The organism is Variovorax sp. CCNWLW225, from assembly GCF_037204045.1.
In the GTDB taxonomy this organism is placed as follows: Bacteria; Pseudomonadota; Gammaproteobacteria; order Burkholderiales; family Burkholderiaceae_C; genus Variovorax.
In genome coordinates this window covers 838005-893389 of record NZ_JBBCBV010000001.1, presented here as the reverse complement: position 1 = coordinate 893389, position 55385 = coordinate 838005, and the positions used below count along the sequence as shown (strand labels likewise).

Here is a 55385-nt window from a genome sequence, read left to right as displayed (position 1 = left end):
CCCCCAGCGCGGCAGCCTGCGCGAGCGCCATGCGCGACGCAGCGCCGGCAGGCAGCAGGCCCGCGATGACCTCGGCCATCTCGCGCTTGTGTTCGCGCGCGCGCTCGGCGGCGCCTTGCACGCTGCCGCCCACCTCGGCCACCGAGTTGATGAACGCGCAGCCCCTGAAGACCGGGTCGGCGAACCATTCGGCCATGACCTCGGGCAGCAGCAGCAAGGCCCCCGCATTGCCTGCACGTTCATGCGCGCCGCGCCGGCCGAGCGCATCGACGAACCATGCCATCCACCGCGCATGGCGGTGATCGAGAAACTCGCGCACCAGGTCGTCCTTGGATGGAAAGTGCCGGTAGAAGGTGACCTTGGTCACGCCCGATGCCGCAATGACGCGGTCGATGCCCGTGGCACGAATGCCGTCGGCATAGAAGAGGTCGTGCGCGGTGTGCAGGATGCGCTCGCGCGCGGGCAGTCCGGAGATGTCCATGGCCGTATTGTAGGCATGTAGACAGGTCTGTCTACGTGTGGCACATTGCGGGCCTTCGCAATCCCTTCTCCCCTTTTTCATTCACCGAAAGACCGCCATGGAATCCCGCCCCCCGCTGCCGCCCTTCACCCTTGAAACCGCAACCAGGAAAGTGCAGGCCGCCGAAGACGCCTGGAACACACGCGACCCGGTCCGTGTGAGCCTGGCCTACACGCCCGACACCGAATGGCGCAACCGCGCCGACTTCGTCAACGGCCGCGAACAGGTGGTGCAATTTCTCACCCGCAAGTGGGAGCGCGAGCACGACTATCGCCTGAAGAAAACGCTCTGGGCCTTCATGGACAACCGCATTGCCGTGCGCTTCGAGTACGAGTGGCACGACGCGGCGGGGCAGTGGTTTCGCAGCCACGGCAACGAGAACTGGGAGTTCGCCGAGAACGGCCTGATGCAGCGGCGCTACGCGAGCATCAACGACCAGCCGATTTCCGAATCGGAGCGCAAGTTCCGCTGGGAACGCTGAGCGCCCAACTGCCGACGCACCCTCACCCCAACCCTCTCCCCCAGGGGAGAGGGAGCAAGTAACCAGGAACGTTTGTTGCTTGCTTTTGGTGCATGGAAACGCCCGTACTCAACCCAACCGCCAGCCACCCGCTGTGGCAGCACCAATTGGGGTTGCTGCTCGAGTCGACAGGCGAGGGCATCTTCGGCATCGACCTGGATGGCCATTGCATGTTCATCAACCGGGCCGGCGCACAGATGCTGGGCCACGAGGCGCGCGACGTGATCGGCAGCAACATGCACGAGCTCACGCACCACTCGCATCCGGATGGCTCGTACTACGCCGACACGGACTGCCCCATCTTCAACGCCTTTCGCCGCGGCCTGCCGTGCCGCATCGACACCGAAGTGTTCTGGCGCCGCGACGGCAGCGCCTTTGCAGTGGAGTATTCGAGCCACCCCATCATGGACGGCGCGCAGGTGCGCGGCGCCGTCATTACCTTTGTCGACATCACCGAGCGCCGCCGGCAGGCCGAGGCGCTGCAGCAGGCCAAGGACGAGCTCGGCGTGCGCGTGCAGGAGCGAACGCGCGAGCTGAGCGATGCGCTGGTGCAGTTGCGGGAGCTCTCGGCCTGGCTCGACAAGGTGCGTGAGGACGAACGCACCCGCATCGCGCGCGAAGTGCACGACGAGCTGGGCAGCCTTCTGGTGGCGCTGAAGATGGACGTCAACTGGATCGGCAAGCGCCTGGGCGAACAGCAGGAGCGCGCACCCGACGCAGCGCAGGCGATGCGCGAGCAGATGCGCGGCAAGTGCGGCAACATGAGCCAGCTGATCGAGCGCGCGGTCGACAACGTGGGCCGCATCATCACCGACCTGCGCCCGAGCATCCTCGACCACCAGGGCTTGTGGGCCGCGCTCGAATGGCAGGCGCATGAGTTCGTGCAGTCGGCCGAGCTCGCGCTGCAGTGGCACTTCGACGTGCCGGCGGGCGTGGAGCTCCCCGAGCCGGCGGCCATGGCGGTGTTCCGCATCTTCCAGGAAATGCTCAGCAACGTCGGGCGCCATGCGAAGGCACGCAGCCTCGACATCCGCATCGATGTCCAACAGCAGCAGTTGCGCATCAGCGTGCGCGATGACGGCATCGGCGCGCCGGCGCAGGCCTTCGAGGAGGCCACCGCCTATGGTGTGCTCGGCATGCGGGAGCGTGCGCGGCATTTCGGCGGGCGCATCGAGATCGAAAGCCATGTGGGCGAGGGCAGCACTTTCCGCCTGCATCTGCCGTTGCCGGTGTAGGCTTCACGAGATGAACGACATCCGCGTACTCATCGGCGACGACCACCGCATCGTGCGCGAGGGCCTCAAGCAGATGCTCGGCGACCTTTCCAATGGACTGCCCTCGATGACGGTGCGCGCCGAGGCGCAGACAGGGCCCGAAGTGCTGGCCGCCGTGCAGGAACTCGGCGGCCCGGAGGGCCTGGACGTGGTGCTGCTCGACATTGCGATGCCCGGCCGGGACGGGCTCGATGTGCTGCAGGCCCTGCGCAAGGACTGGCCCACGCTCCCGGTGCTGATGCTCAGCACCTACCCCGAAAAGCAGTACGCGGTGCGCTGCATCAAGCTGGGCGCTTCGGGCTACTTGAACAAGAGCGCAGACGCCGACGACATGGTGGGTGCGGTGCGCAAGGTGGCGGCAGGCGGCCTTTATGTATCGGCCGCCACGGCCGAAGCGCTGGCTGCGGCTGTGGGCCGCAACGCGGGCAACGGCACGGAACAGCTCTCGAACCGCGAGCACCAGGTGTACCGCCTGCTCAGCGCCGGGCGCAGCGTGAGCGAAATTGGTGCGCAGCTTGGCCTGGCGCCCAACACCGTGAGCACTTACCGTGCGCGCATTCTCGAAAAGACCGGCACCAAGAACGACGTGGAGCTTGCGCTGTATGCCGAGCGCCACGGCAAAGCGGCTCCGGCTGCCTGAAAACGAAGCCGGTGGGCACCGGCGTGTAGTGCTGCCCCTACAAAGCCTCGACAACACCTGCACGATCTGCGGTCCATAGGCCTTTCGGCCTCGCGTCCGGCCCGCACCTTGCATCGTGGCGTGCATCTTTTCACCGAGGTGCACCACCATGTCCAGCCCATCCGATTCGACCGCCTGCGATCTCTATGACGCCGACCGGCCACTGAACATGCGCTGCGCCTGCGGCCGCAACCATGGCCGCGGGGCGGAGATCGACGTCAGCCCCGACGACAAGCTCGAGGCCAGCCTCATGAAGGCGCTGTTCCCCGTCGACAGCGTGCGCCGTAACTTCTTGCGGGCCGTGGGCTCCAACACCGCGCGCGCCGCCATCGCGTCGGTGCTGCCATTGGGTGCGCTGCAGGCCATGGCGCAAGACAAGGCGTCGCTCGAGAAGACCAATCTCAAGATCGGCTTCATTCCCATTACCTGCGCCACGCCGCTCATCATGGCGCACCCGCTGGGCTTCTATCAGAAGCAGGGGCTCAACGTGGAAGTGGTCAAGACGGCCGGCTGGGCGCTCATTCGAGACAAGATGCTCAACAAGGAATACGACGCTACGCATTTCCTGTCGCCCATGCCGCTGGCCATTTCGATGGGCGCGGGCTCCAACCAGGTGGCGATGAATGTTGCCACCATCCAGAACACCAACGGCCAGGCCATCACGCTGGCCAACAAGCACAAGGACAAGCGCGACCCGAAGATGTGGAAGGGCATGAAGTTTGCCGTGCCCTTCGAGTACAGCATGCACAACTTCCTGCTGCGCTACTACGTGGCCGAGGCCGGCCTGAACCCCGACACCGACATCCAGATTCGCGTGGTGCCGCCGCCCGAGATGGTGGCCAACCTGCGCGCCGGCAACATCGACGGCTACCTGGGCCCCGACCCTTTCAACCAGCGCGCCGTGTTCGAGGAAATCGGCTTCCTGCATCTGCTGACCAAGGACCTTTGGAACGGCCACCCGTGCTGCGCCTTCGGCACCTCGACCGAGTTCATCGAGAAGAACCCCAACACCTTTGCCGCGCTGGTGCGCTCGGTGCTCACCGCATCGGCCATGGCGCGCGACCCGAAGAACCGCGAACTCATCGCCAAGGTGATAGCGCCCGCGCAGTACCTGAACCAGCCGGAGACGGTGATCAACCAGGTGCTCACCGGCAAGTTTGCCGACGGCCTGGGCAACATCCGCACCGTGCCCGACCGCGCCGACTTCGACCCGATTCCGTGGCAGTCGATGGCGGTGTGGATGCTCACGCAAATGAAGCGCTGGGGCTATGTGAAGGGCGACGTCAACTACAGGCAGATTGCGGAAAAAGTGTTCCTGCTGACCGACGCGAAGAAGCGCATGAAGGAACTCGGCCAGAGCGCGCCCGATGGCGCCTACCCCAAGTTCACCATCATGGGCAAGGTGTTCGACCCCGCCAAGCCCGACGACTACGTCAAGAGCTTTGCCATCAGCAAGATGGCCTGAGCCATGAACGGCAAGAAGAACCTGTCGCTCAAGGCGGCGCTGGTGTCGCTCCTGATGTTCCTGTTGCTCGTGGGCGCGTGGCAGCTGGCCACCATGCCGGCCGCCGGCAACGGCGCCCCCGCCGGCATGACTGCCGAGCAGATCGAATACCAGAAGATGCTCGGCAAGGACCCGGGAGGGCAGGTCAAGAGCTCAGGCTTCCCGACGCCGGCGGAAATGGCCGTGACCGCGTGGAAGCATCTCTCGAATCCCTTCTACGATAACGGGCCGAACGACAAGGGCATTGCCGTCCAGCTGGCGTATTCGCTCGGGCGTGTGGGCCTGGGCTTTCTGCTGGCCTGCGTGGTCGCGGTGCCGCTGGGCTTTGTCATCGGCATGTCGCCGCTGCTGCACAAGGCCTTCGATCCGTTCATCCAGGTGCTCAAGCCCATCTCGCCGCTCGCGTGGATGCCGCTTGCGCTCTACACCATCAAGGACTCGTCGGTCAGCGGCATCTTCGTGATCTTCATCTGCTCGGTGTGGCCGATGCTGCTGAACACCGCGTTCGGCGTGGCATCGGTCAAGCGCGAATGGCTCAACGTGGCCAGTACGCTCGAAGTGAAGCCGCTGCGCCGTGCGTTCCGCGTGATATTGCCTGCCGCGGCGCCCACCATTCTCACGGGCATGCGCATCAGCATGAGCATTGCGTGGCTTGTCATCGTGGCGGCCGAAATGCTGGTGGGCGGCACGGGCATTGGCTATTTCGTGTGGAACGAGTGGAACAACCTCTCGCTCACCAACGTGATCTTCGCGATCCTGGTGATCGGCGTCGTCGGCATGCTGCTGGACCAGGCCTTTGCCGGGCTGCAGCGAAAGGTGACCTATGTGGAGTGATCGATCGGCACAAGGCGCCCTCATGACAGCTGTTCCCAACCCATCGTCCGCTACCAGCGGCTTCCTGCGCATCGAGGAGCTTGCCAAAGCCTTCGCGCCCGCGCGGCCGGTGTTCGCCAACGTGTCGTTCACGCTCGATCGCGGCGAGTTCGTCTGCATCATCGGCCACTCGGGCTGCGGCAAGACCACCATCCTCAACGTGCTGGCCGGGCTCGACCAGGCCAGCGCCGGCCACGTGTTCATGGACGGCCGCGAAGTGGCCGGCCCGAGTTTGGAGCGCGGCGTGGTGTTCCAGAGCCACGCGCTCATGCCGTGGCTTACCGTGCGCAAGAACATCGCATTCGCCGTGAGCTCGCGCTGGCCCGACTGGTCGGCCGCGCAGGTCGACATACAGGTGCGGCGCTTCGTGGCCATGGTGGGCCTGGAAGCCGCCATCGACAAGAAGCCATCGCAGCTTTCGGGCGGCATGAAGCAGCGCGTGGGCATTGCGCGGGCCTTTGCCATCCAGCCGAAGATGCTGCTGCTCGACGAACCCTTCGGCGCGCTCGATGCGCTCACGCGCGGCACCATTCAAGACGAGCTGATGGCCATCGTGCGCCAGACGCAGCAAACCGTTTTCATGATCACGCACGACGTGGACGAAGCCATTTTGCTGGCCGACCGCATCCTGCTGATGACCAACGGCGCCGACCAGCCCGGCGGTGGCTGGCGGCCCGGCAACATCGCCGAGACCGTGGTCAACCCGCTGCCGCGCGAACGCACGCGTGCCTCGCTGCACCACCTGGACGGCTACTACGCGCTGCGCAACCACATCGTCGATTTTCTCGTCACGCGCGCCAAGGCGTCGTGAGTTTCACTTCACTCATTCCATCCAACTCGATCAGGAGCAAACCCGCATGAACCGCAACGACGTTACCGAGAAGATCATCACCGTGAAGGTGTCCAAGGGCATTCAGTGGGCCGACGTGGCCAAGAAGGTGGGCCTCTCCAAGGAGTGGACCACTGCCGCATGCCTGGGACAGATGACGCTCGACGACAAGCAGGCGAAGATCATCGGCAAGATCTTCGGCCTGACCGTGGAGGAGCAGAAGTGGCTCAAGGTCGTGCCCTACAAGGGCTCGCTGCCCACGCCCGTGCCGACCGATCCGCTCATCTACCGCTGGTACGAGGTGGTGAGCGTGTATGGAACCACCATCAAGGAACTGATCCATGAAGAGTTCGGCGACGGCATCATGAGCGCCATCGACTTCAGCATGGACATCCAGCGCCAGGCCGACCCGAAGGGGGACCGCGTCAACGTGGTGCTGTCGGGCAAGTTCCTGCCCTACAAGACCTACTGACCCGCGGCCGTTCGGAAGTTCGGAAGACGCGGCCCCTCAGAAGGCCGCGTGCTCGGCCGGCTTCGGCCGCCACGCCGGGCGTCGGGGCGCCGAGATGCTGCCGCCTTCGATGGCGCCTGCAATCGAGCGGGCCACGGCTTCCACTGGCACCGCGATGCGCCGCCGCGTGACCATGCGCTCGAAGGTGCTGCAGGCGGCGATGCGGTCGGCCAGCGTGTTGTCAGCTTCGCTCACATCGGGGCGCACCACCGTCACGCGCACCCGTCCGGCATGCTCCTGCCGCAGCCCTTCGGAGATGGCGTCCACCGCGTACTGCGTGCCGCAATACACCGCCGAACTCGGCGACACGCCGTCCGCGGGCACCGGCGCCACGTTGACGATGTGGCCCCAGCCTTGTTCCTGCATCGTCGGGAGCACCGCCGCAATGCCCAGCAGCACGCCGCGCAGGTTCACGTCGATCATCAGTTCCCATTCGTCGATCTTGCGCGTCCACAGCGGCGAGCGCGGCATGACGCCCGCGGCGTTCACCAGCACGTCGATGCGGTCGTGCGTCTCGAGGGCGAACTCGGCAAACGCTTCCACGTCGGGCCGGTAGGTCACGTCGAGCCGCTGGAAGCTCGCCGTTCCGCCGGCCGCCGTGATTTCTTCCACCAGTGCTTCGAGCTGGTGGGTGCGCCGCGCGCCGAGCACCACCTTGGCGCCGCGCCGCGCCAAGAGCCGTGCAGCCGCTGCGCCAATGCCACCGCTTGCGCCCGTGATGAGGACGACTTTTTCCTGGATTGCGCTCATAAGAAACTCCTCGTGCTGGTCTGTTTGAACCATGGCGCAACGCTGCGCCGGCATGGTGACAAGTCTCGCGCGGATGGCGCCTCGGGCGTTAGACGAATCGAACGGCGTTCTTGCCTGATTCTGCAAAACGCGCGTCTTGGGGCTCAGCGCCGCGGTGTACTTTCGCGGTAGAGCACCATGCCGGCGTGGTACAGCACGCCGTCGCGAAAGTCGCCATCGGCCGTAAAGCCTGTGTCGTCGACGTAGTCGATGTGATCGCCGCGCAGCGTGTAGCGGCCCTGGTAGGCGCTGCGGCGGTTGCCGCGCGCCTCGTCGTAGCGGCCGCCCGGCAGCAGTTCATGGCGGATGTAGCCGTCCTTGGTGACCCACATGCCGACATAGCGGTTCTGATCGGTCGGCGCGCGGGCCGGTTCGGTTTGCGAATGCGATGGCGCCGAAGCCATCGCCAGGGAGAGCGAGAGTGCGGCCAGGGTGCTGCCGCCGCGGTGCGTGGTGGTGCCGGTGGACATGGTGTGCGCCTTTCTTTCGATGGTGTGGATCGATCGGCCGGTTTGGCTTTTCGTGCCAGTCCATTGTGAAAAGAGCACCCCTGCGAGCGTTATCCGCTTCGTGTCGATTTTTTGCCCAATTCTGCGGAAGTCTGCGGAAGAATAGAGCGCCCCGAGGCTCACCCTTGAAAACCTCCAGACGCCGAACCATGCACATCGCTTTGGGAGTCGCCGCATTCGCAGCGTTGCTCGTGCTGGCGGGCATCGTCTACGAGCGCCTGGGCCAGTACCGGGCCGCACGGGACTTTCCTCCGCCCGGAACAATGGTCGACATCGGCGGCCGGAAGATCCAGCTGGATTGCCGGGGCTCGGGCTCTCCCACGGTCGTGTTCGAGGCGGGGCTGAGCGTCGAAGGTTCGCTGAGCTGGACCGACGTGCAGCCGAAGATCGCCGCCCACACGCGCGCCTGCGCGTACAGCCGCGCGGGCCTGATGTGGAGCGATTTCTCGAGCGCCCCCCACAGCGCCAGGCAGGTGGCGCAAGACCTTCATGCGGCGTTGACCAAAGCCGGCGAGCGCGGTCCCTTCGTGCTGGTCGGCCAGTCCATCGGAGCGCTTTACGCGATGGGTTTCACGAGGCACTTCGGCCCGGAGGTCGCGGGACTTGTCTTCGTCGATCCCTCGCATCCGGAGCAGGTCGAGCGCGTGGCGGGCTTCATGACCGAATCGCGTTCCATGTTGTCCCGGGTCGGCGTGGCGCTGGCCTGGACCGGTCTGCTGCGCGCGGCGGCCCCGGTGCTTCTGCCTCGGCCGCCGCACCGGACTGCACGCGATGCAGAGGCCATATGGGCTTACGCGCCCAAGTCATTGACTACGCAGCTCGCGGAGAGCGATTCGACCGACAGTACGCTTGCCGAGACCCGGGACTTTCAGGATCTGGGTAACCGCCCGCTGGTGGTGCTCACGGCAATGGCTCCCTACACCGCGGCCGAACTCCGGGGAATGAAGATCACGCCGGAGCAAGGAAGGCAGGTCCAGGCCATCTGGAAGCAGCTGCATGAAGAGCAGGCGACCTGGTCATCCCGAAGCACCCACCGGGTGCTGCCGAACTCAGGGCACAACATCCAGCTCGAAGATCCGGATGCCGTGGTCGATGCGGTGCTGTCGGTGGTGCGTGCGGTGCGCGCGGGCGGAACTGCCGAGGCCCCGTAACGACCGCGCTGCAGCGGACCGATTCACGACGATGTTGTTACTCCCCGTCGCGCTCCAGGGTGAATAGAGTTGCCTTGCGGCGCCGCCCGAAGTGCGCCTCAAGGACTGGCGATGACCCGCAAGAGAAGCGAAGACCTCATGAGCTGCGCACAGCAAGCTCCCGGCCGAGTTGCAATGGCGCTCGAAATCCATGAAAGCATTGCGGCATGCAATGAACACCTTGCGCGGGGCAACGACGTCCATGCGCTCACGGCGGCGCTGATGTTGCCTTGCTACCTGGCCGAGTTCAGGAACCTGGTGTTGGGGCTGACCGAGGTGGAGGAGAACGAACTCAGGTCCGTTCTCGCAAGCTATTCCTTGGCTTCCTCGATGGAGTCGTCCCACTCGGCGCCCAGCGCAACCCGAATGTGCGATGCCACGGCCGAGAGGCGTGCATCGGACACGGCCACAGGCGGCGCGTCGTCCAGGTGATTGGCAATGACTTGAAGCTCGGCAGCCGCCTGCGGCGAGTATTTCAGTACCGAAGCCAGGCATGTGGTCAACGCGAATATGCGGCTTTCCGCGGCTTCCAGGCGCCGGGTGACTGCGTCGAGGTCCATTTTTTCTTCTCTGCCTCGCGCAGAGGCCGTAATGGGAAACCTCTACGTTACGTCCTGCCGGTGGCCAAATATGTCGGCGAACATCCGGAGCGTGTGTCGGGCATCCCCCTGCCGGCGTCCCAGGATTGGTGCGCTCATCAATAGTGCGAGCCGATCTTCTCTGCGGCCCGTTCAGCCCGTTCAGCCCGTTCAGCCCGATCAGCCCGTATATCCCGCCAACCTCGGCAGCAGCAGCACCATGTCCGGCCACACCGTCACCAGTGCCAGCGCGCCCAGCATCACCATGAGAAAGGGAAAGGTCTCACGGATCAGCACCATCAGGGACACATTCGCGATCTTGGCCATCATGAACAGCAGCAGGCCGTAGGGCGGTGTCACCAGCCCGATCATGATGTTCAGCACCGCCATCACGCCGAAGTGCACGGGGTCGATGCCTAGCGCGGTGGCGGTCGGCAGCAGCACGGGCAGCATGATCAGGATGATGGTCGAGCCCTCGAGGAAAGCGCCCAGCACCAGCAGCAGAACATTCACCAGCAGCAGGAATCCGAGCGGTGACAGCTCGAGTCCCTTCATTGCAGTGCTGAGCGTCGCTGGAATGTTCTCTGACGTGATGACGTAGTTGAACACCATCGCGCCGGCGATGAGCATGCCGATGGAAATGCTCATTCGCGCACTGGAGAGCAGCGACTGGTACAGGTCGGCCCAGCGCATGCTGCGATAAAGCCCCACCGAAATGAGCAGCGCGTACGCGGCCGCAATGCCCGCCGCCTCGGTGGGCGTGGTCACGCCGCTGTACAGGCAGCCCAGCAGGATGACCGGCAACATGAGGGCCGGCAGCGCCTCGCGCGTGATGCGGGGCATTTCGCGCAGCGGCACCCTCGGCTCGACCGGAAAGCGGCGCCGGCGCGCCAGCACGTAGATGAGGCCCATCTGCACCACGCCCAGCAGCAGGCCCGGCAGCACGCCGGCAATGAACAGGTAGCCGATCGAAGTTCCCGACACCAGCGCATACAGCACCAGGGGAATGGAAGGCGGCAGGATCGGCCCGATCACGGACGACACGGCGCTCAACGCCGCGGCAAAGCCCGGCGTGTACTTGCCGTCCTTGGTCATCATCTCCTGCATCAGCTTGCCCGAGCCGGCCGCGTCGGCCAGCGCCGAGCCCGACATGGTGGCGAACACGATGCTCTGCAGCACGTTCACCTGCGCCAGGCCCCCCGGAAAGCGCCCCACGATGGCGTTGCAGAAGCGCAGCAGCCGGTCCAGGATGCTGCCCGAGCTCATGATGGTGGCCGCAAGGATGAACAGAGGAATGGCCAGCATCAGAAAGCTGGAGTAGGTGCCGTTGAGCAACTGCTCCGCCGCGGCGCCCATGTCCATGCCCTTGAGGTACAGGTAGAGCACGGAGCCGCCGATCATCGCGTGGCCGATGGGCACGCCAAGAAGACTGAGCGCCACGATGACGTAGAGCGCCAGCGAAAAAGGACTGGTGAAATTCACAATGCGGATGAGGAAGAAGAGGGTGGTTCGTCCGTCAGCGGCGCGGGCCCGCGAACGAGTTGGCGCAGGCTCCGGGCAATCACGGCCACGACGAAGACCAGGTAGATGGCATACATCACATCCATGCGAATGCCCAGGTACGAGCTCTTCTCGACCTTCATGAAGCTCACGTAGGCGTACGAGGCCGGCAGCGACATGCCGAACAGCACGATCACGCCCAGCGCCGCAATGGCGCCGACCGCTCGGCGCATGCGCGGGCCGGCATTCGCGGCGATGAAGTCCATGCGGATCTCGTCGGAATCCTTCAGCACGAAGGCCGCGCCCCAGAGCACCAGCCACAGCCACGCCGCCAGCGAAACCTCCGAGGTCCAGCCCACCGGCCAGTTGAACAGGTAGCGCAATGCGATCTGCACGATGAACGCGACGAAGATCACTCCCAGGAACAGCGCGGCAACCGCTTCGGCGAAGCGGTGCAGCAACGACAGCACACGGTCGAACATGGCTTTGGAGTTACTTCATGGCGTTGATCTTGTCGAGCATGCCGGGCGGCCAGTTCTTCGCATCGTCCGAGGCCAGGTAGGCCTTCTGCGCGTGGTCGCGGAAGGCGTTGATGTTGGGCACATACACCTCCAGGCCCAGCTTGCGGAAGCTCTCGGCCAGCTCGGCCTCGCGCTTCTGGTGCTCGGCCGTGCTCCAGGCAATCGCCTTGTCCGCGGCAGCCTGAAAGCTGCGCTGCTTTGCGGGCGGCATGGCCTGCCAGGTCTTCATGTTCACCGTAAGCAGGTCGAAGGCCACCAGGTGCGAGGTCAACACGATCTGCGACATCACCTCATTGAACTTCATGTTCTGAACATTGGGCAGCGGGTTGTCCTGCCCGTCGATGGCGCCCGTCTGCAGGCCGGTGTAGGTTTCCGCATAGGCCATGGGAGTGGGGTTGGCGCCGAGCGAGCGCCCCAGCATCTGCCAGGTGTCGCCGGGCGGCATGCGCAGCTTCACGCCGGCCAGGTCGGCGGGCGTGCTGATGCGCTTCTTCGTCTTCAGGCCCACATGGCGCGTGCCGAAGAACGTCGGCCCGAGGATCTTCACCTTCACCTGGTCTTCCACCATCTTCTTCATCTGCGCACCCAGGTCGCTCGCGAAGAACTTGCTCAGGTGATCGGGGTCGCGGAACAGGTAGGCCGAGGTCAGCAGCGACCAGACCGGTACCTGCTTGGAAATATCCTGCGGCGCGATGTTGCCCATCTCCAGGTTGTCGCGCTGCAGGGCGACGAGTTCCGTGCCCTGGCGGAACAGCGTGGAGTTCAGGAACAGCTCGACCTTGTAGTCGGCCTCAATGTCCTTGGCGAACATCTTCATCATGTCGGCGCGGATGTCCTTGTCCGAAAACACCGCGGCAAACCGCAGCGTGGGCGGTGTGGTCTGGGCCCGGGCGGGCAGCACGGCGCCTGCGGCCAGCGCGGCTCCAGTGCCCAGCAGCGTACGGCGATCGATGGAAAAGGTCATGGTGTCTGTCTCCTGTTGTGTTGTGATGATGAACGCTGAAACTCAGGCTGCCGGCGCAGATGCGGCCGCGAGCCGCTGCGCCAGCGCCCGGATCGCCAGCTCGTAGCCGAACGGGCCAAAGCCGCAGATCACGCCCGTGGCGGCCAGCGAAACCAGCGAATGCTGATAGAGCGCGTCGCGGCGGTGAATGTTGGTGATGTGCACTTCGGCGATGGGCTGATCCAGCGTCTTGAGCGCGTCGAGCAGCGGAATCGATCGGAACGACAGCCCCGCGGGGTTGATGACGACGGCCGCGGCGCGCTCGCGCGCTTCTTGCACCCAGTCCACCATCACGCCTTCGTGGTTGGTCTGGCGAAACTCGCAGTCCAGGCCCAGCTCACCGGTGACGCCGCGGCACAACTGCTCCACCTGGGCCAGCGTGGTGCTGCCATACAGGTGCGGCTCGCGCACCCCCAGCAGGTTGAGATTGGGGCCGTTAAGGATGTAGACGATGGAACTCATGCGGCCGATTCTTCGGCGCGGCCACGAAAGACTTTCCAAACTGGAAACTGCTTTCATAATGCAGGATATGAGCATCTCACTCGACCGCGGCCTCTCCATGGTGGAGCACCTTGCGCGCCATCCGCAGGGGCTGCCGCTCACGCTGCTCGCCTCCGAGCTCGACATTCCGCTTGGCGCCTGCCACCGCTTGCTGGCCGACCTGCAGCGCTGCGGCTACGTTCGCCAGACGCGCAAGCAGGGCGACTACGTGCTGACGACCAAGGTGGTGTCGCTGGGGTTGGGCTTCCTGAGCGGCGCCGGCATCGTGAACATCGCCGAGCCGCTGCTGGAGCGGCTGGCGCAAGCATCGGGCGAACTGGTGCGCCTTTCGATCGTGGATGAAGACCGCCTCACGTGGGTCGCCAAGTCGCAGGGCACGCGCCAAGCGGGGCTGCGCTACGACCCCGACATGGGCATGGATGCGCGCCTCTCGTGCACGTCTTCCGGCCACGCGTGGCTGATGACGCTGAGCGACGAGCGCGCACTGGAGCTGGTCTCGCGCCAAGGCTTCGGCACGCCGGCGGAATACGGTCCGAAGGCGCCGACCACCATCCGCGCGCTGCTGGGCTTTCTGCATGCGGCGCGGGTGCGCGGCTACGCGATGATCGACGAGGTCTTCGCGCCCGGCATGGCCGCCATGGCGGCGCCGGTTTTCCGCCGCAACGAAGTGATCGGCGTCATCAGCATTGCCGGGCCGCGCACGCGCCTTGGCAGCGAGCGCATGCATGAGCTGGCGCCCGCGCTGCTGGCCGCAACGGCCGAGCTCGGGCCGATCAGCAACGCGTCGAGCCTGTTCGGCCGCCCTTCGCTGGGCAAGGGCTGAGCGGCGCGACCCGGCTTGCCAGACCCGGCTTCTCAGTAAGGCGGCGCCTTGCGCGCCCGCTGCTCGCGCGCGGCGTCGGTCCACCACGCGAGGTCGTCGGCAAAGCGGCCGAATGAGCGCTGGAGAGATTCGCCCGCACTGCCCGTGGGCTTGCCGTCCGCGTCGAGCGTTTGCGAGATCGGCCCGACGGCGAGCGTGCTCGAGACGACGACCATGCCCATCTCCGACAGGATCGAATGCCACACGGTGCCCGAGCGCACGCCTGAAAACCGGCCGGCCGAATAGCTGGCAACGGCAGCAGGCCGCCAGAACCATTCTTCTAGGAAGTGGTCGGTGAGGTTCTTCAGGCCGGGCTGCGGGCCCCAGTTGTATTCGCCCGTCACGAAGACGAAGGCGTCCGCGCCGCGGATCTTCTGCGCCAGCGCTTCCATGGGGGCGGGCGCGGTGCCCTTGGGGTACTCCTTGTACATGCGGTCGAGCATGGGCAGGCCCACCGCCTGCGCGTCGATCAGTTCGGCCTCGGCACCTCGCGCGCCGAGGCCCGCCACCAGGTAGTCGGCCAGGCGAATGCCCATGCGGTCCGACCTGTAGGAACCGTAGAACACCAGGATCTTGTCAGCCATTCGTCGCTCCGTTGTCGAGGCCGGGCGGCCACGGGCGAAGGCTACAACATTGGCAGGTCGGCGCATTTGGTAGCAGCATCTTTCGAATCCTCTGGCTACCATTCCGGCATGAACAAGCCGCCTGCTTTTTGCACTGCCGCCATGGTGCTTGCCGCATCGGCCGGCCATGTGTTCGCCGCTCCCTCGGCGCAGGTGCTCGATGCGGTCAAGAAGCCGCAGTCGGTCGATCCGGACTGGCGCGCCCGCCTGTGCGCATTGCTGCCGCAGCCTTGCGACCCGCATGCGCTGGGCTTGTACCGGCTGCGCGGCGCCGCGGCAAACAGCTTTGCAGTGCTCTCGGCCGAGCCGCTGGCCATGGCGCGCATCAGGCGCGACAAGGACGCGAAGACCTGGCAGCTCGAGCGCCTGCACGACTTCAGCGCCTATGTGGCCGGCATGAAGAAAGACGCCGCAGCCGGCATGTCCGACACGCGCCTTTCGCTTGCACCGGCACTCTATCCGCTGGCCGAAGGGCAATGGGCCATGGCCGTGCTGCAGACCGTGTCCGAGATGTATTCGGGCGGCGGCGCCTCGTTCAGCAAGGCCGACTTCGTGCCGCTGGACGACACCCGGGCCGTGCACGAGGGCATTCCTTTTTCTTGCTCGAAGATGATCCGCGCCTGCTTCAGCGAAAAGGAATACAAGAGTTCGAAGCATTGCCACGACGAGAGCAACGGCAGCCTTCGCATTGCCTACGAAGAACCCGGCAAGCCGGGCGGACCCTACAGCTGGCAATACACGTGGCTGCAGAGCGAGTGGCCCGCGAACACACCCGCCAGCGGCACCACCACCACGCGTCTTCACTTCACCGCCAAGACCACCGAAAGGGTGAGCTTCTGCGGCGGACCGCAGTAGCTTCGGTGCGCGTTTCCATCCGCGTGCGCCCCTGTGCGCACGCGCCCGAGTGGCACGCATTCTGCTTAGAAGAAACCATCCAGGAGAAATGCCGGCTCGGTGCTTCGAGTTAGTGCATTACCGAAGGCGACAGCCCGTAACGCTCAGGTCCCCAGACTGGATGAATGACTAACGCTGGAGAGCGCTGCCCGGCGTCCTGAACAAAAGGACTCCGAGGGCGGCCGCCGAAGGGGCAAGCCATGCGCGATGAGCGTGCATGGTGAATCTCTCAGGCCAAAGGACAGCAGGGGCATCTCGCGCAGTGCGCGGGGTGGCCTTGCGCGCTTCCGGAGCCTTCTTCTTCATGACCTTTGCCAGAGCGCACCGCGCATCGTTCCCTTCTTCATCGGGTGTGCCGAGGCCTGCGCACGCACGCAGGCGCCTGCCCGAATCGCCCCCCCGTTTTTCGCTGACTTTCCTCACGATTTTTTCAACCGGAGAACCGAAGATGCTGTCGAAACGAAACCTGAAAGCCGTTGTCGTGGGCGCCATGCTCGCTATTGGCGTTGCAAGCGCGTTCGCACAAGAGGCGGGCAAGGTGCTGCGGGTGGTGCCCCAGTCCGATCTGAAGATTCTCGATCCGATCTGGACCACCGCGTTCATTACGCGCAACCATGGCTATGCCGTGTACGACACGCTGTTCGGTGTGGACGAGCAGGGCAAGGTCAAGCCGCAGATGGTCGACAAGTACACCACCAGCGCCGACGGCAAGACCTGGACGTTCACGCTGCGCAAGGGCCTGGAATTTCATGACGGCAAGCCGGTGACCTCGGAAGACGTGCTGGCGTCGCTCAAGCGATGGGGCCAGCGCGACGGGCTGGGGCAGAAGATGTATGCGGCGCTCGACAAGGCCGAGGCCGTCGACGCCAACTCGTTCAAGCTGGTTTTCAAGGACACCTTCGGCATGGTGCTGGACGCGCTGAGCAAGCCCTCGTCGAACCCGCCTTTCATCATGCCGGCACGTGTGGCCGCCACGCCGCCCGACAAGCAGATCGACGATGCCACGGGCTCCGGGCCCTACATCTTCAAGAAGGACGAGTACCGCCCCGGCGAGAAGATCGTGTACCTGAAGAACACTAAATACGTGCCCCGCGCCGAAGCGCCCTCGGGCACGGCGGGCGGCAAGAACGTGTACGTGGACCGCATGGAATGGGTCATCCTGAAAGATGCGCAAACGCAGGCCAACGCGCTTGCCAACGGCGAGGTCGACATGATCGAGTGGCTGCCGCCCGAGCAGTACACGGCGCTGAAGGGCAACACGTCCATCACGGTCGACAACCCGATTCCGAAGGGCTCGTTCGCGCTGCACCTGAACCACGTCATTCCGCCCTTCGACAACCCGAAGATCGCGCAGGCCGCCATCATGGCCATCAACCAGGAGGCGCTCATGCGCGCCCAGATGGTGCATAAGGAGCTCTACAACAGCTGCGCATCGGTGTACCCGTGCGGCACGATCTTCGCCAGCGACAAGACCGGCTACTTCACCGGCAAGCCGCAGTTCGAGAAAGCCAAGGCCCTGCTGAAGGATGCCGGCTACGACGGCAAGCCCGTGGTGCTGATGTACCCGGCCGACTTTGCACTGCTCAACAAGTTTCCGCCCGTGATGGCGCAGCTGCTGAAGCAGGCCGGCTTCAATGTCGACATGCAGTCGATGGACTGGCCCACGCTGGTGACGCGCCGCGCCAAGAAAGACCCGGTCGACAAGGGCGGCTGGAATCTCTTCATCACCGGCTGGGGCATTGCCGACAACATGAACCCGATGTTCTATGCGCCGCTCACGGGCAACGGCGAGAAGGGCTGGTTCGGGTGGGCCACCGACGAGAAGCTGGAGCAGCTGAAATCCGACTTCCTCGCGACGGCCGACGAATCCCGGCGCAAGGAGCTGGCCACGGCCATCCAGCAGCGCGTGTACGACACCGGCATCTACGCGCCCATCGGCGAATACAAGCCGCTCACCGCCTACCGCAAGGCTGCGGTGAGCGGCGTGGTGCGCTCGCCCGTTGCCGTGTTCTGGAACATCAAGAAGAACTGACGGGCGCTCTTTTCTGGAAACCCCATGCTGATCTTCCTTGCGCGCCGAATCCTGTCGACCGTGCCGGTGCTCGTCATCGTTGCGCTGATCGTGTTTCTCATGCTCCGGCTGGCGCCCGGCGATCCGGCTGCCGCCATTGTGGGCGACAGCGGCACCAGCGAGAACATCGCCAAGGTGCGCGAGCAACTGGGGTTGAACGAATCGCTCCCCGTGCAGTTCGTGCGCTGGAGCGGCCGCTTGCTGCAAGGCAACCTGGGCGAGTCCTACTTCATGAAGAAAACGGTGGTGGAGCTCATCGGCCAGCGCATCGAGCCGACGGTGTCTCTCGCGGCGGTGACGCTGGTGGTCACCATCCTCGTCGCGGTGCCGCTCGGGGTTGTTGCGGCCTGGCGGCACGGCGGCTGGCTGGACCGCATGCTGATGGGCTTTTCGGTCATGGGCTTTTCCATACCGGCGTTCGTGATCGGCTATGTGCTCATCTGGATCTTTGCGCTGCACCTGCAGTGGCTGCCGGTGCAGGGCTACCAGCGGCTGAGCCAGGGGCCGCTGCCCTGGATCAAGCACCTCATCCTGCCGTCGATCACGCTGTCGATCATCTATGTAGCGCTGATTGCGCGCGTCACGCGTGCGGCCGTGGCCGAGGCCATGACCGAGGACTACATCCGCACCGCGCGCGCCAAAGGCATCTCGGAAAAGCGGGTGCTCATGCGGCATGCGCTCGCCAACGCGGCAATCCCCATCGTCACGGTGATCGGCATCGGCATTGCACTTCTGATCGGCGGCGTGGTGGTTACCGAAACCGTGTTCGCCATTCCGGGCCTCGGCCAGCTCACGGTGGATGCGGTGCTGTCGCGCGACTTTCCGCTGATACAGGGCATCACGCTGTTCTTTTCAGTCGTCTATGTGCTGGTCAACCTGCTGATCGACCTGAGCTACCTGGTGTTCGATCCGCGCATTCGCTATTGAGGCGCAAGAAGAAGCAAACACATGACCGATTCACTTGCCACTCCCATGCCTGCTGGCGAAGCCATCGTCGAACCATTGCCGCCGCCCAGGCGCCGGTCGCTGCTCAAGCGCATCCTGGCCGACTGGTCGGTGCGCGCCGGCGGCGGCGTGCTGATGCTGCTGGTGCTCATCTCGCTTGCCGCGCCATGGCTCGGCACCATCGACCCGACCGCCATCGACCCCGGCAGCGGCAACCTCTTGCCCGGCACGCGCGGCGAGTTCAACAGCCTGGCGGGCGACACCTTCGAGCACCTGTTCGTCATGGGCACCGACAGCCTGGGTCGCGACATATGGAGCCGCACGCTCTACGGTGCTCGCGTGTCGCTTACCGTGGGCGTGTCGGTCGCCGTTCTGGCGGTGGTGTTCGGCATGCTCGTCGGTTTGCTGGGCGGCTACTTCCGGCGGCTCGACAGCGCGATCATGCGGCTGATGGACGGCGTCATGGCCATCCCCGGCATTCTGTTTGCGATCAGCCTGGTGGCGCTGTTCGGCGGCAAGCTGCTGACAGTGGTGGTGGCCATTGCGGTGCCCGAGATTCCGCGCGTGGCGCGCCTCGTGCGCTCGGTGGTGCTCACCGTGCGTGAAGAACCCTATGTGGAAGCAGCCATTGCGCTGGACACGCCGACGTGGAAGATCCTTGTGCGTCACATCCTGCCGAACGCCGTTGCGCCGCTCATCATCCAGGCGACCTATGTGTGCGCCTCGGCGATTCTTGTCGAAGCCATCCTGTCGTTCCTCGGCGTCGGGCTGCCGGCCGACATGGCCACCTGGGGAAACATCATGGCCGAGGGCAGGGCGCAGTTCAACCAGTTCCCGCACAACGTGCTGTTCCCCGGCATCTTCCTGGCGCTCACGGTGCTGGCGGTCAACATCCTCGGCGACGGGCTGCGCGACACGCTCGACCCCAAGTTCAACAAGCGCGGGGGCTGAACATGGCGCAAGCACCTGTTCTTTCCGTTCGCGACCTTGCCATTTCGCTTCCGCGCGGCGGCGACCGGCCGCATGCGGTCGACAAAATTTCATTCGACGTACCGCCGGGAAAAATCGTCTGCCTCCTCGGAGAGTCCGGCTCGGGCAAGTCGGTCATTGCCAACGCGGTAATGGGACTGCTGCCTTCCGGCCTTGTACCGGTGCGCGGTACCGTCGAGCTGCAGGGCGAAAACCTGCTGGCCGCAACTCCCGCGCGCCTGCGCCAGCTGCGCGGACCGTCGATGGCCATGGTGTTCCAGGAACCCATGACCGCGCTCAACCCGGTAATGACCTGCGGTGCGCAGATCGACGAAATGCTGGCGCAGCACGTGCAGATGGGCTCGGCCGAGCGGCGGCAAAAAATCATGGCCATCATGGCGCGCGTTCGGTTGCCGGAGCCCGAGCGCATCTACGCTTCGTATCCGCACCAGCTTTCGGGCGGGCAGCGCCAGCGCATCGTGATTGCGATGGCGCTCATCCTCAAGCCCGTGCTGCTCATCTGCGACGAGCCGACCACCGCGCTCGACGTGACCACGCAGGCCGAGATACTGCGGCTCATCCTCGAGCTGCAAACCGAGAACGGCACGGCCGTGCTCTTCATCACGCACGACTTCGGCGTGGTGGCGGAAATTGCCGACGAGGTGGTGGTGCTGGAGCTGGGCGCCATGATCGAGAAGGGCGACAAGATGGCGGTGCTCACGGCCCCGCGCGAGCCTTACACCCGGATGCTGCTCGATGCCGTGCCCGAGCTTTCGCCGCCGCGCCGGCCGCCGGTGGCGGACACTTATCCGCTCCTCAACGCGGTGAACATCTGCAAGACCTACATCACGGGCAGCTGGCCCGGCAAGCGCCGCACGGTGAATGCGGCGCGCAACGTGTCGCTCGAAGTGCGGCCCGGCGAAACCGTGGGCATCGTGGGTGAATCGGGCTCGGGCAAGTCGACGGTGGCGCGTTGCATCGCGAGGTTGATCGACCCGAGCTCGGGCGACATCTTTGCCGACGGCCGCTCGGTGGCGCATGTCAAAGGGCGCGCGCTGTCGCCGTTCCGGCGCACGGTGCAGGTGATTTTCCAAGACCCGTACCGTTCGCTGAATCCGCGGCAGACCGTGGGCGCCTCGATCGTCGAAGGCCCGGTCAACTTTGGAACGCCCTACGAGCAGGCGTGGGCGCGCGCCGAAGAGCTGATGCGCCTTGTGCGCCTTTCGCCCGATGCGCTTCGGCGCTACCCCAGCGAATTTTCGGGCGGGCAGCGCCAGCGCATCTCGATTGCGCGCGCGCTGGCCTGCGACCCCAAGGTGCTGATTGCCGACGAGGCCGTTTCGGCGCTCGACGTTTCGGTGCAGGCGCAGATTCTCCGGCTGCTCGACGAGATCCAGCAGCGGCTGAAGATCGGCATTCTCTTCATCACCCACGACCTGCGGGTGGCCAGCCAGATCTGCGACAGCGTGCTTGTCATGAGCCAGGGCGAGATCGTGGAGCGCGGTTCGGTGCGCGACGTGTTCTTCGCGCCCAGCCACGACTACACGCGCAAACTGCTGGCAGCGGCGCCGGGCCGCGACTTTGCCTTTGCACGCAGCTGAAATTCTTCGTTCCCACGTTCAAGAAAAAAGGGATTCCATGAAAGTCTTCATCGCCGGTTTCCAGCACGAGACCAACACTTTCGCGCCCAGCAAGGCGGACTGGGCCGCATTCAACGCCGGCTCGAGCTTTCCTCCGTACCGGCGCGGCGCAGAGATCATTGCCGCCTACGCGGGCAAGAACATTCCCATCGGCGGCTTCATCGATGCGGCGCGCGAGAACGGCTGGTCGCTCGTGCCGTCGGCATGGGCAGGTGCCACGCCCTCGGCCCACGTAACCGAAGACGCGTTCGAGCGCATTGCGGGGGCCATCACCGAAGACCTGGCCGCCGCGCTCGCGCAGGGCGGCATCGACGCGGTGTATCTCGACCTGCATGGCGCGGCCGTCACCGAGCATCTTGAAGACCCCGAAGGCGAACTGATTGCGCGCATCCGCAAGCTCGTCGGGCCCGACGTTCCCATCGTTGCGAGCCTCGATCTGCACGGCAACATCACGGCGCAAATGCTGGCCGAGGCCGATGCGCTGGCCACCTACCGCACCTATCCGCACGTCGACATGGCAGACACCGGGAAGCTGGCCGCCCGGCTGCTCGCGCGCCGCATTGCACGCGGCACACGAGAGCCGCTGCATGCGCGGCGGCTTTCCTTTTTGCTGCCGCTCAATGTGCAATCGACCATGATCGAGCCGGCCGCCTCGGTGTACCGGCTGCTCAAGGAGCTGGACGCAAAGCACGATGCGGTGCTGAGCTTTGCCACCGGCTTTCCGGCTGCCGACATTGCCGAATGCGGCCCGGTGGTGTGGGGTTATGGCGACGACGCGGGTGCCGCCGTTGCCACGCTGTTCGAGCGCATCGACCAGCCACGCTCTCAATGGCGGCTCGAAGTGCTGGAGCCGCGCGCCGCGGTAGCCCGTGCGCTTTCGCTGGCCGAAGGCGCCGGCAAGCCGGTGGTCATTGCCGACACGCAGGACAACCCCGGCGCAGGCGCGGACAGCAACACTTCGGGCATGCTGCACGCGCTGCTGGCCGAAGGCGCGGGCAAGCGCTACCCGGGCAAGATCGCGCTCGGCCTGATGTTCGATCCCGCCGCCGCGGCGGCCGCCCGCGAGGCGGGCGTGGGCGCGCAGATCCGCATCGGCGTGGGCACCTCGGTGCCGACCTGGGGCGGCAGGTTCAGCGACAAGCCGGTGGAAGGGCTGTTCACCGTGCGGGCGCTGAGCGACGGCGTCGTGACCTTCAAGGGCCCGATGTTCCGGGGCGGCGCGGTGCAGTTGGGCCCGAGCGCCTGCCTCGAGATCGATGGCGTGCTGATTGCCGTGGGCAGCGGCAAGAGCCAGATGCTCGACCGCGAGCTGTTCCGCTTCGTCGGCATCGAGCCGGAGGCGATGAAGGTGCTGGTCAACAAGAGCTCCGTGCACTTTCGCGCCGACTTCGCGCCCATTGCGAGCCACATTCTCGTGGCCAAGGCGCCCGGTCCGATGGCGGCCGACCCGGCCGACCTGCCGTGGACCCGGCTGCCCGCCTCGATGGCGCTGCAGCCCTGAGCAGACCTTCCGTCATCCATCCATCCACCCATTCGCAACACTAGACCACGATGCCTCAAAGCGCCCAGCACTACCTCGAGTACATGAGAAAGAATGCCGCCGAATTCGTCACGGTGCGCCAGAAGATCCACCAGAACCCAGAACTCGGCTTCGAGGAATTCGGCACCAGCGACCTGGTGGCCGAGCGCCTCACCGCCTGGGGCTATGACGTGGAGCGCGGCCTGGGCGTGACGGGGCTCGTGGGCCGCCTGAAGCGCGGCAGCGGAACGCGAGCCATCGGCATTCGCGCCGACATGGACGCATTGCCCATCGAGGAGAAGACAGGCCTTGCCTACCGCAGCGGACGGCCCGGGATCATGCATGCGTGCGGGCACGACGGCCACACCGCCATGCTGCTCGGCGCGGCCAAGTACCTCGCGCAGCACGGCGAGTTTTCGGGCACGCTCAACCTCATCTTCCAGCCGGCCGAAGAGGGCATGGGCGGCGCCGTGAAGATGATGGAAGACGGCCTGTTCGAAAAGTACCCGTGCGATGCGGTCTATGCCATGCACAACTCGCCGGGGCGCCGGCAGGGCGACCTGGTGTTTCGCGAGGGCGCGGCCATGGCCTCGTCGGACTACGCCACCGTCACGCTGACCGGCGTGGGCGGCCACGGCGCCATGCCGCACCGCACGGCCGACCCGATCGTTGCTGCGTCGAGCATCGTGATGGCGCTGCAGACCATCGTCTCGCGCAATGCCGATCCGCAAGAGATGGCGATCGTGACCGTGGGCGCCATTCACTCGGGCAAGGCCAACAACGTGATTCCCGAAACGGCGGTGCTCGAGATCAGCGTGCGTTCGCTCAACCGCGAAGTGCGCGTGCTGCTCGAAAAACGCCTGAAGGCCATTGTCACGGCCCAGGCCGAGAGCTTTGGCGTGAAGGCCCAGGTCGACTACCGCAAGGGCTATGCGGTGCTGGTGAACACGCCCGAAGAAACGGAGTTCGCACGCCGCATCGGCTACGAGCTGGTGGGCGCCGAACACGTCGAGCCGCAAGGCCCGGCGGTTACCGGCAGCGAGGACTTCGCGTTCATGCTCGAGAAGAAACCCGGCTGCTATCTCTTCATCGGCAATGGCGCGACAGGCGAGCACGGCGGCTGCATGGTGCACAACCCGGGCTACGACTTCAACGACAGCAACCTGCCGATCGGCGCGGCTTACTGGGCGATGCTGGCCGAGAGCTACCTGCGATAGCGGGTAAACAAATGCGGTGCGCCGGCCTCAGCGCCGCGGAACCGTCACCGCGCCCACATGCATCGTGCGCCCCGCGCCGAGGCCCGCAATCACCAGCGCAATGCCCAGCCCGATGAAGAGCCACGACGATGCGCGGAAGCTCCCGGTCCAGCCATGCAGCAAGCCGGCAAGCAGCGGGCCGCACGCGGCCACCATGTAGCCCACGCCTTGCGCCATGCCCGAGAGGTGCGCCGCCACATGCGAATCGGGCGAGCGCAGCACCATGAACGTGAGCGCGAGGGCAAAGGTGCCGCCTTGTGCAATGCCCAGCAGCACGGCCCAGAACCACACGCCGGACAGCGGCGCAAACAGCATCGCCAGCATGGCGGCCAGGGTGAGCAGGGCCAGCCCCACGGCAAGGCCGCGCTGGTTGCGCAGCTTTACCGCCACCGCGGGAACGACGAGGCAGGTCACCACCTGCGTCATCACGGCGAGGGACACCACGTAGCCGGCGGTTTCGCCGCCGAGCCCGCGCTCGCGCAAGATCGGCGCGAGCCAGCCCATCACGATGTACGCGAGGGCCGACTGCAACCCCATGAAGAAGGTGACCTGCCAGGCCAGCCGGTCGCGCCAGAGCCCGCGCACGGTAAAGCCCGATTCGCTTGCCACCGGCTTCAGCGGCAGGGCCTGCGGCGCCCAGATCAGCGTGACGAGCAGGGCCGGCAGCGCCCACATGGCCAGCGCGGAGGTCCAGCCGCCGCCCAGTGCATGTTCGAGCGGCACCGTGAGCCCCGCGGCGCTGGCCGCGCCGCCGCACACCGCCATGGTGTAGAGGCCCATCATCAGCGCCGCCTGTCCAGCGAAGTCGCGCTTCACCAAGCCCGAGAGCAGCACGTTCGACACCGCAATGCCGCTGCCCGCAACGGCCGAAGCCAGGAACAGCAGCGGAATGTTGCCGGTGCCGCGCAGCGCGGTGCCCACCAGGATGAGCACCATGCAGCCGAGCAGCGTGCGCTCGGTGCCCAAACGCCGGCCCAGGCCCGGCGCCAGCGGCGCGAACACGCCCAGGCAGACGATCGGCAGGGTGGTCAGCAGGCTCGCGGCGGTGGCCGAAAGGCCGGTAGCCGCCATGATTTCGGGCAGCATCACCGAAAGGCTGGCAAACACTGGCCGCAGGTTGAAGGCAATCAGCACCACGCTCGCACCCAGCAGGATGCGGCGGGCCAAACTCGGCGCTGGCGTGGGGTGCGGGGCGGGCATGCTGTCGGCCTCGGCGTCGATCAGCAGTTCACCGGCGGCCCGGTTGGTGGAGAAGGGCACTGCGCTCATCGCATGCCCCTCATGGCTCGGCTCGCGAGAGCGCGTCGATCATGGGTGCCATGAAAGCGCGAACCGCTTCCGCGGCGCGGTCGGGGTCGCGGCTGGCAATGGCTTCGACGATGGATTCGTGCGCCGCCTGGTCGGGTTCCGGCAGGCTGGTGCCGATCGAACTGCCGATGGTGTCCTTGATGTAGCCGGTAATGAAGCGGCAGGTTTCAGCCAGCGCCAGGTTGCCCGAAACGTCGACGATGGCCAGGTGGAAGTCCAGGTCACGCTGGATGAAGCTTGCGCCGCCATCGCTTGCGTCCGGCAAGCCGCGTTGGTCGAGCAGCGCCCTCAGGTTGCGCAGGTCCTTGGCGGTGTGGCGCACGGCGGCAAGCCGGGCGGCTTCTACCTCGAGCGCGCGGCGCACCTCGAACTGGTCGCGCAGGCTCGCGCGCCGCATCTTCTGCAAGTTGGCCGACGGGTCGAACCCCGAGCGCACATAGGTGCCGGAGCCCTGCCGCACTTCGAGCAGGCCGCGCGAGACCAGCGTTTTGACGGCTTCGCGCACGGTGCCGCGGCTCACGCCGAGAAGCAGCGCAAGCTGCGGCTCGATGGGAATGCGTGAACCGACGGCCCAGCGGCCGGCCGAAATTTCGGCGCGAATGCTGTTGGCGGCGCTGTCGGCCAGGGAGGTTCGGGGTGCTTGGGCCAGCATAGGAGTCAGAAAGGCCTATTCATTGAATCATTGGATGAATTGTCCGCCGGCTTCAATGCCGCAGTCGCAAGCAGGGATTTGCAGCTACCAGCTGCCAGTTACCAGCTGCCGGATGCCCCGCCGCCGCTGCTGGAGCCGCCGCCCGATGAGGACGACGAAGATGACGATGAGGAAGAAGAGCTGCTGGAGGAACTGCTGCTGCTCCAACCACTGTCGCCGGAGCTGTAGCGAACGCGGCCCGTGCCGTTTCCGTTGCCGAAGGCAAGCGGAAGAAAGGCAAAGGCCGATGTCACCACGGCCACCAGCGTGAGCGGCATCCAGATCGTGTCGGCCGCAATCTCCTGGAATGCCGTCAGGCCCATCACGGCCATGGCACCCAGCACGAAGAGAAGGCGCAAACCGAAGCTGGCGAAGCTTGCGCGCCAGGCATTGCGCATGCCGAACGCCACGCCGGAGGCGAACGCAAGGCCGATCGTGGCGGCGAACAGGTACATGGCGCCCTGCAGCAGCACATCCGCTCCCACCCTGCGGACCGCCACGACGAGCAGCACGATCAGCAGCACCGCGGCGGCGGTAACGCGCCGCGCGGTACGCGAGCGGGCGCAGGCCATTCCCAGCCCGAAGCCGAGCGGGGCGGGCATTGTCGCAAGCATGAAAAGCATCACAGGTTCGCGCAGGATGACGGCGGCCGCCAGCGCAGGGGCCATGAGCATGCCGAACGACAGCTTCCAGTGGGAATGCGAGCGCAAGAACGCATCCGGGGCCCGGGCGGCCGCGCGCCTGCGCTTCGGCTTGCAGGACCGCCGGCTGTGCCAGACCCCCACGCCAACGCTCCAGAGCAGAACGCCAAAGAGGCCCCAGCCCGCAGGCGTCACTCGCCCCACGCCGGTGGGGCCGCTTTCCTCCGGCTCTTCCTGCACCTGGAGCGTCTGCTGTTCGTCCTCCGGCGTGTCCGGCTCGGCGATCATCATGGAGGGCTGCGTGCCGGCCCGTTGCGACAGCACCTGCAGCGCCGCCTCGATGCCCTCCGCGAACTCGCCCTTGCGAAAGGGCGGCATCAACTGCTCGTCGATGACGCGGGCGGCCTGTATGTCGGTGATGGCGCCTTCAAGACCCGTGCCCACCTCGATGCGCATGCGGCGGTCTTTCAGCGCCACCAGCAGCAGCACGCCGTCGTCTTCCTGCTCGCGGCCCAGCTTCCAGGCGGCGAAGACACGCGTGGCGTACTGCTCGATCGAATCTTCCCCGGTGGTCGGCACGATCAGTACCGCAAACTGCGCCTGGGTTTCGTTCTCGATGGATGCAATCTGCTGCCGCAAAGCCTCGGCTTGGGAGGGCTTCAGCGTGTTTGTCAGATCGACCACGCGCGACTGCATCGGTGGCACAGGCACAGGCTTGGCTTGCGCCGGCAAGGGCCACGCGAGCAGCGCGGCCACGTGCAGGCTCAACCACCACCAGAGCCGCAGAGCCCTTACCCCGCCGATGATCGCCTTCATCGGCGGGCGTTTTTCGCAACCACGCCTGCGCCGCGCACTTCGATCCTGCGCTGGTCGACCACCTTGCCCGTCGCCTCGACGAGTTCGATCACGTGGCGCCCCGGCCAGGGCAGCCATTGCGCGCTGTTGCCGCGCGCAAAGTGCTTGCCGTCGATGCGCCATTGCACGCCGCGGCCTTCGGACTCGAAGCGCACGCGCTGGTGCAGCGGCGGAATGTCCGGGTCGAGCGCGATGATGGTGCCGTCGACCGGCGCGATGATGCGCGCCGCCGCGGTGTTTGCCGCCGGCGTGCCCGCGCCGGTGTCGAGCGCAAAGAGCGGCTGCTCCGTGCCCTGCAGGAACCACTCGCCGCGCGCGGCCTCCAGCGGATTGCCGTCGGCGCCGGGCCCGAAAGCCACGCGTGCCTCCACCAGGCCTGCGGGCGGCCTGGGCGCGCGGCTCGGCTCGCGTGCGTGCAGAAAGCGCATCACCTCGGCCCACACCGGGGCTGCGCCGCTGGTGCCGCTCACGTCCCACATCGACGCGCCGCTCGCGTTGCCGACCCACACGCCGACCGTGTAGCGCTGCGACCAGCCCACGGCCCAGTTGTCGCGCATGTCCTTGCTGGTGCCGGTTTTCACCGCGGTCCAGAAGCGCGTGGAAAGAATGCTGTCGAGCCCGAAGGTGCGCGTGCGCGCGTTCGCGTCGGACAGGATGTCGCCGACGATGAAGGCCGCGGCCGGGTCGAGCATGGGCGCGGCGGCGGATGCGTTGTCCCCAGCCTTGGCTTTTGTTGGCGAGACCGGTGGCGGCGCGGCCGTGCGCGCCGTGAGCGTGGTCGTCCCGTAGCGCCCGCCGTTGGCCAGCATGCGATAGGCATTGGTGAGCGACAGCAGCGATACCTCGGCGCTGCCGAGCGCGAGGCTGTAGCCATAGTAGTCGCCGTTTTCGCGCAGCGGCAGCCCGGCCGCGCGCAACTGCCGCGCGAACGATTCGGGCGACACCATCACCAGCGTTCGCACGGCCGGCACGTTGAGCGATGCGGCAAGCGCCGTGCGCGCCGACACCGGCCCCTTGAACTGGCGGTCGTAGTTCTGCGGAATGTAGAGGCCGCTGGCGGTGTTGATCTGCGCCGACGAATCGTCGATGAGCGATGCCGCGGTGAGCCGCCTCTCGGCAATGGCCTGTGCATAGAGCAGCGGCTTGAGCGTGGAGCCCGGCTGGCGCAGCGCGGTGACGGCATCGACCTCGGCCGCCTGGCTCAGCGGGCCCGACGAACCGACCCATGCCAGCACCTCGCCGCTCGCGTTGTCGAGCACCACGAGCGCGCCGTCTTCCACATGGCGGCCGCGCAGTTCCTTCAGGTGGCGCTGCAGCGCGTCGAGCGCAAAGCGCTGCAGCGGCGCGCGCAGGGTGGTGCGCACGGCAGTTTCCCTCGGGCCTGCTTGCCGCGCGGGCGCCGCGGACTTTGCGGTGGCTTCGGCTTCGGCCAACTCCTTCAGCACGCGCCGCGCCGCGTGCGGCGCAATGCCTTCGTTCGCGTCGAACGCCCGCCGCTGCACCGCCGCGCTGGTGAACATGTCGAGCGCATCGCAGTCGATCTTCTGGCCCGGCTCCATCGCGCGCATGACCTCGCATGCGCGCTGTGCCACCTGCGCGGGCTTCGCGTTGGGCGCGCGCACCAGCGCCGCGGCCACGGCCGCCTCGCGCGCGTCGAGGCCGCTCGGCGCCTTGCCGAACAGCGTGCGCGCAAGCGCATCGATGCCCACGATCTCGCCGCGGAACGGCACGATGTTGAGGTAGGCCTCCAGGATCTGGTCCTTGCGCCAGTTGCGCTCCAGCTGCGTGGCCGCCACGGTCTGGCCGATCTTCTGCGTGAAGGTGCGTCCGCTGTTGGCGCGGCGCAGGTCTTCGTCGAGCAGGCCCGACAGCTGCATCGTGATGGTCGAGGCGCCGCGCGTGCGCGTGTTCCACAGGTTGGCCCACGCGGCCGACGACACCGCGCGCCAGTCGATGCCGCTGTGCTCGTAGAACCGCCTGTCCTCGCTCAGCACCATGGCCATGCGCAGCGCCGGCGACACATCGGCCAGCGGAATCCATTGGCCGCGCCGCACCGTGGCGTCGGTGCGCACGCGCTGCAGCAGTTCGCCGCTGCGGTCGAGCACTGCGGTGTCCGACGAGCGGAACCCGCGCTTCACTTCGTCGAAGCTCACCGCACCGGCCGCAAAGGCAGCGGCCGGCTGCATGCAGGCAGCCACGATCAATGCAGCGGCAAGATGGCTGGCGGTAAATGACGGGCGATGCATGAAGGGCGTGAACTGGAGGCGGGCAAATCGATGTCGAAGCCGCGCCATTCTCGGCGATGCGCCCACGGGAACTGCACCTACTCCGACTCGGGCGTGCCGCCGCCTCCCTTGCTCAGAAATTACAGCCAAAGTTCGCAGCAAGGTTCCACATCCGGTAACGAACTTCACGCCCGAGCGTCATTCGGGATACGCAGCCGAGACGGAGGTGGCCTTCAATGCAGACGACGGCTTGCGGAGGCAGGCCGCGTTTGAAAACTCCAAGGAGAAAATCATGAAAAAGACATTGGCCATTCTGCTTGCCGCATCGGCTGTTCTGGCCGGCTGCGTGGTTGCACCTTACGACCGTCCGCCTCCGCCGCGCGGCCAGTACTACGGCGGCGATCGAGACCGCGACGGCGTGCCCAACCGCTATGACCGCGACCGCGATGGCGACGGGGTGCCCAACCGCTACGACCGCAGGCCGAACAACCCGTATCGCTGATCCAGGCTGCAGCGCGCCTCAGGCGGGCCGGCGCGCGAGCAGCGCCCACACGCCCGCCGCGCTCAGCAGCGAGCCGCCCGCAAGGTTGAAGCGCCGTTGTGCGCGCGGCGACGAAAGCAGCTTGCGGGCCGATCCCGCAAACACGGCATAGAGCGTGGCATTGAGCGCGGCCATGGCCACGAAGGTGACCGCCAGCACCCACAGCTGGCGCGTCATGTTGGCTGCGGGGCTCAGAAACTGCGGCAAGAACGCCACGAAGAACACAATGCCCTTGGGGTTGAGCGCCGTCACCAGGTAGGTGTTCGCGAACAGCCGCCAGCGCGAATCGGGCGCGGCAGGCGCCGCGACTTCGGACGACGTGATGCCCGCGCGCAGCAGCTTGATGCCGAGGTACAGCAGGTACAGGCCGCCCGCCCACTTCACCACCGTGAACCAGAACGCCGAAGCGGCCAGCAGCGCACCCAGGCCGAGCAGCGAAACCACCAGCGCCGTCGAATCGCCCAACGCCACAGCAGCCACCAGCGGCACATTGGCGCGCCGTCCGTGCGACATGGAATAGCTGATCACCGTGAGGATGGTCGGGCCGGGAATGATCAGCAGCACGGCCGATGCCGCCACGAAGGCGAGCCAGAGTTCAACGGGCATGAAAAGTCTCCAGGGTTGTTGTTGCGTTCAGGTGCCGAAGCGCGCAGCCGACCTGGCCTTGGCACGCTCCGCCTCTATGGCGCGGTCGCGCGGCTCGGCAGTGGTAACCAGCGAATCGATCAGGCGCGCAGCCGTTGCAGCCACTTCGTCGACCGCGCGCTCGAAGGCCTCCTGGTTGGCCTTGGAAGGCACGCTGAAGCCGCTGAGCTTGCGCACGAACTGCAGCGCCGCGGCGCGGATCTCCTGCTCGGTGGCGGGAGGCTCGAAGTTGTAGAGGGTCTTGATGCTTCTGCACATGGGCGAACTCCATTCGGCGGTATTCGGCAGCGGATGCGCCCGCCAGTCTAGCGAAGCAGCGCCATCGCGTGGGCGTCGTGATAGACGCCGTCGATCAGGCTGGCGCGGCGCACGAGGCCTTCGTGCTCGAAGCCGAAGCGTTCGTACAGCGCCTTCGCATTCAGGTTGTCCGCGCGAACCGTCAGCTGAATGCGCGTGAGTCCGCGTGCCCACGACCTGCCGATGGCGGCCTGCAGCAGCTGCGCACCGAGCCCCTGGCCGCGTGCCTCGGGCAGCAGTGCGATGCCCAGGAGGCCGATGTGGGCGCGCGAATGGCCGAATACCGGCGACACGTCGCACCAGCCCACGACCTTGCCGGTGCCATCGACGGCAACGAAATGAGGGAAGCCCGTGGACAGCACATTCCGATAGAAGGCAAGCGACTGTTCCAGCGGCGGCGCTTGCGTGAGCGCGAGGTACTTCTGTTCGCGCGCCACGGCGTCGAGCGCCTTGTGCAGGCTTTCGAAGTGGTGTTCTTCGGTCGCAACTACGGAATGGTTCATGCGCGCGAGACGAAACGCGTGCTCACTCGATCAGCCCCCGCTCCGCGGCCTGCGCCTGGTTCTCGAAGACGGCCATGGCGGTCTTCATTCGCCTGAAGCCGAACTTTTCGTAGAAGGGCTCCTTGCCCGCCACCGCATACAGAATGATCTTGCGGTGGCCTTTTGAAAGCTCCATGAGCCGAGAGACGAGCTGCTTGCCGAGGCCCGTGCCCTGATGGGTGGGGTGCACCGCCACGTCACAGATGTAGGAGCAGTCGAGCCCGTCGGCCACTGCACGCCCGGCGCCGACCATGCGGCCGTTGTCGTACACGAAACACTTGAACATGCTGTTGGAGAACACGAGCTTCAGTCCGTCTGGCTGCTTGTTGCCGAGCGGTGCGGCCTGGTAGAGGCGGGAGAGTTCCTCCCAATCGATGCCTTCGAGCGAATGGCGCCATTCGAGTGTCATGGAGCGTGCCTCCTCTGTTTTTGGCCGGTCACCCAGCCGCGTTCAACCGCAGAATGGCCTCCGCCACGGCCTCGATGCCTTGGTCCGTGAGGTCCGGCGCAGCCACCTGCTGGCGCAGCGGCCACTTTTCGAAATGGCGCGCCTGCGAGCGTTCATAGTGCGGATCGTAATGAAGCGCCATCAGTTCCGCAAAAAGCTGCGGCAGGTCGCCCGCCATCGCCCATTCCTGCCAGCGCTGCACCACGGCCTTGCCTTGCATTTCCTTCAGCCTGCCTAGCTGTTCCGCGAGCGCCGCGCGGTCGTCGCCCAGGTAGGCATAGTCGCGCAGCAGGTAGTCGAGCCGGGCGGCCGCATCCGCTTGAATTTCGATGCATGCGGCGGCGCGCATGTGCGCGACCAGGGGAATGGGAACCGAGAGCCTGCCGATGCGGGCGCTCTCGCCTTCCACATACAGCGTGCGCGAGAGGTCGAGCGCACCGAAGCAGGTGGCAATGCGCGTTTCGAACTGCTTTTGCGACGGCTGCGGCACGCCGGGCAGGGCGCCCAGCAGCGAGCCCTTGTGGCTGGCGTAGTGTTCCAGGTCGAGCACCTGCTCGCCGCGCGCGGCCAGTGCCTGCAGCACGCGCGTCTTGGCGCTGCCCGTGGCACCGCAGATCACCTTGAGCCGAAGCTTCGGCACCGCGGCCTCGATTTGCGCCAGCACATGGTGGCGAAAGCTCTTGTAGCCGCCGGCAAGCTGCTGCGCGTCCCAGCCGACCAGGCGCAGCCAGGTCACCATCGAGCCGCTGCGCAGCCCCCCGCGCCAGCAATACACGAGCGGCCGCCAGTTGGCGGGTTGCTCGCCGAAGCGTTCGCGCAGGTGCCGCGCGAGGTTGGCGGCCACCATGGCGCCGCCCACGCGACGCGCCTCGAATGCGCCGGTCTGCTTGTAGATGGTGCCGACGATGCGGCGCTCTTCGTCGTCGAGCACCGGGCAGTTGATGGCGCCGGGAATGTGGTCGAGCGCAAACTCGGAAGGCGAGCGCGCATCGATGACGGTGTCGAACCGGTGCAGGTCGGCCACGCGCGTGGGCTGGTGGCGCGGGTTGTCGTGCTCACGCATGGGCGTGCCCCAGGTTGCGCCGCAGCCGGCCGCTTGCCAGGTCGACAAGCGCCACCAGGACGAACATTGCAATCAATACGGTCATGGCCTGCTGCTGTTGAAAGATCGACAAGTGAAAGTAGAGAAGCTGGCCCAGGCCGCCGCCGCCGACAAAACCCAGCACGGCGGCCATCCGGATGTTCATTTCCCAACGATACAGCGCATAGGCCACCCATTGCGGCAGCACGAGTGGAAGGCTGCCGTAGGCGAAGGCCGCTGTCGCGCAGCTGCCGCTGAGCGACAGCGCCTGTTCAGGCTCGCGCGGCGCATTCTCCAGGCTTTCGGCGAACAGGCGGCCCAGCACGCCGGTGGTGTGCAGCGCGAGCGCGAGCGCACCGGCAAACGGGCCGATGCCCGCGGCCAGCACCATGAGCGCGGCCCACACCAGTTCAGGCACGCTGCGCAGAAAGTTCAGAACAAAACGGCAGCCCTGCCGCACCAGCAGGCCCGACCTGCCCGAGGCCGGCAATGCCAACGCGGCGGCTCCCGCGGCGGCCAGCAGTGTGCCCAGCGCCGAAACGGCCAGCGTCTGAAGCGCGCCCCACGCCGTCTTGGTAAGGAAGGCGTTCGAGAAATCGGGCGGAAAAAACTCCGCAATGAATTTGCCCATGAAGCCGATCGACTCCGCCGTGAACAGCGCGCGGTAGTCGATGGCCAGATACGCAAAGCTGGCCACCACGGCCGCCAGAACCAATGCCGATGCCACCCAGCAGCGGATGCAGCGAGGCGGCCTGGCCAAGTCGACGTGCCCGTTCATGCCAGCAACCGCCGCAACGCATTGCTCAGCGCATCGGCGAGCAGCACCAGCACCAGGAACACCAGCAGGATGCTGCTGGCTTCGCCGCCGTTGAGCATCTTCATCGACTGGTCCATGAGCTGGCCCAGGCCGCCCGCCCCCACGAAACCCATCACGACGGAAGCCCTGACGGCGCATTCCCACCGGTACACCGTGTACGAGATGAGCTCCTGCGCGCAGTTGGGCAACAGGCCGTACACCAGCGCGGCCAAGCGGCCGCTGCCGCTTTCCATCAGCGCGCGGGCGGGCCGCGTGTCGGTCGATTCGAGCACCTCTGCGTACACCTTGCCGAGCATGCCGCCATAGGTGATGGCCAGCGCCAGCACGCCTGCTGCGGGGCCCAGGCCGAGCGCACGCACGAAGACCAGCGCCCAGACGATCTCGGGCACGGCGCGCAGCACCATCAGCACCGAGCGCCCGGCTTGCCGCACCATGCCGGCCTGCACGCGGCCCGGCCCGGGGCCGATGCGCGACACCGAAAGCGCGCGCGTGGTGACAAAAGCCAGCGGAGCGCCGATGACGAATGCCAGCGCCGTGCCTGCCGTGGCCATCGCCAGCGTCTCCAGCGTGGCCTTGCCCAGCATCGCGAGAAAGTCCGGTGCGGTTTCGGGCGGCAGAAAGCCGGCCAGAAAACCGCCGATCACCTGCAGGTTGCCGGGCGCGAACAGGGCCGAGGGCGCGAAGCCCGACAGCTGCAGCATGGGCCACGCAATGATGAGTGCGGCCAATAGCCACACCAGGCGGCGCCGTGCCAAAGGGTCGCGCAGCGCGGGCGGCGTATGCGGCGGCAAAGGCTGCGCGGTGCTCACAGGCAGTCCGGCCGTTCGATGGTGTTCACGGCGTCCGGAGCGAGCGCGCCGGATGCGATGTCGAGAGGCCGTTCCCGTGCCTGCATCGGCAGTCCGCCTTCGCTCGCATAGAGCGCGGTGAGCATCGACTCGGTCACATTGCCCACGGGCTCGTCGAACACCACCTGTCCGTCGCGCATGCCCACGATGCGCGGAAACCAGCGCAGCGCCAGGTCGACGGCATGCAGGGAGGCCACGAGGGTGGCGCCCGTGGATTCGCTCTGGGCCACCAGCTGCTGCAGCGTGGCATCGGCCAGCGTCGGGTCGAGCGCGGACACCGGTTCGTCGGCCAGCAGCAGCGCGGGCCGCTGATAGAGCACGCGCGCAATGCCCACGCGCTGCAGCTGGCCGCCGGAGAGGCGGTCGCAGCGGTCGAACAATCGGTCTTCGAGCGAGAGGCGCGCCAGCACCTCGTGCGCGCCCGCAAGATCCGAAGGGCGCAGCAGCGAAGCCAGAGCGCGCATTGCGCTCCACTGCCCGAGCCGTCCCGAGAGCACGGCGGTGACCACGCGCAGGCGCGGCGCAATCGGCGGGCTCTGGTGCACGGTGCCGATGCGCGATCGCAGCCGGCGCAATGCCGGCGCGGCCAGCCGCCATGGTGCTTCGCCGAGCAGCTGCACCGCGCCTTCGCCGGGCCGCAGCGCGGCGCCGAGCACGCGCAGCAGCGTGGTCTTGCCCGCGCCCGAAGGCCCGATAACGGCCACCCGGTCGCCGGCGCGCGCGGCGAACGACACGCCTTGCAGCGCGCGATGGCCGTTCGGGTGAACCAGCCCGACTTTGTCGAGCGAAAAACTCACGCGACGGCTCCGGTGGCGCGCCGCAACCGCATCACTTGACCAGTCCGGCCGACTTGGCGGCGGCTTCGATGCCGTCGTAGTTCGACGACTTGGTGGCAATGAACTTGCTCGCGCGCTGAAGGTTCATGATGTCTTTCATGGCGGGGTTGGCCGGGTCCAGCTTCAGGAAGGCTTCGGTGAGCTTCTTCGTCAGTGCCGGGTCGAGGCCGGGGCGCACCGTCCAGTTGTAGTCGTAGTAGGTGGGCGTGGTGGCCAGCACGCGCACCTTGGCGGCGTTCGGGTTCTTGCTTTCGACCAGCTTCTCCCACACCGACGCATTCAGCACGCCGGCTTCGGCGCGCGAGGCGGCGACGAAGGCCACGGTGGCGTCGTGCGCGCCGGAAAACGCGACCGTCTTGAAGTCCTTTTCAGGGTCGATGCCGGCCTGCATCAGGAAGTAGCGCGGCATCAGGCTGCCCGAAGTGGAGGAGGGGGCGCCGAACGCGAAGGTCTTGCCTTTCAGGTCGGCCAGTGTTTTTGCAGTGCTGTCGGTCGGCACGATGAACTTGCTGGTGAACACCTCGTCTTCCGCGCGCTGCACGATCGGCACCGCGCCGCCGTTGGTGCGAATGCGGGCCTGCACGAAGGTGAAGCCGCCGAGCCACGCCAGGTCGATCTTGTTCGTGGCCAGGCCTTCGACCACCGCGGCGTAGTCGGTCACGGGCGTGAACTGCACCTCCATGCCGGTTTCCTTCTTCAGGTAGTCGCCCAGCGGCGAGAACTTGCGCTGCAATTCGGTGGGCGCCTCGTCGGGAATGGCGGACACGCGCAGCACCTTGCCTTGTGCAAAGGCACCCAGGGCGAAGGCGGACAGCGAGAGTGCAAGGGCAATGCGAAGGAGGTTTTTCATGGAATGGCGCGGCATGGCGCAGGGAGGAAGGGACAACCCTCGATTGTAGAAACCCGCGTTTGGGCGCCGTTTGGGCGTGGCTTCGATAATGGGGGACTGCCCCTGATACGGATTGCGCCATGACCGACACGCCGACGATTTCCCCCCTCAACCCGCTGGCCCCGCTGCGGCTCACCAGCTTTTCGCACGGCGGCGGATGCGGCTGCAAGATCGCGCCCGGCGTGCTGTCTGAAATCCTGAAGAACAGCGGCGGCGGCCTCATTCCGCCGGAGCTGATGGTGGGCATCGAAACCGCCGACGATGCGGCCGTGTACCGCCTGAACGACAAGCAGGCGCTGGTCGCGACCACCGACTTCTTCATGCCCATCGTGGACGACCCGTACGAGTTCGGCCGCATTGCAGCCACCAACGCCATCAGCGATGTCTACGCAATGGGCGGCAAGCCGATCATGGCGCTGGCGCTGGTCGCAATGCCGGTCAACCAGCTGCCGGTGGAAGTCATCGGCGACATCGTGCGCGGCGGGCAGGACGTGTGCCGCGCGGCCGGCATTCCGATTGCGGGCGGCCACACCATCGATTCGGTCGAACCGATCTACGGGCTCGTGGTGATGGGCCTGGTCGACCCGGCCCACGTCAAGCGCAACGCCGAGGCCCGCGCGGGCGACGTGCTGGTGCTGGGCAAGCCGTTGGGCGTGGGCGTGCTCTCGGCTGCGCTCAAGAAAGAAAAGCTTTCGCTCGCCGGTTACCGGCAGCTCATAGAAAACACCACGCGGCTCAACACGCCGGGCATTGCGCTGGCCACGATGCCGGGTGTGCATGCGCTCACCGACGTCACCGGCTTCGGGCTGGCCGGCCATGCGCTGGAGCTCGCGCGCGGCGCCAAGCTCACGGCCACCATCGACTGGCCGCGCGTGCCGCTGCTGGACGGGGTGGCCGCCATGGCGGCGGATGGTTTCGTGACGGGCGCCTCCGGCCGCAACTGGGCCGGCTACGGCGCGGAGATCGAGCTTGCGAAAGGCCTCCCGGCCATGGCGCAGGCACTGCTGAGCGACCCGCAGACCTCGGGCGGCCTGCTCGTGAGCTGCGCTGCCGATTCGGCTGAAGCGGTGCTGCAGGTCTTTCGGCGCGAAGGCTTTGCGGATGCCGCTGTGGTCGGCCGCATGGAGCAAGGCCCCGCGCGCCTGCGCGTGTTGGCCTGAAGACCGTGCGGATGACGCCGAAAGCGCCGAGTTCGAGCCAGAATGATGCCAGGGGCAGACAACAACGCCAGGCTCCGGCAGCCAACAGCGAGGGTCGCATGATGCGCACAACGGTCCTTTTCATTTCGGTCTTTGCAGCCGCGGCCTTGGCGCATGCTGCAGACGTGGTTCGCTGCACCGACGCCAGCGGCGGCATCGTCTACACGCAGGGCCAGTGCCCGCCCGGTACCAAGCTTTCGCGCCAGGTGCCTATTTCCGAGCCGCTTTCGGTGGTGCCGCCCGCTTCGTCCGAAGAAGCGCGCCGCCCGGCCTACACGCCGCCACCACCGAGCGCGGCGTTGCCGCAGCCCCCCGTCAGCAATGTGCCGCAGGGCCCCGCCATCATTCCGCGCAATGTCGAAGAGCCGCGCGTGGCCCCCGAGCCGCCGCCGGTCTACAGCTGGGGGCCCGATCCGTACTACGACGGCGGCCGCCCGGTCATCCGCCCGCGGCCTCCTCGCCCGCAGGACCCGGGCCCGCCACCGGGCCAGCGGCCGTGCCAGAACCTGGCGGGCATCAAGCGCAGCAACTGCTGAGCCGACGCAGCCGATGCAACTTCGCCCGTGGACCGTGTACTGCGATGGCAGCGCCATGCCGAACCCCGGCCGCATGGGCGCCGGCGCCGTCATCACCGAGCCCGACGGCACCCGCCACACCCTGTCTGCGGCCAGCCATGCCATCGGCTGCAACAACGAAGCCGAGCTGAGAGCGCTGACCCTCGCGCTCGAGGAGCTGAAGGCCAGGGGCGCCACCGTGGTGCTGGCCTATACAGACAACAGCATCCTCGTCGAGCAGCTCGGCGAGCCGGCGGCCAAACCTATCGCGCGCATGGCCGGCCTGTTCGAAGATGCCCGCGCGCTGCTTGGCTCGTTCGAAGAAGCGAGCCTGCGGTGGGTGCCGCGGCATCGCAACCACGAGGCCGATGCGCTCGCGCGCGCCTCGCTGGGGTTTGCGCCCAAGGCGCCCGCCAAGGCAACAAAGAAGCGGCGTTAAGCTGCGCGGTTCAGTTTTTCAGATAGATAACCGTTTACTCCATGACCGAAGCCCATTCCCTCCCGCCTCTGCCTGACCACCTGTCTACCGACCCGCGCAGCCCGCACCATGTGGCGGCCGTTTTCGAGCACGACATTGGCATCCGCTTCAACGACAAGGAGCGGCTGGACGTAGAGGAATACTGCATCAGCGAAGGCTGGATCAAGGTGCCCGCGGGCAAGACGGTGGACCGCAAGGGCAAGCCGCTGCTGATCAAGCTGAAGGGCAGGGTCGAGGCGTTCTACCGGTAAAGAACCTGCCGGTGGTCCGATCGGCCGTGATTCACGGCGGGTCGAAGCTCAGGGCGGTGGCGAAGGCTGGGAAAGAACCCACTGCGCGAGCAGCCGCGCTTGCTCTTCCGTGACGCGCGGCTGGCGCGGCATGATGACGCGCCCCCAAGTTCCAACGCTGCCGTTCCGGATCTTTGCTGCGAGTTGCGACGGCGCGGCCGGATCGTTGCGATACCGATCCGCAATCTGGGCGAACCCGGGGCCGACTTGTTTTCGAAGCATGCCATGGCATGCGGTGCAGCCGCGCTCATGCGTCAAGGCACGCATCCGCTCTTCGGCGGCGGTGGCACCCGCAACCGGTGCCATCAATCCGAAGAGCAGCGCGAGCTTGAAAAAACCCATACCCCGAACAATGTAGAAAGCGAGCCGCCGCCGCGTCGAAGGGCGGCGGTCGCGCTTACTTCGCCGCCTCCACCTTCACCCGCGCATTCGGCGTCTCGCCGAACATCTCGGGCGCATACATCGCTTCGACGCGGCTCGGCGGCAGCGCAAAGTCGCCCACGTTGTTGAGGCGCACGGTGTATTCCATCTTCACCACGCCCTTGGGCAGGTACTCGTAGTAGCTGCGGAAGGCTTCGAAGCTGCGCTCCTCGAAAGCCGGCCAGCCGGCACCCGACTTCTTCTCGCCTTGCGTTGCAATCTGCGAATCGCGGCCCAGGCCGCTGCCCAGGATGGTGGCGCCGCCGGGAATCGGGTCGCTGATCACGACCCAGGTCATGTCGGCGCTGGCGTTCACCTCGATGCTCACGCGCAGCACGTCGCCGCGCGTGTACTTGCCCGCGGTGGCTTGCTCGACGGGCGTGATGGTCTTCTTGAGCGCGTAGCCGGCGGCAAACGGCGCCTTCAACTGCACGGCGGCAATCGACTGCATCGTGAGCCACGGCTTGCCGGTGCCTTGCTGCGTGACCAGCAGCGTGTCGCGCACCGGCGCGCCCGAAGGCGATGCCGCCCACGGCAGGAACATGGTGTTGTTCTTCAGGTTGCCCGGTGACGCGGGCGCGCCGAAGAAGGTGCTCTGGTTCGGTGCGCCGGCCGCATCGGTGGTCTTCACGCGATCGACCTTGCTCCAGTCGACCTGCGCCTTGGCTGCGCCGAGCGTGGCGGCGGTGATGCCCGCCACCGGCGTGCTCTCGAACACCTTTGAGAACTTCTCGAGCGCGAGCCCGCCCCACAGGTTGGCGGTGGTGGTGTGCCAGGCGCCGTTCTGCTGGCGGCCGATGAAGCCGTTGGCGAGCTTGCCGATGTCTTCCTTCCATGCCGGGTCGTCCATCACGCTGAGCAGCAGGCGCGCGGTGTTGACGTCGCCGTTGGTCATGAGCCACCACCAATAGTCGTCACGCTCTGTGCTGAAGATGAGCTTGGTGCCCTGGTACGACAGGCGCGCCTTCAGCACGTTGTTGGCCTCGTCGAGGCGCTGCTGACGCTGCGGCACGTCGGGCATGCGCTTGAGGATGTTGAGCCAGTCGATCACCGCGCTGGTGGGCCACTGGTTCGGCGCAATGGTGATGCTGCCGAGCATGCTGGCCTTGGCACTGCCGTAGCGCGACAGGGCCTCGAGCGCGGCGAGCTTGCGCACGTCCAGGTCCTTGCGCGGGCTCCAGAACTCGCGCTGGATGCGGCCTTCGACAAAAGCGATGAGGCCCGACTCCATGGGCGCGCGCAGGTCGTCCGCCAGCGCGAAGGCCGGGTTCAGCGCCGCGGCCTCGTGCGTTGCCGCCAGCAGGTACGAGGTGAGAATGTCGCTGCCGCGGTTGGCTTCGCCGTCGCGTGGCGGAAAGTAGTTGGCCAGGCCGTCGCTGTCCAGGTAGGTCGGCAGCTGGGCCAGCACACCCTGCCACATCTTCGCGTCGCGCAGGCCGACCGATTTGCTGGTCTTCTGCTCGAGGCAGATGAACGGGTAGTTCGCAAACCAGTCGCGCACACCCGGCAGGCCTTCGGCGAGCTTGGGCTGCACGGCGAGCTTGAGGCCGCCGCGGCCGGGCAGGGCGTCGGCGGGCGGTGCCACGTCGATGGTGAAGGGCCCGTCGAGCTGCACCAGCGTGGCCTGCTGCACCGTGAGCGGTACCGAAGGCACGATGCGCTGGCGCACCTTGAGCGCATCGCGCGCGCCGCCCAGCGTGTCCTTGGCTTCGATCTCCCACAGGATGGCCTCGGCGCGCGTTTGCGCAAGCTGCGCGGGAGCGGTCACGGTCCAGGCCACTTCGCGTGCTTCGCCGGCCGGAATGTCGACGGTTTGCGTCTCCAGCGTGAGCAGCGTGGCGCGCGGCGTGGCTTCCACCTTCATCGGCTTCTGCGTGGTGTTGCGCAGCGTGATCTGGGCGCGGAACTGGTCGTCCTCGCGCACCAGCGGCGGCAGGCCGCTGATGATCTGCAGGTCTTGCGTGGCCTCGATGCTGGCTTGGCCGGTGCCGAAGAGGCTGGTGCCCGCATCGGCCACGGCCACGATCTTGAAGGTGGTGAGCGCGTCGTTGAGCGGCACCGTCACCACGGCCTGGCCGTTAGCGTCGAGCACGACCTTCGGGTTCCACAGCAACAGCGTGTCGAGCAGTTCGCGCGTCTGGCCCTTGCCGCCGCCGCCGCCCGCGGGCACGGCCTTGCGCCCGTAGTGGCGCCGGCCGACGATTTCCATCTGCGCGGTGGAGGTGGAGACGCCCCAGCTGCGCCGCTGCAGCATGGCGTTGAGCAGGTTCCAGCTGTCGTTGGGCATCAGCTCCAGCAGGGCCTGGTCGACTGCGGCCAGGGCCACTTCGGCACCCGCCGCGGGCTTGCCGTCGGGCAGCTTGGCGGAGATGGTGATCTGCGCCTTGCCGCGCACGGGGTAGCTGGGCTTGTCGCTGGTCACCGTCACGTCGATCTGGTGTGCGCGCGTGCCGACACGGATCTCCGCCATGCCCAGGCGATAGGCGGGCTTGCTCAGGTCGACCATGGCGGTGGGCGCGACGTATTCCTTGCCTTCGTACCAGAAGGCGGTCCACCATTCGCGCGGTGCCTTGAAGCCCCAGGTGAAGAAGCTGTACCACGGCACTTCACGCAGGCGGCCGCGCAGGGCGAGCACGCTCACATAGGCGTTCGGCCCCCACTCGGGCTTGACCTCCAGGCTCACGGTCGGGTCCTTGCCGTTGAGCTGCACCACGTGCGTTTCGATGATGCCTTCGCGTTCCACCGACACCAGCGCGGTGGCAAAGCGGAACGGGCTGCGCACCTGGAACTTGGCGATTTCGCCGGGCTGGTAGCTCTTCTTCTCGGGCAGCACGTCGATGCGGTCGTTGTCCTCGCCGCCGAACCAGAGTTCGCCCTGCTTGGTCACGTACACCGAGCTGGCGGCGCGGCTGTCGCGGCCTTCGCTGTCGGTGGCGCTGGCCACCAGCTCCACCTCGCCGGCTTCCTTCAGCTCGGATTCGCACAGCAGCAGGCCGCGTGCGTCGCTCTTGCCGCTGCACACCGTGCCGATGTCCTTGGTCTCGGTCTTGTTGTCGTAGGTGTAGAAGCCGCCCACCATGCGCTTGCGGCTGGTGGTGGTGATGCGTGCCACGGCGCGCACATTCAGCGTCACACCGGCCTGGGGCTTGCCCGAAAGATCGAGCGCAAGCGCCTGGTACTTGAGCTTCTGGCTGGTGGAGACCCAGCCTTCGGTCTTGATGCCGGCAATGACCGAGGCGGGCCACAGCGTCTGCGTGCTGCGGATGGTCTGCACCTCGCCGTTCGGGTCGGCGTAGGTGGCTTCGAGCAAGAGCTCGCGCGCGGCCTTGACCTTGGGCACCTTGTCGATGGTGACCTTGCCGGCGCCGTCCTTGTTGAGCGTGAGGGGCAGCTTGTCGGCGACCACGCGGGTGTCGCTGGCGCTGTTGATGTCTTCCTCGCCGCCCGCGGCATCGGCGGCCGGCGTGGCCGCCTGGGCACCGTCGGCCTGCACGCGCGGCGGGCTGAAGCTGAAGGCCTCATGGTCGGCAAAGGCGAGGCTCTTGCCGCGCACCATGGCCGACACGCGCACCGGCAGGTTGGCGGCGCCGCCGCCGGCCACGTAGTTGATCTGCACGTCGGCCGGCACCGCGGTCACGCTCACCAGCGGTTTCTTGTCGGTGGGCGTGATGCGGCCTTCGAGCACCGGCAGGCGGAACTCTTCGACGCGGAACAGGCCGGTGGAGAAGCTCCGGTTGTAGTCGCCGTCCTCTCCCTCGCCTTCGGAGTCGCCGTCGCCGTTGCGCAGCATGACCTCGTACACGCCGAGCTTGGCGGCCGGCGGAATGGCGAAGGTGTTTTCGGCGCTCAGGCCGCCGGTCGGCGTCTTGCGCCATGCCAGCGGCTGCGTAAAGCGCTGGCCGCTGCCGGTGTGGGTTACCACCAGCGTGTCGGGCCGCTTTTCGGGCAGGCCGAAGCCCTTGCTGGTCTGGGTGCGGATCAGGTGCTTCATCGACACCGTTTCGCCGGCGCGCAGCAGCGTGCGGTCGAAGATGGTGTGGGCCACGCGGTCGGGCTCGGCCTGCAGGCTGGTGGGCACGTTGAAGCGCCAGGGCTCGATGCCGCGCTGCCAGTCGCTCCAGGTGAAGGCCAGGTCTTCAATGCCCTTGTCGTCCTTGGCGCGCGCGCTGACGAACCATGCGCCCGCGTTGTAGTCGTCCGGGCCGCTGCAGTTGGGCGCCTCGGGCGCGACGCCCGCCAGGTTGACCACGCCGTTGGCGTCGGTCTTGCCCGATGCGACGGCCACGCCGCGGCAGTCGGACACGCGCACTTCGGCGTTCGGCACCACCTTGCCCTTGTCGAGCGTGGTGACCCACGCCACCGAGTTTTCACGGCCGAGCTTGAAGTGCACGGCCAGGTTGGTGGCCAGCGCGGTGGTGCGCACATACATCGTGCGGCTGGCGCCGTAGCGCTCGTCGAGCAGCGCGTCGCCGAGCTTCTGCGACGCGATCTCGAGCACGTGGAAGCCGGGCGTCAGCGGAATGCCGATGACCTCGAACGGGCGTGGATCGCCGCTCTCGGCCTTGGGCATGTCGAGCGCCTTCACGCCAGGCTGGCCTGCAAGAAGAGACAGCATGCGGGTCTGGATGCGGGTGCGCTCGTTGGAGTCGATGACGGCGGGCAGCGCGCCCTTCACGTCCTTGCGCGCCTGCTCGCGGCTCACGGTGTACTCGTCGTAGCGGCGCACCTTGCGGAACCACGCAATGATCTCGGCGTCCGTCTTGGGGTTCATGTCGCTCACCTTGCCGGGCGTGAGCGCCTGCACCATGAGCGCGGGTTCCACGCGCCGCACGGTCACCGGCATCATGGCCGGTGTGCCGGGCTCGGCCAGCCGCTCGACCACGCCGAAAGGCGAGGCGGCAAACTTGGCCAGCGGCGGCATGGCGCCGGTTGCCACGTTCAGCGGAAAGCTGCCGGGCGAGGCCAGCGGCCGGCCCGATGCGTCCTCGAACTTGGCGGGCAGCTCGACGGTGAACTTGGTGTCCTCGGCGAGCGGCGGGCCAAAGCTTGCAGAGCTGACCACGTCGTCTTCGCTCGGCGTGCCGCCGTCGTTCTCAAGGGTGGCGGCAATCGATTTGCCGGCGCCCTTGAGCTGGATCTGCGAGGCCATCTTGCGCGTGACCGGCGCATTGAATTGCAACTGCATCGGCCGCAGCGGCAGGCAGGCGGCCTGCGCGTTTTCGCGCTCGCAGCTGAACGACACCGCGAACGGCTCGCGCACCTGGAAGCTCAGGCGGCGCTCCACGTTGTTGGCAACACCCGAAGGCGTGGCCACGCCCTTGCCGTAGACGATCTGCACCTTGCTGCCGGGCGTGAGCGTGCGGTTGCACTGCAGCGCAATAAAGCGCAGCGGGTCCTTCGCGGCTTCCTTCTCGCGGCTGAAGGCCTTGAGCAGGCCGGCGCGCTGCTCGCCTTCGAGCAGCCTGACGGGAATGCGCTCGCCAATGCCCTCGGCCGCGCACCACACGTTCTGGCGCACGCTTTCGACGGTGGCCGCGCCGTTGAGCTCGAGCATGAACATCTGCTGCTCGTCGATCCGCCCATAGCTGCCCGGCATGAAATTGCGCACGAACGGTCCGCCGCTATTGAATTGATAGCGTTCGGGCCCGGTCAACTCGCCGCCGCCGCTCGGCTTGAAGGTGGAAATCCGCGTGACGGTGCAGCGCACGCCGGGCGGCAGGTCGTTCTCGAAGTCGTACACCCACTGCTTGGCATCGGTCCAGCGGCCCGTGCCCTTGCCGGCCTGGGCGTCGGTGCAGCTCACGGCCAGCGGCGCGGGCGCCTTGGGGTCGCCGAAATTCACGGCGGCCTGGTCGAACTTGGCAACGATCTGCCGTACGCGCGCCACTTCGCCCTGGGGCGTGAGGCTGGTGATCTGGAGGGCGTGGCCCGGGCCGGCAAAAAAAGCGCTGCCGGCCAGAAGCAGTGTTGGAATGGTTTTTTTCATTTATTCGTTTCTCCACCTTGAAGCACCGCGCAGCGTAGCCGATTTGAAAGGCGGTTCGGCAGTGCCAGGAGTCATATGCCGTGGCTGTCTTCATACAATCGGAGGTGTCGTGCGTGCGCCGCGCGGACCGCCACTAAGACCTCGCCGCCGACCGATGAAACGCTACTGGGAAATAGACGCCTTGCGCGGGCTGATGCTCGTGCTGATGACCGTCACCCATCTGCCGACGCGCCTCACCGATCCGCTGGGGCAGCCGTTCGGCTTCGTTTCGGCGGCTGAGGGCTTCGTGCTGCTGTCGGCCTTTGTGGCGGGCCTGGTCTACAGCCGCATCGGCTACGTGCGCGGCGTCGACTCGATGCGGCAGGCCTTCTGGCGGCGCGTGCTCAAGGTGTATCTGTGCCAGGCGGCGATCCTGCTGTTCCTGTTCACCGTCATTGCCGCGCTCGGGCTGCACATCGACCAGCCGGCCGTGAAGAACCTGGTGTCGTACTACCTTGCGGAGCCGCGGGACGGGTTTCTGTTCGGGCTGCTGCTGGTCTACGAACCGGCGCTGCTCGACATCCTGCCGATGTACATCTTCTTCATGTTGATGAGCCCCTGGGTGCTGGCATTTGCCATGCGGCATGGCTGGGCGCTGGTCATGGCCGTGAGCGCGACCGTGTGGGCCCTGGCCCAGTTCGGGCTCAGCGAATGGATCTACGGGCTGGCCGTGCACTACCTGGGCATTCCGGTGCCGTTCCATGAGATGGGCGCCTTCAACAGCTATGCGTGGCAGTTTCTCTGGTTCGCGGGGCTGTGCATCGGCGCCAGCCGCAACCTGCCCGATGCGCGGCCGATGCGTTTTCCGGCCTGGCTGTGGGTGCCCGCGCTGGCCATTGCGGTTTATGGCTTCTGGTGGCGCCACCACGGCATCAACGGCCAGGCGCCCTTCGGCGGCGACGTGGAGCTGAACCTGCTGTTCGACAAATGGCAGCTGGGACCGCTGCGCCTGGTCAACCTGGTGGCGCTGGGCATCCTGGCGGTGCGCTTCGGGCCTTGGTTCATGCGCAAGATTCCGCGCCTGCACTGGCTCGAGGCCATGGGCTCGGCCTCGCTGCCGGTGTTCTGCGCGCACCTGGTGGCGGTGCTGCTGGTGCTGGCCTTCTACGGCGACAGCCAGACCGCGCGGCCCTGGTGGGGCGATGGCTTGCTGCTGTTGGCGGTTTTTGCCGGCATGTATGCGGTGGCGCGGTTCACGCGCGGGGCCGACGTGCCGCCTCCGGCGGACGATGTGCCGACCGAGCCTGCGCGGGCCTGAGGCCGGTCAGGGCAGGGCAGGCGCCGGTGCCGTCGCAGGAACGGGCATGGGTGCCGGGGCGGGAACTGGGGCTGCCGCCGCAACGGCTCCCGGCAGCCGCGCCGCGATGATCGACTGCCAGAGCCGGTAGCCCTCGTCCGTCATGTGCAGCCTGTCGCTGCGGAACAGCTCCGGCCGTGGCCGGCCGTCGGCGCCGAGCATGGGCGTGAAGACGTCGATGTATTCGCTGTCGGGCAGGCGGTTGAGGTAGGCCGCGATCACGTTGTTGGTTTCGCGCACCAGCGGCATCAGGTGCTCGCGCGAGGGGCTCGGCTTGACGGAGATGAAGCTGATGCGCGTGTTGGGCAGTTCGGCGCGCACCGTGTTGACGAAGCGCGCAAAGCTTTCGAGCACCTGCAGCGGCGTGCGGCCTTCGGCCAGGTCGTTGTCACCGGCGTATACCAGCACCTGCCGCGGCTTGTAGCGCACTACCAGGTCGCGCGCGAACAGGCTGCAATCGGCCATGGTCGAGCCGCCGAAGCCGCGGTTGACGACGCCGGGCACCTGGCGAAAGTCTTGCAGCAGGCTTTTCCACATGCGCACGGAGGAACTGCCCACGAACACCACGCCGCCGGGCGCCGGAAACTGCTGCTGGTCGGCGCGCGAAAAGGCCGCGAGCTCGTTGTGCCAGCGCGCCTTGGCCGCCAGGTATTCGGAAGACGTATCGACCGCCGTGCTGTCCAGCGACTCGTAGGGCAGAACGGCATTGTGGTTCTGGGCGTGCGAGGCGAGTGCCGCCGTCAGCAGCAAGGCCGCGGCCAGCGCGGTTTTGATCGAAGGCATCGGAAACAAGGCGGAACGCAAGTCAGGTGGTTTTTTCAGGCACGGCCCGAGGCTGGTCTTCGGCGCGGGCACGCGAGCGTCCTATTCTGACGCAGTCAGCTGCGGGGCGGCTCTGTCGCACCGGCCCATGCAATCCATTTGCGCTTGGCATGCGTACAAGCATGCGAGACCGTCCGGGCGCACGGCGCCGAGGCACGGACTCGCCTTCACGGGCTCGTCTCTTCATTCACCTCTCGCTCAGGCGACAAAGGAACCGACCATGACCATCCGCACCCTGACCGTCCTCGCAGCCGCCGCGGGCCTTGCCGCCTGTTCCGGCATGGGCGCCAAGCCCCCGATGTATTCCCAGGCCGGCCTGCCCGACGCGGTGAAGGTGCCGGCCGGCCACGCCGTAGCCATGGAAACCGTGGGCGCAGGCGACATCACCTACGAATGCCGCGCCAAGGCCAACATGCCCGGCCAGCACGAGTGGGTCTTCGTCGGCCCGGACGCCAGGCTGATGGACCGCGCCGGCAAGCAGGTGGGCAAGTACTACGGCCCGCCGGCCACCTGGGAGAGCATGGACGGCTCCAAGCTCACGGCCACCCAGGTGGCGGTGGCGCCCGCCGGCACCGGCAACATTCCCTACCAGCTGGTGAAGGCCAACCCCGCCATGGGCTCGGGCGCGATGCAGGGCGTGAGCTACATCCAGCGCGTCTCGACCCAGGGCGGCGTGGCACCGGCGGCGGCTTGCGGCGCCTCGAACATGGGCCAGAAGCAGGTCGTGAAATACCAGGCCGACTACATCTTCTACCGCGCCGTCTGAGCGGCTTTCAGGCCCCGTTCACCGCCTCAGGAAACATTCGGCAACGTATACTTCCCCGCAAAATCGGAGCGGAGCGCACCCAGCGTGCGGGCGGGGAATGAAGCAAATTGCGATCGTTGTCGCGCTCTGCGTGGGCGCGTGGTACTTCTTCATCGGCGGGCGCAAGCTCGACGAATCGATGGTGCGCGCGTACTACGAGAAAGAAGCCCACGCCATCTATTCGCGTGACGCCGACAAGCTGTGCAAGCAGCTCAGCAAGAAGGTCGTCATCCAGAGCAAGACGGTGATGATGGGCCGCACCACCGAGACCAGCAGCGACCGCGAACAGGCCTGCGACTCGTTGCGCAAGACTTTCAAGATGTTCGAGTCGGTGGGCGAGCGCATGGGCGGCATTCTCACCATCGAGTACGAGTACCACATCGACAGCATCGAGGTGGCCAGCGACCGCAAGAGCGCGACCGTCGAAGGCACCAGCGTGCTGAAGATGGGCGAGGCGGCCATGCAGTTCAAGAGCACTTTCACGCAGCGGCTGGAGCGCGAGCTGGGCCAGATGCGGCTGGTGCGCGGGGACGACGTGACCGTGGTGCGCATGGGCGGGCGCGGCGCCATGAGCCAGAGCGACTTCTTCAAGTAAGCGCGGAGCGTCGCCACCATGCTCGTCAACGACTCGCTGCCGCCCCCGCCGCCGTTCTGGCACCGCCTCAACAGCTTCTTCGCCTTTCCGTTCCAGCTGCGGCCGCTGATGTACGGCCTGGTGCTCGCGTTCTGCAGCCTGCTGTTCGAGGCCATTCCTTTTCTGCATCCCGGCCTGTCGCTGATCGTGATCGAACTGGGCATCGTGCTGGCGGCCAGCCGCTACGGCTTCAAGGTGACCGCGCTCGGCTCGCGAGGCATCTGGCGTTCGGAAGATTTTCCGCGCGAGCTGAATGAAGACTGGGTCAACCTGCCGTGGAAGCTGTTTGCCATTTCGGTGGTGCAGGGCGCGCTGATCGGCTGGCTGGCCTGGTACGAGCCGGTGCTGGGCACCGTCGGGGTGTTCGTGGTGTCGTTCACGTTTCCGGCCGCGGTGATCGTGCTGGTGCAGTCGGGCAGCTTTTTCCAGGCCATGAATCCCGGCCACGTGATGGATGCGATGCGCATCATCGGCTGGCCGTATGCGCTGCTGTGCTTCTTCCTGTTTCTGTTGAGCGCGGGTGCGCAGATTGCCATTGGCATGGTGCTGCCGATGATCGACGGCCTCATCGTGCTGCCGATCGCCAATTTCGCGTTCATCTACTTCGGCTGGGTGATGGCCAGCCTGCTCGGCTACGTGATGTACCAGCACCATGACGCGTTCGGCATCGACCTGCTGCCCGGCGGCGGGGTGGACGACGGCGCGCCGGTGGACCGCCGCACGCCCGAGCAGATTGCCGCGCAGCGCACCGATGCCGAAGTGGCGCAGCTGGTGACCGACGGCGACGTGGCCGGTGCGCTGGGCGTGGCCTACGAGGCGCAGCGCGTGGCGGCGGCCGACGACCTGGCGGCGCAGCGCCGCTACCACCGCGTGCTGCTGCTTGTGCCCGACAAGGCGTCCACCTTGCTCGACCATGCGCGCCGCTACATCCCGCTGCTGCTGCGGCGCGACCTGGCGTCCGAAGCGCTCAAGGTTTTCAAGGCCTGCCGCGAAAAAGACAAGGCCTTTGCGCTGGACGACGCGCCCACGGTCATGACGCTGGCAAAAGCCGAATGGCGCAATGGCGATGCGCATGCCGCGCTGGCGCTGCTGTCGGGCTTCGACCGGCGCTTTCGCGGGCACGCGGCCATTCCGCAAGCCTACGAGCTGGCAGCCAGGGTGCTGGTGCAGGGGCTGGGCCGCGCCGACATGGCGCAGCCGATCCTGAAGACCCTCGAATCGCGCTTTCCGGACAGCGAGCAGACGCAGGAAGTGCGCTGGCTGCTGCGGCCCACGGCCTGATCTTCGGCCGAGGCTAGGCGCGCTCGAGGGCGCGCGTCACCATGTCGTTGGGCGCAAGCCGCAGCAGATGCGGCAGCCAGCCCTTGGCCATTTCGCGCTCGCCGGCATGCAGCAATCCGTTGGCACAGGCTGACAGCGTATCGGCCAGTTCCGGATGGTCGGGCGCGGTCTTCAGCAGCACGCGGCACAGCTTGTCGGCGTCCTGGAACTGGCGCACGCGCGTGAAGCGCCGGGCGAGCCGGGCCATGTCGTCGGGCTTCAGGCGCGCGCCGGGCTTGGCCTGGTCGAGGTAGGTGGTGTAGCTGGCGTGCTGCAGCGCCAGCGTGTCGGGGTCGGTGGCGGGCAGGCGGAAGATGCGGCGCGCGGCCTGGTGAAAGTCTTCGCTCGCGGGCTGCAGCCGCGCGGTGTTGAACCAGGCGCGCAGTGTGTCGGTGTCGCCAGGTTGCAATGCGGCGGCGGCGCGCCATTCGGCGGCGGCGGCCTCGAACTTCATGGCGGCGCCCAGCCGCCGCGCCGCGGCCACGTGGCCGTTGAACTCCTCGTCGCCGTTCGACTGTTCCGAAGCCACGGTCTCCGGCGTCTTCACGCGGTTCAGCGCCATGGCGCAGGCCATCAGCGCTGCGCCGGTCAAAAGGCCGCCCAGGTGCGCCATGTAGGCAATGCCCTGGCCGCCCACCGCGTGCTGGAGCAATTCATTGGCAATCCACGCCGGCAGCAGCAGCAGGGCCGGCGCCGTGACGTAGTTGAAATAGAAGAACAGCTGGTAGAAGAACCGGATGCGCCGCAGCCGGTACATCACCGCGTACATGCCCATCAGCGCCGACACCGCACCCGAGGCGCCCAGGCCGTAGCTGCCCTTGCCCGCATAGGCCCAGTCGGCCAGCACCGAAGCGCCCACCGCACCCAGGATGTAGAAGCTCAGGTAGGTGCCGCGGCCCAGCGCCAGCTCGACCGAAAAGCCGAACAGGAAGAGGAACAGCATGTTGCCCAGCAGGTGCCCCGTGCTGCCGTGCAGGAAGGCGGCGGTCACCCAGGTCCACGGCTTGAACTCCGCGTCCTTGGTGTAGTCCTGCGCCCAGCGCTCGGTGAACGGCGCGGGCTGCATCGATTCGTACTGCTGGCGGTCGCGCTTCCACTCGGCGTACCCAGGGTTCGCGGGTGTGACCACGCCATCTGCCCGCAGCTTTTGCAGGAACGCTTTTTCCTGCTGCATGCCGTCGAGCAGCGGCCCTGTCTGCTTGCGGGCCAGCAGCCGCTGCGCGGCCTTGGCACGGGGCGAACGCGTTTCCTCGAGCCACGCCACGAAAGGCGGCAGCTCCAGCTCGGGCAGCACGCTCTGCGCGTAGTAGTGGGCCGCGCGTTCGTCGGCCTTTTCTTCACTGCGCTGCGGCCCCCAGAACACGATCATGTTCACGAGGATCAGCAGCACCGTCATCCACGGTGGGTTGCGCCAGCTCGGTTTGTTCTCGAGCGGGATGGCGTAGAACAAGCGGGGCCTTGAAGATCAGGCGAGGCGTGCGCGATGGCGGGCGATCTGCGCCTTGACCTGCGCCGGCGCGGTACCGCCAAGGATGTTGCGCGCGTTGAGCGAGCCGCGCAGGCTCAGCACGTCGTACACGTCCTTCTCGATCTTCGGATTGAACTGCTGCAGCACCGCCAGGGGCAGTTCCGCCAGGTCGACCTTGTGCGAGGTGGCGGCTTTCACGGCATGGGCCACGATTTCGTGCGCGTCGCGGAAGGGCAGGCCCTTCTTCACGAGGTAGTCGGCCAGGTCGGTGGCGGTGGCGTAGCCGCGCAGCGCGGCGGCCTCCATCGCCTCGGGCTTCACGGTGATGCCGCCGATCATCTCGGCGAAGATGCGCAGCGTGTCCTTGAGCGTGTCGACGGTGTCGAACAGCGGCTCCTTGTCTTCCTGGTTGTCCTTGTTGTAGGCCAGCGGCTGGCCCTTCATCAGGGTGATGAGCGCCATCAGGTGACCGACCACGCGGCCGGTCTTGCCGCGCGCCAGCTCGGGCACGTCCGGGTTCTTCTTCTGCGGCATGATCGAAGAGCCGGTCGTGAAGCGGTCGGCGATCTGGATGAAGCCGAAGTTCTGGCTCATCCAGAGAATGAGCTCCTCGCTCATGCGGCTGATGTGCACCATGCACAGGCTGGCGGCGGCGGTGAACTCGATGGCAAAGTCGCGGTCGCTCACCGCGTCCAGGCTGTTCTGGCACACGCCGTCCATCTTCAGGGTCTTGGCGACCAACTCGCGGTCGAGCGGGTAGCTGGTGCCGGCCAGTGCGGCGGCACCCAGCGGCAGGCGGTTCACGCGCTTGCGCACGTCCTGCAGGCGCTCGGCGTCGCGGCTGAACATTTCCACGTAGGCCAGCATGTGGTGGCCAAAGCTCACCGGCTGCGCCACCTGCAGGTGCGTGAAGCCGGGCAGGATGACCTCGACGTTCTTTTCGGCGATGTCCACCAGCGAAACCTGCAGCGCGACGAGCAGTTCGGCAATCAGGTCGATTTCGCCGCGCAGCCACAGGCGCACGTCGGTCGCGACCTGGTCGTTGCGGCTGCGGCCGGTGTGCAGGCGCTTGCCGGCATCGCCCACGAGCTGGGTCAGCCGGGCCTCGATGTTCAGGTGCACGTCTTCGAGGTCGAGTTTCCACTCGAAGGCGCCCGATTCGATTTCAGCGCGGATCTGCGCCATCCCACGTTCGATTTCGGCGTGGTCCTGCTTGGCGATGATGCCTTGGGCGGCCAGCATGCCGGCATGCGCCAGCGAACCCTCGATGTCGGCCTGCCACAGACGCTTGTCGAAGAACACGCTGGCGGTGTAGCGCTTCACGAGGTCGCTCATGGGTTCGGAGAACAGGGCCGACCAGGCTTCGGATTTCTTGTCGAGTTGGTTTTGGGTCATGGGAGCCGTTCGAGAGGCAATAATGGGTTGGTTACCCAATGTATCTGTGATGCGCAACCCGGCGATTTTATCGGCCACCTCCAACCCCACGCCTCCGTCCTCGCCGGAAAGAGGGCGTTTGCCTGCGCGCGGCGGTTCCGGGCTGTTCGACGCCTGCCAGATCGGCGTGGTCCTGCGCGCGGTTCTCTTCGTCGAGGCGCTGGTGGCAACCGCCACGCTTTTCGTATCGTCCTCCCCGGGCGAATGGCTGGTGCAGACCGCCACCGTCACCGGCGGTGCCCTGCCCGCTACGCTTCTTTGGCTGGTGGCGGCCTGCGCGCTCAAGAAGCCGCTCGGGCGCCTGCCGCGGCAGGCGCAGTACGCGGCGGGCGCCGTTCTGGGAGCCGTTTCGGCGCTCTACGGCTGCGGGCTCTTGCGACTGACCGGCGTTCTGGGCACGGCACCGTGGCTGGCCAGCGCCGTGGCGGGTGCCTTCATCGCCGGCATGGTCATGGCGGCCATGGTGCTGCGCGCGCGCGGCCAGACGCCCGCCGCCATGACCGCCCGGCTCGAGGAACTGCAATCGCGCATCCGCCCGCACTTTCTGTTCAACACCCTCAACAGCGCCATTGCACTGGTGCGCGAAGAGCCCGCCAAGGCCGAGACCATGCTGGAAGACCTGGCCGAGCTGTTTCGCCAGGCGCTGGCCGACCCCGGCGAATCGGGCACGCTGGCCGACGAAATCGCGCTGGCCGAGCGCTACCTGGCCATCGAGCAGGTGCGTTTCGGCGACCGCCTGCGCATTCGCTGGGACCTCGATGCCGCGGCCAGCAGCGCGCGCCTGCCGCCGCTGCTGCTGCAGCCGCTGGTGGAAAACGCCATCAAGCACGGCGTGGAGCCCAGCCCCGAAGGCGCCAGGCTGCGCATTCGCACCGAGCGCCGGGGCGATGTGGTGGTGATCGAGGTGGTCAACAGCCTGCCGCCCCTGCGCTGGGCCGACGAGCCTTTGCCGCGCGGCCACGGCATTGCATTGGCCAACGTGCGCGACCGGCTGCGGCTGCTGCACGACATGCAGATGCAGTTCAGCGCCGGCATGGACCAGAAGAACTACCGCGTGCGCATTGCCATTCCCGCCGAATCATGACCCTCAAGACCCTGATCGTCGACGACGAAACCCTTGCGCGTTCCCGGCTGCGCACCTTGCTGCGCGACTGCCGCTCGCCCGCGGCCGAAGTGGTGGCCGAGGCGGCCCAGGGCGCGGAGGCGCAGCAATACCTGGCGAGCATGGCGCTCGACCTGGTGCTGCTCGACGTCCACATGCCCGGCGTCGACGGCATCGAGGTGGCGCGCATGCTGCGCGAACAGGCGGACGCGCCGGCCGTGGTGTTCGTGACCGCCCATGCGGCCCATGCGGTCACGGCGTTCGACCTCGATGCGGTCGACTACCTGACCAAGCCGGTGCGGGCCGAACGCCTGCAGCAGGCGCTGCAAAAGGCCGAGCGTTTTCTGAAGGAGCGGCGGGCGCTGCAGGCCAACGCCGTGCAGGAGAGCGTGCTCATTCAAGACCGGGGCCGCGCCGAGCGGGTGCCGCTTTCGGAGGTGCTCTACCTGAAGTCGGAATACAAGTACCTCACGGTGCGCACCGCCACGCGCAGCCACATCCTGGACGGTTCGCTGAACGAATTCGAAGAGCGATACCCGGGGCGCTTTTTGCGCGTGCACCGCAATGCGCTGGTGGCGCGTACAGCCATCCGTGCACTGGAGAAATACGATGACGGGGAAGACGCCGAAGGCTGGGCCTTGCGGCTCGACGCGATTCCCGAACCCGTCGCGGTTTCGCGGCGGCAACTGGCTGCAGTGCGCGAAGTGCTGAAGGAAGCCCGATGACCGACGACAAGAAAACCGCCGACGAGACAACGGCAGGACAGCCTCCGCCTGAGGCTGCCGAAACCCCG

The 55385-nt window shown here is 66.7% G+C and carries 55 protein-coding genes and 1 riboswitch (2 of these 56 cut by a window edge); of the genes, 28 read left to right on the top strand and 27 right to left on the bottom strand.

Annotated features, from left to right (window positions below; all coding sequences use genetic code 11):
• On the bottom strand, positions 1–481 hold the 5' portion of the coding sequence (locus V9L20_RS04340; protein WP_337295618.1) for a TetR/AcrR family transcriptional regulator. The gene continues 122 nt to the left of window position 1, outside the view; the window shows 481 of its 603 coding nt (coding positions 1–481); the start codon lies at positions 479–481; its stop codon lies off the left edge, out of view.
• A 97-nt stretch (positions 482–578) separates the two neighbouring features.
• On the opposite strand from V9L20_RS04340, the gene V9L20_RS04335 reads away from it, so the two are divergent.
• From V9L20_RS04335 to cynS, 7 genes are all read left to right on the top strand, one after another.
• Positions 579–1001: a nuclear transport factor 2 family protein gene (locus V9L20_RS04335; protein ID WP_157612739.1), complete on the top strand. Its 423-nt coding sequence runs from the start codon at positions 579–581 to the stop codon at positions 999–1001.
• A gap of 92 nt (positions 1002–1093) precedes the next feature.
• Entirely contained in the window at positions 1094–2275 is a 1182-nt protein-coding gene (locus V9L20_RS04330; protein WP_337295617.1) for a sensor histidine kinase, read from the top strand.
• 10 nt (positions 2276–2285) lie between these two features.
• Positions 2286–2954 carry a response regulator transcription factor gene (locus V9L20_RS04325; RefSeq protein WP_337295616.1) on the top strand — a complete coding sequence of 223 codons (669 nt, stop codon included), beginning with the start codon at positions 2286–2288 and terminating at the stop codon, positions 2952–2954.
• 148 nt (positions 2955–3102) lie between these two features.
• A complete protein-coding gene (locus V9L20_RS04320) occupies positions 3103–4458 on the top strand; it encodes a CmpA/NrtA family ABC transporter substrate-binding protein (RefSeq protein ID WP_337295615.1) in 1356 nt (451 codons plus the stop codon).
• Positions 4459–4461: 3 nt separating this feature from the next.
• Positions 4462–5331 carry a nitrate ABC transporter permease gene (gene ntrB / locus V9L20_RS04315; RefSeq protein ID WP_337295614.1) on the top strand — a complete coding sequence of 290 codons (870 nt, stop codon included), beginning with the start codon at positions 4462–4464 and terminating at the stop codon, positions 5329–5331.
• 22 nt (positions 5332–5353) lie between these two features.
• Positions 5354–6181, top strand: coding sequence for an ABC transporter ATP-binding protein (locus tag V9L20_RS04310; RefSeq protein WP_337295613.1), 828 nt, complete (start codon positions 5354–5356; stop codon positions 6179–6181).
• A 46-nt stretch (positions 6182–6227) separates the two neighbouring features.
• Positions 6228–6671, top strand: coding sequence for a cyanase (gene cynS, locus V9L20_RS04305; protein ID WP_258504644.1), 444 nt, complete (start codon positions 6228–6230; stop codon positions 6669–6671).
• 36 nt (positions 6672–6707) lie between these two features.
• Here cynS and V9L20_RS04300 read toward each other — a convergent pair whose 3' ends face one another.
• The gene (locus V9L20_RS04300) at positions 6708–7460 is read right to left on the bottom strand and encodes an SDR family oxidoreductase (protein WP_337295612.1); all 753 of its coding nucleotides are present in this window, start codon (positions 7458–7460) and stop codon (positions 6708–6710) included.
• A 143-nt stretch (positions 7461–7603) separates the two neighbouring features.
• Positions 7604–7969: an Atu4866 domain-containing protein gene (locus tag V9L20_RS04295; protein ID WP_258504649.1), complete on the bottom strand. Its 366-nt coding sequence runs from the start codon at positions 7967–7969 to the stop codon at positions 7604–7606.
• Positions 7970–8157: 188 nt separating this feature from the next.
• On the opposite strand from V9L20_RS04295, the gene V9L20_RS04290 reads away from it, so the two are divergent.
• Positions 8158–9159 carry an alpha/beta fold hydrolase gene (locus tag V9L20_RS04290; RefSeq protein WP_258504652.1) on the top strand — a complete coding sequence of 334 codons (1002 nt, stop codon included), beginning with the start codon at positions 8158–8160 and terminating at the stop codon, positions 9157–9159.
• A gap of 350 nt (positions 9160–9509) precedes the next feature.
• Here the strand turns inward: V9L20_RS04290 and V9L20_RS04285 are convergent, their stop codons facing one another.
• The 5 genes from V9L20_RS04285 to V9L20_RS04265 form a co-directional block, all read right to left on the bottom strand.
• Positions 9510–9758 carry a hypothetical protein gene (locus V9L20_RS04285; protein ID WP_337295611.1) on the bottom strand — a complete coding sequence of 83 codons (249 nt, stop codon included), beginning with the start codon at positions 9756–9758 and terminating at the stop codon, positions 9510–9512.
• A 198-nt stretch (positions 9759–9956) separates the two neighbouring features.
• Positions 9957–11258, bottom strand: a complete 1302-nt coding sequence (locus tag V9L20_RS04280) for a TRAP transporter large permease (RefSeq protein WP_337295610.1) — start codon at positions 11256–11258, stop codon at positions 9957–9959.
• Complete coding sequence (locus V9L20_RS04275) at positions 11255–11758, bottom strand: TRAP transporter small permease (RefSeq protein WP_337295609.1); 504 nt, start codon at positions 11756–11758, stop codon at positions 11255–11257. Before V9L20_RS04275 ends, V9L20_RS04280 begins: the two co-directional genes overlap by 4 nt.
• Positions 11759–11768: 10 nt before the next feature.
• On the bottom strand, positions 11769–12761 hold the full coding sequence (gene dctP, locus V9L20_RS04270; RefSeq protein ID WP_337295608.1) for a TRAP transporter substrate-binding protein DctP: 993 nt from the start codon (positions 12759–12761) through the stop codon (positions 11769–11771).
• A gap of 42 nt (positions 12762–12803) precedes the next feature.
• Positions 12804–13262, bottom strand: coding sequence for a type II 3-dehydroquinate dehydratase (locus V9L20_RS04265; RefSeq protein ID WP_258504659.1), 459 nt, complete (start codon positions 13260–13262; stop codon positions 12804–12806).
• Positions 13263–13329: 67 nt separating this feature from the next.
• On the opposite strand from V9L20_RS04265, the gene V9L20_RS04260 reads away from it, so the two are divergent.
• Positions 13330–14124 (top strand): IclR family transcriptional regulator, encoded by a 795-nt coding sequence (locus tag V9L20_RS04260; RefSeq protein ID WP_337295607.1) that lies wholly within the window; start codon positions 13330–13332, stop codon positions 14122–14124.
• Between the two features lie 32 nt (positions 14125–14156).
• Here V9L20_RS04260 and V9L20_RS04255 read toward each other — a convergent pair whose 3' ends face one another.
• Entirely contained in the window at positions 14157–14747 is a 591-nt protein-coding gene (locus V9L20_RS04255; protein ID WP_258504660.1) for an NADPH-dependent FMN reductase, read from the bottom strand.
• 108 nt (positions 14748–14855) lie between these two features.
• Here V9L20_RS04255 and V9L20_RS04250 point away from each other — a divergent pair, with 108 nt between their 5' ends.
• From V9L20_RS04250 to V9L20_RS04220, 7 genes are all read left to right on the top strand, one after another.
• Positions 14856–15641, top strand: a complete 786-nt coding sequence (locus tag V9L20_RS04250) for a hypothetical protein (protein ID WP_337295606.1) — start codon at positions 14856–14858, stop codon at positions 15639–15641.
• Between the two features lie 164 nt (positions 15642–15805).
• A riboswitch (glycine riboswitch) is annotated at positions 15806–15935 on the top strand.
• A gap of 193 nt (positions 15936–16128) precedes the next feature.
• Entirely contained in the window at positions 16129–17712 is a 1584-nt protein-coding gene (locus V9L20_RS04245) for an ABC transporter substrate-binding protein (RefSeq protein WP_337295605.1), read from the top strand.
• Positions 17713–17736: 24 nt separating this feature from the next.
• Complete coding sequence (locus V9L20_RS04240; protein ID WP_258504664.1) at positions 17737–18678, top strand: ABC transporter permease; 942 nt, start codon at positions 17737–17739, stop codon at positions 18676–18678.
• Between the two features lie 21 nt (positions 18679–18699).
• On the top strand, positions 18700–19647 hold the full coding sequence (locus tag V9L20_RS04235; protein WP_443098538.1) for an ABC transporter permease: 948 nt from the start codon (positions 18700–18702) through the stop codon (positions 19645–19647).
• 2 nt (positions 19648–19649) lie between these two features.
• On the top strand, positions 19650–21266 hold the full coding sequence (locus tag V9L20_RS04230) for an ABC transporter ATP-binding protein (RefSeq protein WP_337295604.1): 1617 nt from the start codon (positions 19650–19652) through the stop codon (positions 21264–21266).
• Positions 21267–21303: 37 nt separating this feature from the next.
• Positions 21304–22806, top strand: a complete 1503-nt coding sequence (locus tag V9L20_RS04225) for a M81 family metallopeptidase (protein WP_337295603.1) — start codon at positions 21304–21306, stop codon at positions 22804–22806.
• A 50-nt stretch (positions 22807–22856) separates the two neighbouring features.
• Positions 22857–24041 (top strand): M20 aminoacylase family protein, encoded by a 1185-nt coding sequence (locus V9L20_RS04220; protein ID WP_337295602.1) that lies wholly within the window; start codon positions 22857–22859, stop codon positions 24039–24041.
• 27 nt (positions 24042–24068) lie between these two features.
• On the opposite strand, the gene V9L20_RS04215 is transcribed toward V9L20_RS04220, so the two are convergent.
• From V9L20_RS04215 to pbpC, 4 genes are all read right to left on the bottom strand, one after another.
• Entirely contained in the window at positions 24069–25349 is a 1281-nt protein-coding gene (locus tag V9L20_RS04215; RefSeq protein ID WP_337295601.1) for a CynX/NimT family MFS transporter, read from the bottom strand.
• Between the two features lie 10 nt (positions 25350–25359).
• A complete protein-coding gene (locus V9L20_RS04210) occupies positions 25360–26040 on the bottom strand; it encodes a FadR/GntR family transcriptional regulator (protein WP_337295600.1) in 681 nt (226 codons plus the stop codon).
• A 98-nt stretch (positions 26041–26138) separates the two neighbouring features.
• Positions 26139–27536, bottom strand: coding sequence for a TPM domain-containing protein (locus tag V9L20_RS04205; RefSeq protein WP_337295599.1), 1398 nt, complete (start codon positions 27534–27536; stop codon positions 26139–26141).
• The gene (gene pbpC / locus V9L20_RS04200; protein ID WP_337295598.1) at positions 27533–29821 is read right to left on the bottom strand and encodes a penicillin-binding protein 1C; all 2289 of its coding nucleotides are present in this window, start codon (positions 29819–29821) and stop codon (positions 27533–27535) included. The genes V9L20_RS04205 and pbpC overlap by 4 nt, the downstream gene beginning before the upstream one ends.
• A gap of 271 nt (positions 29822–30092) precedes the next feature.
• Between pbpC and V9L20_RS04195 the strand changes: the two genes are divergently transcribed.
• Positions 30093–30302, top strand: coding sequence for a thrombospondin type 3 repeat-containing protein (locus V9L20_RS04195; RefSeq protein WP_258504674.1), 210 nt, complete (start codon positions 30093–30095; stop codon positions 30300–30302).
• Between the two features lie 18 nt (positions 30303–30320).
• Here the strand turns inward: V9L20_RS04195 and V9L20_RS04190 are convergent, their stop codons facing one another.
• From V9L20_RS04190 to V9L20_RS04150, 9 genes are read right to left on the bottom strand one after another with little or no spacing between them, the layout of a single operon-like run.
• Positions 30321–30947 carry a LysE family translocator gene (locus V9L20_RS04190; protein ID WP_337295597.1) on the bottom strand — a complete coding sequence of 209 codons (627 nt, stop codon included), beginning with the start codon at positions 30945–30947 and terminating at the stop codon, positions 30321–30323.
• A 27-nt stretch (positions 30948–30974) separates the two neighbouring features.
• Positions 30975–31244 (bottom strand): DUF2277 domain-containing protein, encoded by a 270-nt coding sequence (locus V9L20_RS04185; protein WP_281149528.1) that lies wholly within the window; start codon positions 31242–31244, stop codon positions 30975–30977.
• A 47-nt stretch (positions 31245–31291) separates the two neighbouring features.
• Positions 31292–31786, bottom strand: coding sequence for a GNAT family N-acetyltransferase (locus V9L20_RS04180; RefSeq protein ID WP_337295596.1), 495 nt, complete (start codon positions 31784–31786; stop codon positions 31292–31294).
• A gap of 22 nt (positions 31787–31808) precedes the next feature.
• Positions 31809–32234: a GNAT family N-acetyltransferase gene (locus V9L20_RS04175; protein WP_337295595.1), complete on the bottom strand. Its 426-nt coding sequence runs from the start codon at positions 32232–32234 to the stop codon at positions 31809–31811.
• Between the two features lie 28 nt (positions 32235–32262).
• Positions 32263–33336 (bottom strand): tRNA 2-selenouridine(34) synthase MnmH, encoded by a 1074-nt coding sequence (mnmH, locus tag V9L20_RS04170; RefSeq protein WP_337295594.1) that lies wholly within the window; start codon positions 33334–33336, stop codon positions 32263–32265.
• Entirely contained in the window at positions 33329–34132 is an 804-nt protein-coding gene (phnE, locus tag V9L20_RS04165) for a phosphonate ABC transporter, permease protein PhnE (RefSeq protein WP_337295593.1), read from the bottom strand. The genes mnmH and phnE overlap by 8 nt, the downstream gene beginning before the upstream one ends.
• On the bottom strand, positions 34129–34980 hold the full coding sequence (locus tag V9L20_RS04160) for a PhnE/PtxC family ABC transporter permease (RefSeq protein WP_337295592.1): 852 nt from the start codon (positions 34978–34980) through the stop codon (positions 34129–34131). Before V9L20_RS04160 ends, phnE begins: the two co-directional genes overlap by 4 nt.
• Positions 34977–35816 (bottom strand): phosphonate ABC transporter ATP-binding protein, encoded by an 840-nt coding sequence (locus V9L20_RS04155; protein ID WP_337295591.1) that lies wholly within the window; start codon positions 35814–35816, stop codon positions 34977–34979. The genes V9L20_RS04160 and V9L20_RS04155 overlap by 4 nt, the downstream gene beginning before the upstream one ends.
• Positions 35817–35847: 31 nt before the next feature.
• Complete coding sequence (locus V9L20_RS04150; RefSeq protein ID WP_337295590.1) at positions 35848–36705, bottom strand: putative selenate ABC transporter substrate-binding protein; 858 nt, start codon at positions 36703–36705, stop codon at positions 35848–35850.
• A 119-nt stretch (positions 36706–36824) separates the two neighbouring features.
• Between V9L20_RS04150 and selD the strand changes: the two genes are divergently transcribed.
• The 4 genes from selD to V9L20_RS04130 all read left to right on the top strand — a co-directional run bounded on the left by selD (position 36825) and on the right by V9L20_RS04130 (position 39226).
• Positions 36825–37904, top strand: coding sequence for a selenide, water dikinase SelD (gene selD / locus V9L20_RS04145; protein ID WP_337295589.1), 1080 nt, complete (start codon positions 36825–36827; stop codon positions 37902–37904).
• 101 nt (positions 37905–38005) lie between these two features.
• The gene (locus tag V9L20_RS04140; RefSeq protein WP_337295588.1) at positions 38006–38479 is read left to right on the top strand and encodes a hypothetical protein; all 474 of its coding nucleotides are present in this window, start codon (positions 38006–38008) and stop codon (positions 38477–38479) included.
• 13 nt (positions 38480–38492) lie between these two features.
• Complete coding sequence (locus tag V9L20_RS04135) at positions 38493–38936, top strand: ribonuclease HI family protein (protein WP_337295587.1); 444 nt, start codon at positions 38493–38495, stop codon at positions 38934–38936.
• A 41-nt stretch (positions 38937–38977) separates the two neighbouring features.
• The gene (locus V9L20_RS04130) at positions 38978–39226 is read left to right on the top strand and encodes a DUF3297 family protein (protein WP_337295586.1); all 249 of its coding nucleotides are present in this window, start codon (positions 38978–38980) and stop codon (positions 39224–39226) included.
• Between the two features lie 48 nt (positions 39227–39274).
• Here the strand turns inward: V9L20_RS04130 and V9L20_RS04125 are convergent, their stop codons facing one another.
• Both V9L20_RS04125 and V9L20_RS04120 read right to left on the bottom strand, forming a co-directional pair.
• Complete coding sequence (locus tag V9L20_RS04125) at positions 39275–39607, bottom strand: c-type cytochrome (RefSeq protein WP_443098536.1); 333 nt, start codon at positions 39605–39607, stop codon at positions 39275–39277.
• A gap of 55 nt (positions 39608–39662) precedes the next feature.
• Positions 39663–45671: an alpha-2-macroglobulin family protein gene (locus V9L20_RS04120; protein ID WP_337295585.1), complete on the bottom strand. Its 6009-nt coding sequence runs from the start codon at positions 45669–45671 to the stop codon at positions 39663–39665.
• A 154-nt stretch (positions 45672–45825) separates the two neighbouring features.
• On the opposite strand from V9L20_RS04120, the gene opgC reads away from it, so the two are divergent.
• Positions 45826–46968 (top strand): OpgC domain-containing protein, encoded by a 1143-nt coding sequence (gene opgC, locus V9L20_RS04115; RefSeq protein ID WP_337295584.1) that lies wholly within the window; start codon positions 45826–45828, stop codon positions 46966–46968.
• A 6-nt stretch (positions 46969–46974) separates the two neighbouring features.
• Here opgC and V9L20_RS04110 read toward each other — a convergent pair whose 3' ends face one another.
• On the bottom strand, positions 46975–47790 hold the full coding sequence (locus V9L20_RS04110; RefSeq protein WP_443098535.1) for an SGNH/GDSL hydrolase family protein: 816 nt from the start codon (positions 47788–47790) through the stop codon (positions 46975–46977).
• Between the two features lie 259 nt (positions 47791–48049).
• Between V9L20_RS04110 and V9L20_RS04105 the strand changes: the two genes are divergently transcribed.
• The 3 genes from V9L20_RS04105 (at position 48050) to V9L20_RS04095 (ending at position 50549) form a co-directional block, all read left to right on the top strand.
• Entirely contained in the window at positions 48050–48595 is a 546-nt protein-coding gene (locus tag V9L20_RS04105; protein ID WP_337295583.1) for a DUF3455 domain-containing protein, read from the top strand.
• A gap of 97 nt (positions 48596–48692) precedes the next feature.
• Positions 48693–49229 carry a hypothetical protein gene (locus V9L20_RS04100; RefSeq protein WP_337295582.1) on the top strand — a complete coding sequence of 179 codons (537 nt, stop codon included), beginning with the start codon at positions 48693–48695 and terminating at the stop codon, positions 49227–49229.
• 18 nt (positions 49230–49247) lie between these two features.
• Complete coding sequence (locus V9L20_RS04095; protein ID WP_337295581.1) at positions 49248–50549, top strand: tetratricopeptide repeat protein; 1302 nt, start codon at positions 49248–49250, stop codon at positions 50547–50549.
• 13 nt (positions 50550–50562) lie between these two features.
• Here V9L20_RS04095 and V9L20_RS04090 read toward each other — a convergent pair whose 3' ends face one another.
• A complete protein-coding gene (locus V9L20_RS04090; protein WP_337295580.1) occupies positions 50563–52038 on the bottom strand; it encodes a rhomboid family intramembrane serine protease in 1476 nt (491 codons plus the stop codon).
• 15 nt (positions 52039–52053) lie between these two features.
• On the bottom strand, positions 52054–53451 hold the full coding sequence (gene argH / locus V9L20_RS04085) for an argininosuccinate lyase (RefSeq protein ID WP_337295579.1): 1398 nt from the start codon (positions 53449–53451) through the stop codon (positions 52054–52056).
• Positions 53452–53500: 49 nt separating this feature from the next.
• On the opposite strand from argH, the gene V9L20_RS04080 reads away from it, so the two are divergent.
• The 3 genes in view from V9L20_RS04080 to V9L20_RS04070 are tightly spaced (each overlapping or abutting the next) and all read left to right on the top strand, a layout consistent with a single transcriptional unit that may run on beyond the window.
• Positions 53501–54574 carry a histidine kinase gene (locus tag V9L20_RS04080; RefSeq protein ID WP_443098542.1) on the top strand — a complete coding sequence of 358 codons (1074 nt, stop codon included), beginning with the start codon at positions 53501–53503 and terminating at the stop codon, positions 54572–54574.
• Positions 54571–55317 (top strand): LytR/AlgR family response regulator transcription factor, encoded by a 747-nt coding sequence (locus tag V9L20_RS04075; RefSeq protein WP_337295578.1) that lies wholly within the window; start codon positions 54571–54573, stop codon positions 55315–55317. Before V9L20_RS04080 ends, V9L20_RS04075 begins: the two co-directional genes overlap by 4 nt.
• Positions 55314–55385, top strand: partial view of an AI-2E family transporter gene (locus tag V9L20_RS04070; RefSeq protein ID WP_337295577.1) — the 5' end (the start) only. The gene runs 1185 nt beyond the window's last position; 72 of the gene's 1257 nt are visible here — the first part of the coding sequence; the start codon lies at positions 55314–55316; its stop codon lies off the right edge, out of view. Before V9L20_RS04075 ends, V9L20_RS04070 begins: the two co-directional genes overlap by 4 nt.

Coding starts and splice junctions, on each gene's coding strand:
- V9L20_RS04335 (WP_157612739.1), top strand. CDS start 579: ATGGAATCCCGCCCCCCGCTGCCGCCCTTCACCCTTGAAACCGCAACC.
- V9L20_RS04330 (WP_337295617.1), top strand. CDS start 1,094: ATGGAAACGCCCGTACTCAACCCAACCGCCAGCCACCCGCTGTGGCAG.
- V9L20_RS04325 (WP_337295616.1), top strand. CDS start 2,286: ATGAACGACATCCGCGTACTCATCGGCGACGACCACCGCATCGTGCGC.
- V9L20_RS04320 (WP_337295615.1), top strand. CDS start 3,103: ATGTCCAGCCCATCCGATTCGACCGCCTGCGATCTCTATGACGCCGAC.
- ntrB (WP_337295614.1), top strand. CDS start 4,462: ATGAACGGCAAGAAGAACCTGTCGCTCAAGGCGGCGCTGGTGTCGCTC.
- V9L20_RS04310 (WP_337295613.1), top strand. CDS start 5,354: ATGACAGCTGTTCCCAACCCATCGTCCGCTACCAGCGGCTTCCTGCGC.
- cynS (WP_258504644.1), top strand. CDS start 6,228: ATGAACCGCAACGACGTTACCGAGAAGATCATCACCGTGAAGGTGTCC.
- V9L20_RS04300 (WP_337295612.1), bottom strand. CDS start 7,460: ATGAGCGCAATCCAGGAAAAAGTCGTCCTCATCACGGGCGCAAGCGGT.
- V9L20_RS04295 (WP_258504649.1), bottom strand. CDS start 7,969: ATGTCCACCGGCACCACCACGCACCGCGGCGGCAGCACCCTGGCCGCA.
- V9L20_RS04290 (WP_258504652.1), top strand. CDS start 8,158: ATGCACATCGCTTTGGGAGTCGCCGCATTCGCAGCGTTGCTCGTGCTG.
- V9L20_RS04285 (WP_337295611.1), bottom strand. CDS start 9,758: ATGGACCTCGACGCAGTCACCCGGCGCCTGGAAGCCGCGGAAAGCCGC.
- V9L20_RS04275 (WP_337295609.1), bottom strand. CDS start 11,758: ATGTTCGACCGTGTGCTGTCGTTGCTGCACCGCTTCGCCGAAGCGGTT.
- dctP (WP_337295608.1), bottom strand. CDS start 12,761: ATGACCTTTTCCATCGATCGCCGTACGCTGCTGGGCACTGGAGCCGCG.
- V9L20_RS04265 (WP_258504659.1), bottom strand. CDS start 13,262: ATGAGTTCCATCGTCTACATCCTTAACGGCCCCAATCTCAACCTGCTG.
- V9L20_RS04260 (WP_337295607.1), top strand. CDS start 13,330: ATGAGCATCTCACTCGACCGCGGCCTCTCCATGGTGGAGCACCTTGCG.
- V9L20_RS04255 (WP_258504660.1), bottom strand. CDS start 14,747: ATGGCTGACAAGATCCTGGTGTTCTACGGTTCCTACAGGTCGGACCGC.
- V9L20_RS04250 (WP_337295606.1), top strand. CDS start 14,856: ATGAACAAGCCGCCTGCTTTTTGCACTGCCGCCATGGTGCTTGCCGCA.
- V9L20_RS04245 (WP_337295605.1), top strand. CDS start 16,129: ATGCTGTCGAAACGAAACCTGAAAGCCGTTGTCGTGGGCGCCATGCTC.
- V9L20_RS04240 (WP_258504664.1), top strand. CDS start 17,737: ATGCTGATCTTCCTTGCGCGCCGAATCCTGTCGACCGTGCCGGTGCTC.
- V9L20_RS04235 (WP_443098538.1), top strand. CDS start 18,700: ATGACCGATTCACTTGCCACTCCCATGCCTGCTGGCGAAGCCATCGTC.
- V9L20_RS04230 (WP_337295604.1), top strand. CDS start 19,650: ATGGCGCAAGCACCTGTTCTTTCCGTTCGCGACCTTGCCATTTCGCTT.
- V9L20_RS04225 (WP_337295603.1), top strand. CDS start 21,304: ATGAAAGTCTTCATCGCCGGTTTCCAGCACGAGACCAACACTTTCGCG.
- V9L20_RS04220 (WP_337295602.1), top strand. CDS start 22,857: ATGCCTCAAAGCGCCCAGCACTACCTCGAGTACATGAGAAAGAATGCC.
- V9L20_RS04215 (WP_337295601.1), bottom strand. CDS start 25,349: ATGAGCGCAGTGCCCTTCTCCACCAACCGGGCCGCCGGTGAACTGCTG.
- V9L20_RS04210 (WP_337295600.1), bottom strand. CDS start 26,040: ATGCTGGCCCAAGCACCCCGAACCTCCCTGGCCGACAGCGCCGCCAAC.
- V9L20_RS04205 (WP_337295599.1), bottom strand. CDS start 27,536: ATGAAGGCGATCATCGGCGGGGTAAGGGCTCTGCGGCTCTGGTGGTGG.
- pbpC (WP_337295598.1), bottom strand. CDS start 29,821: ATGCATCGCCCGTCATTTACCGCCAGCCATCTTGCCGCTGCATTGATC.
- V9L20_RS04195 (WP_258504674.1), top strand. CDS start 30,093: ATGAAAAAGACATTGGCCATTCTGCTTGCCGCATCGGCTGTTCTGGCC.
- V9L20_RS04190 (WP_337295597.1), bottom strand. CDS start 30,947: ATGCCCGTTGAACTCTGGCTCGCCTTCGTGGCGGCATCGGCCGTGCTG.
- V9L20_RS04185 (WP_281149528.1), bottom strand. CDS start 31,244: ATGTGCAGAAGCATCAAGACCCTCTACAACTTCGAGCCTCCCGCCACC.
- V9L20_RS04180 (WP_337295596.1), bottom strand. CDS start 31,786: ATGAACCATTCCGTAGTTGCGACCGAAGAACACCACTTCGAAAGCCTG.
- V9L20_RS04175 (WP_337295595.1), bottom strand. CDS start 32,234: ATGACACTCGAATGGCGCCATTCGCTCGAAGGCATCGATTGGGAGGAA.
- mnmH (WP_337295594.1), bottom strand. CDS start 33,336: ATGCGTGAGCACGACAACCCGCGCCACCAGCCCACGCGCGTGGCCGAC.
- phnE (WP_337295593.1), bottom strand. CDS start 34,132: ATGAACGGGCACGTCGACTTGGCCAGGCCGCCTCGCTGCATCCGCTGC.
- V9L20_RS04150 (WP_337295590.1), bottom strand. CDS start 36,705: ATGAAAAACCTCCTTCGCATTGCCCTTGCACTCTCGCTGTCCGCCTTC.
- selD (WP_337295589.1), top strand. CDS start 36,825: ATGACCGACACGCCGACGATTTCCCCCCTCAACCCGCTGGCCCCGCTG.
- V9L20_RS04140 (WP_337295588.1), top strand. CDS start 38,006: ATGCGCACAACGGTCCTTTTCATTTCGGTCTTTGCAGCCGCGGCCTTG.
- V9L20_RS04135 (WP_337295587.1), top strand. CDS start 38,493: ATGCAACTTCGCCCGTGGACCGTGTACTGCGATGGCAGCGCCATGCCG.
- V9L20_RS04130 (WP_337295586.1), top strand. CDS start 38,978: ATGACCGAAGCCCATTCCCTCCCGCCTCTGCCTGACCACCTGTCTACC.
- V9L20_RS04125 (WP_443098536.1), bottom strand. CDS start 39,607: ATGGGTTTTTTCAAGCTCGCGCTGCTCTTCGGATTGATGGCACCGGTT.
- V9L20_RS04120 (WP_337295585.1), bottom strand. CDS start 45,671: ATGAAAAAAACCATTCCAACACTGCTTCTGGCCGGCAGCGCTTTTTTT.
- opgC (WP_337295584.1), top strand. CDS start 45,826: ATGAAACGCTACTGGGAAATAGACGCCTTGCGCGGGCTGATGCTCGTG.
- V9L20_RS04110 (WP_443098535.1), bottom strand. CDS start 47,790: ATGCCTTCGATCAAAACCGCGCTGGCCGCGGCCTTGCTGCTGACGGCG.
- V9L20_RS04105 (WP_337295583.1), top strand. CDS start 48,050: ATGACCATCCGCACCCTGACCGTCCTCGCAGCCGCCGCGGGCCTTGCC.
- V9L20_RS04100 (WP_337295582.1), top strand. CDS start 48,693: ATGAAGCAAATTGCGATCGTTGTCGCGCTCTGCGTGGGCGCGTGGTAC.
- V9L20_RS04095 (WP_337295581.1), top strand. CDS start 49,248: ATGCTCGTCAACGACTCGCTGCCGCCCCCGCCGCCGTTCTGGCACCGC.
- argH (WP_337295579.1), bottom strand. CDS start 53,451: ATGACCCAAAACCAACTCGACAAGAAATCCGAAGCCTGGTCGGCCCTG.
- V9L20_RS04080 (WP_443098542.1), top strand. CDS start 53,501: ATGCGCAACCCGGCGATTTTATCGGCCACCTCCAACCCCACGCCTCCG.
- V9L20_RS04075 (WP_337295578.1), top strand. CDS start 54,571: ATGACCCTCAAGACCCTGATCGTCGACGACGAAACCCTTGCGCGTTCC.